Origin of the sequence: Streptomyces sp. NPDC059582, from assembly GCF_042735715.1 — a bacterium.
In the GTDB taxonomy this organism is placed as follows: Bacteria; Actinomycetota; Actinomycetes; order Streptomycetales; family Streptomycetaceae; genus Streptomyces.
The window spans coordinates 1-54,922 of the sequence record NZ_JBHWCC010000014.1 but is presented as its reverse complement, the minus strand read 5'-3'; the positions used below and the strand labels follow the sequence as shown (position 1 = coordinate 54,922).

Below are 54,922 nucleotides of genomic sequence, written 5' to 3'. Positions count from 1 at the left end.
CGGCTGGAAGGACACCTCGCCGGCCTGAGCCCCCGCCCGCCGAGAGCCGAGGAGATCGCGCCGGGAAGCCTGGTCGTGGTCGCGCCCGCCGCTCCCCCGGCCGGGCTGCACGCGCTGTACCGGCTGTGCGTGCGGGCCTTGGACCTCGGCAGGAGTCAGGGACGGCACGGACTGTACGACCTCACCGACTTCGCCGCCGAGCTCGCGCTCGCCGAGCAGCCGCTCCTCGGCGCCCACCTCAGCCGCCGGCTCCTCGGCGCGCTCGACCCCACGGACGGATTCCACCGGCAACTGGCCTTGACCGCCCTGATGTTCCTGGACTGCGGGCGCCGTCTCGACCAGACCGCGGCGGCCCTGTTCACCCACCCGAACACCATCCGCTACCGGCTCGGCCGGCTCCAGCAGATCACCGGCGGTTCCCTCGCCGACCTCCCGTCCGCCGGGGGTTCCGGCCCGGTGCACGCGCTGCACTGGTGGTGGGCGCTGACCACCTGGCTCCGGACGGCGGGCGAGCCGCCGGGCCACCCGTAGGAGCCGACCTCGCCCTCGGATACGCTGGCTCGTCCGGATCGAGGGGAGACACGGGAATGCGGATCGGGGCGGGGACGGCGTGGCGCGGACTGGCGCAGGCGCTGGTGCTGGTGGGCGCGTTGACGGCGTGCGGCCAGGGCGAGGACGGTGAGCAGGACGCCAAGGCGTCGGCGCGCCCGTCGGTGACCGCGACCGCCGAGCGCGGCGGCACCGTCGGCGCGGACGGCTCGGCCTGCGAGCTGCCCGTCACCTTCGACATCGCCCGGAACTGGAAGGCGGAGGCCGTCGAGTCCGACGCGGACGGCTCGGGCGGCTCGGCCACCGACGACGCCCTCGAAGCGCTCCTCCACCAGGGGCCCGTCACCACCGTCTGCGAGATCGACGCCAAGCCCGCCGGGCACATCGGCTTCCTGCGCGTCTGGACCGGCGCCGCGGGCGACGCCGACGCCCGAGGTGTGCTGGAGGCGTTCGTTACGGCCGAGGGCCAGGTGAGCGGCCAGAAGTACCGCACGTTCGACGCGGACGGCCTCGCCGGTGCCGAGGTGGAGTACACCTACACCAACAAGGTCCTGGACGAGTCGAAGAAGGAACACGCGCTGGCCGTCGTCACGTCCGACGGGCCGGTCGTCCTGCACCTCGGCGGCCTGGACACCGAGGAACACCAGCAGATGCTGCCGGCCTACGAACTGGCCAAGCGCACGCTTCGCGCCGCCTGACGTCCCGCCCGGATCCGGGAGCGACCCGGGCCACGGCCGGTTCACCACCACGGGGCACATCCGCCCTCGCGTGGGCTCCACACGCCGATCGCCGGGTGAGCCTCGCGTCCCGACTCGCCCAAGTGGGCTTCCCTGTAGGGAAATTCCGTACCGGGGGCTTGCCCCCGCATTGCCTCATCACTTAAATCAAATCCTGAACTAAGGCGCCGTGTAAGCACGTTCTTCCCAGCACCGCCGTCTCAGCACCGCCATCACAGCACCGCGATCTCAGCACGTTCCTCTCAGCACGTTCCCTTTCACCACACCCGCAGAGAGCCAACCCATGAGACTCAGACTCAGATCCCTGGGTGTCGCGCTCGCCGCCACGGCAGCGCTGGTCACCCTTCCCGCCCACACGCCGGCCTCCGCCGCCGAGACGCCGCTGTCGCAGGGGAAGACGGTGACGTCGTCGTCCGACGAGAACGCCGGCACCCCCGCCGCCAACGCCGTGGACGGCAACACCGCGACACGCTGGTCGTCCGCCGCGAGCGACGTGCAGTGGCTCCAGGTCGACCTGGGCGCCACGTCGTCCGTCACGCAGATCGTGCTCAACTGGGAGGCCGCGTACGGCAAGGACTACAAGGTCCAGATCTCCGCGGACGGCAGCGCCTGGAGCGACCTGAAGTCCGTCACCGGCGGTGACGGCGGCACGGACACCCTCGACGTGTCCGGCCAGGGCCGCTACGTCCGAATGTACGGCGTGCACCGCGCGACCGCATGGGGCTACTCGCTCTGGGAGTTCCAGGTCTTCGGGACCGGCGGCGGCAGCCAGCCCGGCTCCTGCGACGCGGCCGACGCCGCGAAGGGCAAGCCGGCCGCCGCCTCCTCGACGGAGAACGCGGGCACTCCCGCCTCCGCCGCCTTCGACGGCGACCCGGGCACCCGCTGGTCCAGCGCGGCGTCGGACCCGCAGTGGGTTCAGGTCGACCTCGGCTCGGTCCAGAGCCTGTGCAAGGTCGACCTGACCTGGGAGGCCGCCTACGCCAGGGAGTTCCAGATCCAGGCCTCGGCCGACGGGCAGTCCTGGAGCACCCTCAAGAGCGTGACCGGCGCGACCGGCGGCTCGGTCTCCTACGACGTCAGCGGCTCGGGCCGCTACCTCCGTGTCAACGGGACGGTCCGCGCGACCGGCTACGGCTACTCGTTGTGGGGGATCGCCGTGCACACGGGCTCCGGAGGAGGCACCGGCCCCGTCCAGGGCGGCGGCGACCTGGGTCCGAACGTCATCGTCGTGGACCCCTCCACGCCCAACCTCCAGCAGAAGTTCGACCAGGTCTTCGCCCAGCAGGAGTCGGCACAGTTCGGGTCCGGGCGCTACCAGTTCCTCCTCAAGCCGGGCACCTACAACGGGATCAACGCCCAGCTCGGCTTCTACACCTCCATCTCGGGACTCGGGCTGAACCCCGACGACACCCAGATCAACGGTGACATCACCGTGGACGCGGGCTGGTTCAACGGCAACGCGACCCAGAACTTCTGGCGCTCGGCGGAGAACCTGGCCGTCACACCGTCCAACGGCACCGACCGCTGGGCCGTGGCCCAGGCCGCGCCGTTCCGCCGTATCCACGTCAAGGGCGGCCTCAACCTCGCCCCGAACGGCTACGGTTGGGCCTCCGGCGGCTACATCGCCGACTCGAGGATCGACGGCACCGTGGGCCCGTACTCGCAGCAGCAGTGGTACACCCGCGACAGCTCGGTCGGCGGCTGGACCAACGGCGTGTGGAACATGACGTTCACCGGTGTCCAGGGCGCCCCGGCGACCAACTTCGACACCGGCCCGTACACCACCCTGGACACCACCCCGGTCTCACGCGAGAAGCCGTTCCTCTACCTGGACGGCAGTGAGTACAAGGTGTTCGTGCCCGGCAAGCGCACCAACGCGCGCGGAGTGTCCTGGCCGGCCAACGCCGGTGGCACGTCGCTCCCGCTCAGCCAGTTCTACGTGGTCAAGCCCGGCGCGACGGCCGCCACCATCAACACCGCGCTCGCCCAGGGCCTCAACCTGCTGTTCACGCCGGGTGTCTACCACCTCGACCGGACGATCGACGTGACGCGCGCCAACACCGTGGTGCTCGGTCTGGGCCTCGCCACCCTGGTGCCCGACGGCGGTGTCGACGCCGTGCACGTGGCGGACGTCGACGGCGTCCGGCTGGCCGGCTTCCTGATCGACGCCGGATCGGCCAACTCCGACACGCTCCTGCAGATCGGACCGGCCGCGTCGAGCGCCGACCACTCCGCCAACCCCACCACGATGCAGGACGTGTTCGTCCGGATCGGCGGCGCGGGCCCCGGCCTGGCCACCAACTCCGTCGTCGTCAACAGTGACGACGTCGTCGTGGACCACACCTGGATCTGGCGGGCCGACCACGGCGAAGGCGTCGGCTGGGACACCAACCGGGCCGACTACGGACTGCGGGTCAACGGCGACGACGTCCTCGCCACCGGACTGTTCGTCGAACACTTCAACAAGTACGACGTGCTGTGGAGCGGCGAACGCGGCCGGACGATCTTCTTCCAGAACGAGAAGGCCTACGACGCCCCGAACGCCGCCGCCATCAGCCACGACGGCATCGTGGGGTACGCGGCCTACAAGGTCGCCGACACGGTGAACGTGCACGAGGCCTGGGGGCTGGGCAGCTACTGCAACTACACGGCCGATCCGACGATCGTCCAGGCACACGGCTTCCAGGTCCCGGTCAAGTCCGGCATCAAGCTGCACGACGTGCTGGTGATCTCCCTGGGCGGCAAGGGACAGTACGCCCACGTGGCCAACAGCACCGGCGCGCCGACGTCGGGCACGGACACCGTGCCGTCGAAGCTCACACAGTTCCCGTGACGGCTCCAGCCTGACGGACCTGTGCGCACCCCGGGACGGGCCTGACCGTCCCGGGGTGCGCGCGTCAGCCGGTGGCGAGGGCCCGCACCTTGTCCAGGGACCCGTTGAACCTGTCGTGGTCGCCGACCGTCGTCCCGGACGACGTGTACTGCCACATCGTGTGCGTGGACCAGCCCGCCGGGAGCGGGCCTGGAGTGGAGGCGTACCGGGCGATCCACAGCTGGTTGTCGGCGGCGAAGCCGCTGTAGTTGCCGGTGCAGTCGGTCCACCAGTTGGTCGCCGTGTAGATCACGGCCGCCCGGCCCGTGAGCTGCTTGTAGGTCGTCAGGAAGTCGCGGATCCAACTCACCATCTCGGTCTTCGACTTGCCGTAGCAGGCGTCCCCGTACGGATTCCACTCGATGTCGAGGACGCCGGGCAGCGTCCTGCCGTCGCCCGACCAGCTGCCGCCGCGGTCGACGAAGTAGGCGGCCTGGGTGGCACCGCTGGTGGTGTCGGGCGTGGCGAAGTGGTACGCGCCGTGGATCAGACCGGCGTCGTACGCGCCCCGGTACTGCGGCGAGAAGTACGGGTTCTTGTAGTACGTGCCTTCCGTGGCCTTGCTGTAGGCCCATCCGACCCCGCCGGCCGCCAGCGTCGACCAGGCGACGTCGCCCTGATAACTGGCGACGTCCACGCCCTCGGTCTGCGTGGACCTGAGACCGGCGGGCAGGCCGCCGTGCCCGTCGTGGACCTCGACTCCCACGCCCATGTACGCGTGGCCGCGCTCGAGTGAGCCGTCGGTCGAGGACGCGATCGAGGAGGGTGGCTGGAGGACGGAGAGCGCGCCGACCAGCATGCCGGTGACGAGCAGACGTAGGCGGCCGACCGCCGCGCGCAGGGGTATTCGCACGACCCCCATCTGACCCGTTGCGGCGCACGACCGCATCTCCACTGCGGCGCCGGGCCCGTGGCCGCGCGGGCCCGGCTGGTCCATGCGAGTGACGGGTGGCCCGCCGCCGGCGACGGCGCCGGCGGTGGCGGCGGCGGCGGCGGCGGCGGCGGCGGTCCGGGATTACCTCCCGCGTAATCGACCCCGGCCGCACGGCCCGGCAGTGTGGGTCGGGCGGGGGCGGCCCGGAATCCGGGGCCGTCGACGTCACCGAGGCGGCTCCGCCCCGGACACCACCACCGACAGGGAGACACCATGACCGCCTACGCCCTCGGCAATCTCCGGCCGACCGCCGACGTGCACGAGGACGTGGTGGTGTACATCGAGCGCATCCAGGACACCCTGGACCCCTTCGGCGGGCGGTTCCTGGTCCACGGGGCACCGCGGCGGGCGGTGCCGGAGGGCAGCTGGCCCGAGGCGCTCGTCGTGATCGGCTTCCCCTCGTTCGCAGACGCGCGGGCCTGGTACGACTCCCCCGCCTACCAGGAGCTGATCCCGCTGCGCTCCCGGCACATGGACGGCGACATCCTCCTCGTCGAGGGCGTCCCCGAGGGCTACCACCCCTCCATGACGGCCCGGGCCCTGCGGACGGCGCGGTCCGCCGAGTGAGCGGTCCGAATGGCCGTGGCCGAGTCGCGGCGGCGGCGGGGGCCGCCGACGATGGGTGCGACCCCTTTCACCACCACCGCCGAGGACACCGCGATGACCCGTATCCCCATCGGAAGCGCCCCCAGGTCACGTTCACTCGTTCCGGCCGTGGTCGCCCTCGCCTGCGTCGTCGCGGTCGGCTCGCTCGCCGGGTGCGGTGGCGACAGCGGGACGGACACGGGTTCCACGACGAGCCGCCCGTCCGCCCCGGACACCGGCTCGTTCACCGGGACGCCGCCGTCCGCGCTGGCGTCCTCCGCGGCGTCCGCCGTCGCCTCCGCGCAGGCTTCCGCGTCCGCGGCGGCGTCGTCCGCCGCCGCCCGTGCCTCCGAGTTCGAGGCGTCGGTCGACGCGGAGACCGCTCGGGCGAGCGCCGCCGCCAAGAAGCAGCTCGCGAACGTCCAGGGACGTGGCAACGCGGTGTCCGAGGTCGGCATGAGCGGCGTACCGAAGGCGCAGACCGGAGGCGTGCTGGCCGTCCTGGTCCGCATCACCAACAAGACCGACGCGAAGGCCTCGTACGCGGTGCAGGTCGACTTCGAGGACGCGGACGGCAAGGTGGTGGAGACCAAGTACGTCGGTGCGGAGGACCTCGCGCCCGGCGCCCGCAAGGAACCCATCGTCTTCAGCAGGCAGTCCGCCGAGATGAAGCTCACCGCCCGGCTCGCGAAAGCCCAGCGGTACTGACGCCCCACCGGAAAACAGGATGCTCGAGGGGGCTGCGCGTCCCTAACGTGACGGCATGGACACCACGCACGCCGACGGGCTGCTGAACGTGATCGACCTAGAGGCGACCTGCTGGGACGGGCAGCCGCCGCCCGGCTCGGTGAGCGAGGTCATCGAGATCGGGCTCACCGTGGTGGACCTGCGGGCCCGGCGGCGGACGGAGCGGCATCGGGTCGTGGTGCGGCCCGTCCGGTCCGCGGTCAGCGCGTTCTGCACGGAGCTGACCGGCCTCACCCAGGACGAGGTCGACCGTGGCGTCGGCTTCGCCGAGGCGTGCGCGATGCTGGCCGAGCGGCACGGGGCGGGGGCGCGGCCCTGGGCGAGCTGGGGCGACTACGACCGGAACCAGTTCACCCGCCAGTGCCGGGCGGACCGGGTGGCGTACCCGTTCGGCCATCCCGCCGAGCGTACGCACACCAACGCCAAGGCCGTGTTCACCGAGGCCTACGGTCTGCGCAGGAAGCCGGGCATGGCCCAGGCGCTGCGGCTGGCCGGGCTGCCGCTGGAGGGGCGGCACCACCGGGGGGAGGACGACGCCTGGAACATCGCGGCGCTCGTGCTCGATCTCGTACGGCGGGACGCCTGGCCCGACACGGCACCCCGGGCCTACTGAGGCGGGGCGGGCGGGGGGCGGTGTCACCGGCGGCCGGCCGCCTCAGTCGACCGGCGTCCCTCCCGTCCCGAGGCGCTCCAGGAGCTGGGCACGGTGCAGCTCGGCCACCGGGGCGACGAGGTCGGGGTGGCGCAGCAGGGCCGCCGCGCGCCGGTCGTCCTCGTCGGGGGCGAGGAGACGCCGGAAGTCGACGCGCCCGCCGGTCTCGTCAGGGCCCTCGGCGATCGCGGCCACCGCGCGGCCGGCCAGTTCCGGGTCGGCGAGCAGGCACACCGCCCAACTCGCCACGACCTCGTCCACCCAACTGCGCCAGAGCCACGCGTCGGCGTCGGCGTCGGCGGCCGCGTCGTCGTACCCGGAGGCGTCCGGGAGGCCCACGATCCGGTCGAGCCGGCCGGAGCCGCCGGGACCCGCGATTCCCACCAGGGCGGCATCCATCGACGTCGGGTAGCGCAACCAGGCGGCGACGGTCACGGCCTGCCGTGCCTGGACCTCGCACAGCGCGGCGGCGAGCGCGCCGCCGCAGGAGGGATAGGCGCGGGTCAGCCATTCGGCGGTCGCCGCCACGATCGGAGAGAGATCTGGTTGCACTGCTGGACCGTCCGAGCCGCTTGCGAGGGACAGAGGTGTCGCAGGGCAACGTAACGCGCCGCCGGGCAGGGCGACATGACGCCCGCCTCTTCGCCGGAGTGCCGTGGCTCACGTCGATCGCGCCGGGCCGCCGATCGCCCCGCGCACGTCGATCGCGGTGGTCGCGTCGCCCGCGTCAGCGCGGGTCGATGGCCAGGCCCAGGTAGGTCAGCGCTCCCGGGTCCGCCACCGGGATCTCGTGGAAGCCGAGCCGGTCGTAGAACGCGCGTGCCCCGGTGTTGACCGTGACCATGCCGAGGTGGACGGCCGGGACACCTCGCATGTGCAGGGCGGTACGGAAGGTGTCCAGCAACTGCCGTCCGTGGCCGCGGCGTTGCCGTGCGGGGAGCAGGTCGATGTGCAAGTGCGCCGGATACGCCTCGAGTTCGGCGAGAACCATGCGTTCGGGCCGGTGCAGCAGACCGATCATCTCCTGCGTGGGTGTCCCGGGCGGTCCCGACAGCGGCGGATAGCGGTCGGCGACGCGCGGGATCCACAGGTCACGGAAGTCGCGGGCGAACCGCTCGGTGTCGGCCGTGCCGAGGACGTAGCCGCCGACGCCGCCGCTGCCGTCGTCCAGGACGAACGCGAGCTCGGGTTCGAGGTGGCAGTAGGGGTCGGCGAACAGGGTCGGCATGAGCTGCCGGTCGCCGTAGACGCGCCGTGAGTCACCGCCGTTGTGCGCGGTGCGCACGCACACGTCCGCGACGCCGTCCCGGTCGGACGGGTGAAAGGGGCGCACCCGCGCCGGCTCAATAGCTGCTCCCCAGGCCCTCGGTGGTGTAGGCGCACTCGGTGTAGATGTAGCCGGACTGGAGCTTGGCGGTGTCCGAACCGGGCGAGGAGACGGTGTCCTTCTTCGGCTTGTGCACGAAGTACGTGGTGCCGACCGGCAGGCTGATGGTGCGCTGCGGGTACTTCTTGCCGCTGGCGCTGCACGGGTCGAAGCCCGGAGTGATGGTGCTGCTGAAGGGGTATGTCCTACAGCTGCCGCAGGCCTTGAGGGTGAAGCTGCCGGTGACCGGGCCCGTGTAGAGGACGGTGATCTCGTCGGGACTGTCGTTCTTGACCGTGACCGAGATGCTGCCGCCTGAGCGGTTGGTGGGCAGGTGCTTGCCTGCGGCCGGCACGGTCTGGGCGACCTCGGCCGCGATGGCGATCTTCTTGGCCAGCGCGGTGTTCCCGGCGTTCTTGTGGGCGGCGGCGTACGTGGTCATGGTGGTCTGCGCCGCGTCGAAGTCGCCGTCCTTGTACTGGTCGACGCCACAGGTGTACGTGCCCGAGTCGGCGCTGCCCTGAGCGCGCTGGGCGTCCTTGGCCAGGTCGTCGACGATGCCGGCCTTCTCCCCCGGGAGCCCCTCGATCTGGGTGCTCAGGGTCCCCAGCCGCTCGACGGCCGCGCACGGTTCGCTGCCACGTACGGCCTTCTCCTGGGCGCCGACGGCCGCGGCGACGGCCGGTTCGACCTTCGCGGCCTGCGCCGACGAGGGGAAGGTGGTGAGCAGGTCGCCGAAGTGGGTCGTCCAGGTGGCGTCGCCGCCCGTCAGGTGGTCCGACGCGCACTCGTACAGCGAGGTGGCCAACCGGTCGTCGGGCCAGGCGGCCAGGTCGCCGAGGTCCGCCTCCGGCAGGTTCTTCGGCACCGTGCGCAGATACGTCAGCGGCGCTATCGCCTCGCAGTACTCGCCGTTGCCGTAGGTGGCACCGACCGTTCGGTAGAAGGTCCCCATCCGGTCGGGCACCTGGGCCGCCGCCCGCGAACCGGCGTGGTCGGCGAGCAGGTCCGCGTAGACGGTCAGGGCCCTGCGGTAGTCGGCGCGTGCGGTGTCGAACGCCTGGCCACGGCTCGCCGTCACCAACCGGTCGGCCCCGTCGAGGCGTTCGAGGAGCATCTGCTCGACGGCCTCGTCGCGGGCGTCGTCGTACAGCACCACGCCGCCGGCCGGCACGGCGAGCAGCACCAGGCCCAGTCCGAGCGCCAGGGGCGCGCGCGGTGGCCAGGCGAGCCGGGTGCGCAGGCCCACGACCGCGCCGTGTGCCGCCACCGCGAGGAGGAACAGGGCGTACAGGACGAGCGCGGTCCCCGGGACGCCGTCCGGGTCGGCCGGCAGCGCCACGAGCAGCAGTACCGCGGTCGCGGCCCAGCACACCGCCATGAGGACCCACTTGCGCACGAGCGCGTACCCCAGGCCGAGCCCGCTGAGGTTGAGCACGGCCACCGCGACAGCCCGCGCGCCGTCCGGCGGAGCGGGTGGCGGTGCCGACGGCATCGGTGGCACCACGAAACCGTTCTGATGCGTGCCGTACCAGTCCCCGGACATGTCGGCTCCCCCCTCAACAGCGCGCGCACGTCGGCGACTTGTCAGTCTACGGGCGGGAAGGGCGGGCCGACAGTGGCAGCACAGCGGTCGCACGGTGATCACGGCCACGGGCCGCCTCGTCCGCCTCCTCCTCCGCGTCCGGTGCGCCCTTCACCGGCCGCGCGCAGACTTCGCCCGGCAGCTCGTCAGCTCCGCCGTGGAGATTGCGACGCATGCACGACATCGGCCACGCACCCCCGAAACCGGGCGCGGCCGCCGCTGGTTCATGGACAAGGCGCTGCGCCGGTGGTGGTGCCGCCACGACGACCATGAGAGGAGGCGCCGGTACGTCGGCTGTCCGGACGAGGGGCATGCCGCGGTACGCCTCAAGGAGGTGAACGACCACCTGAGCGACTCGTACTTCTTCCGGATCGGCGAGACCGAGGACAGCTCCGCGTTCTCCCGCCGCGGGCACCGCCCGGTCGTGCTGATCGAGTACGACGCGCAGTCCCCGCCGGCGTACGGCACCAGGAACAGCGGCGGTACGGGCGGCCCGAACGCCACGCCGACGCAGCAGCACATCCACACCGTCGTCCGGACGCCGATCGGCGACGATCACGGCGTGGACCTGCTCGAGCTGCGCCTGACGAAGTACCACTGACGCGAACGGGCCCAAAACGCCAGGCCTCGCCACCCCTTCCGCCAGGTAGAAATATCTACCAGCATGCATATGCCAGGTCGGCGGGCCGCAGACGGCCCCACGACCGGCGTTGGCCTTTCCTTCGCCCTGACGGGCCGAGCTGCACCCGGAGCGGGACATGAGCGATGCGAAGTGGGGACACGGCGTGGAGTGGCTCGCGGCGGCGGCCCTGGACCCCCGGGCCTGCAAGCGGGCCTGGGACCAGGGCGAGGGCATCGCGCTGCTGGCGGCGGGCCGGTTCTGGGACGTGCTCAGCGTGCCGGACCGGCTCGGTCTCCTCACGCTGGACCTGCTCTGGCAGCCGGCCCTGCCCGTTCCCGGGCCGACGCTCGTCGACACCGTGGCCCACCGGGTGGGTTTCTTCCTGCCGCCCGAACCGGACAGCAGATGGATCGGCGCCGGTCTGCGGCACGCGGGCCGGGGTTCCTGGGTCGCCGTGCCACCGCCGTACCGGCCCGCCCGGTACCTGGAGTGGCTGGTCCCGCCCGACGGGTCGGGCGCACTGCACCGGCCGAGCACGCTGGAACGGGCGCTGCGTCAGGCGCACGGCGCTCTGGCCACGCTGACGCCGGTCCTCGACGACTGAGCCGTCAGGACGGATCCTCGCCGTCGCCCCGCAGACCGGCCGCCAGGCCCGCGAAGGACGACACCCACTGCACCTGCGACCGCGCGGGCACGGTCCGGCCCCGGGCCCGCCACTCCGCGACGAGTCCGGCGTAGATCGGGGCACGGCACCAGGGGCCGTGGGCCGGTTCGGCATGGGGGCCGGGAGCCGGGTCGCTCCCGGGCGTGCGACACGGCACGCGGGAAGTTCGGTCCATGCCGGAGCAACGCCGGGCCGGCTCCGCCGGTACGCACGCGCCCCGGCGCTCACCGGGTCGGGTGAGCACGCCCCCCGTTCGGCCGTATCCGCTGATCGGCTCATCCCCTCGTCGGACATTCCGCTTCATGTCTCCTCGGGACACGTCCCACGCCCTACCGGGGCAGCCGCGGCGCGCCGATCGAGGCGCCGGCGCCGGCCGCCCGGGTGCCGTCTCCGCGCACACCGAGACCCGCGCGCTCGACGAGGCCCCGCTCGCCCACGAGAGGCTCCACGCGGGAAGGATCGACGGACATGCGGCGATCCTTCCCCACGGGTTGTTCCGACGCGCCGTCGATCTTCAACTCATCGTCAGCACAAGGCAATTCAGCACAGTCGGCACAGATGCGAACAGAGCCCGGGCAGATTCGGAGCGAAGTAGCACTCGACCGTGCGAGAGCGGTCGATGACAGTGTGTACTGTGCTGCGAGCGTGCCCCGTCAGAGGGGCTTGGCCACTCTGCCCTGCCCGACTCCCCCTGGAACCGATTCGATGATCGAACTACCGGACCTGGTGGCCGGCGGTCTGACCGCCGGCACGCTGTCCGCACTCGCCCTCGGCGGGGTGCTGTTGCGGTCACGGCGGCAACTGACCCGCCAGCGGCGCGAGACGGCCGCCCTGCGCACCCAACTCGACGGCCGGGCCAAGGTGTTCACCGCCGAGGTCGAGCACCTCGCGCTGCGCCGCCTGCCCGCCGCGGCCCGGCAGCAGGCGCACGCGCACGTCACGGTCCCCGGCCCGGTGCAGACACAGACCGCCGATACCCCGCTGGGCGCCGCGCTGGAGAGCGTGCTGGACGGCCTGCGCATCGAACTGGCCGCACAGGCCGTCCGCATCGACGCCGCCGCACAGGCCGGCATGCGCGGTGCCACCCGGGAGATCCAGGCTGCCCTGTACCGTCTCCAGGACGCCCTGCGCGCACTGCAACAGCGTTACGACGAGCCCGAGTTGGCGCAGACTCTGTTCCAGCTGGACCACGAGAACGAGCAGTCGCTGCGCCGCGCGCAGGTCGCCGCGGTCGTGTGCGGGGCCTGGGTCGGGCTCGCCCGCGAGGAGTCCCATCTGATCGACGCGGTGACTGGCGGCCAGGCCCGGCTCCCCGGATACCACCGGGTCAAGGTGCACAACCACCTCCAACCGGGCACCGCGCTGGTGTCGCACGCGGTGGAGCCGGTCGCGATCATCGTCGCCGAGCTGCTGGACAACGCGCTGCGGCACTCCGCGCCGGACACCGACATCGTGGTGAACCTGGAGCACGTCCATCACGGCGTGTGCGTCACGATCGACGACGCGGGCCTGGGCATGACCCAGGACGAACGTGCCCGCGCCCAGCGGCTGGTGGCCGGCCGCGAGCCGATCCTGCTGACCGAACTCGGCGACCCGCCGCGCATGGGACTGGCCGCGATCGGCCAGCTGACCCGGCAGTTCGACCTGGGTGTGGACGTGTCCTCGCCCTCGCCCTACGGCGGCGTGCGCGCGGTGCTGCGGGTCGACAGTCATCTCCTCAGCCGCATCGACCCCAGCGAGAAGCCGCCGGCGGCCAGCGCCCCGCGCTCGACCCGCGTCACCGCGCAGCCGGATCCGGCCCCCGCCGTACCGGCTCCCGCCAGTCCGTCACACGGCTACGGGACCGAGCAGGACGACGAGACGGTGCCGGCCGGCTCCGGGCACCACGGCACGGCTCAGGACGACGTCTCCCCCACGACCCGGGAGACCGGCGGGCTGCCGCAGCGCCGCCGCCGGCCGCGCGTGACCGGCACGGCCGCGTCCGCACCGGCCCGGCCCGCGCGCCGCCCCGAGGAGTCCGCCGCGGCCCTCGGCGCGCTCCAGTCCGGCACCGCCGCGGCGCGCTCCGCGACCGGCCCGGACGCCGCCGACGCACCGGACGCCGAGCCCGAACCCGTCCGCGCACGAAGCAGCGCCGAAGGCGCGGCCGACGACACCGAACAGACCGACTACGAAGGGGGAGCGGCTCGATGACCAGCCGCGACACGAGCGACACGGCATGGGTGCTGGAGCCGATCCTGGAAGTACCGCACGTGGTGGCCGCCGTCCTGCTGACGAGGGACGGACTCGTCACCGGGTACACCGACGCGCTGTCCCAGCCGTCGGCGGAGCGGGTGGCCGCCATCACCAGCACCGTACAGGGCGCGTGCCGGACCGCGGCGGCGGCCTTCGCCGACCGGGACCGGGCGGAGATACGGCAGGTCGTCATCGAGTCCGACCACGGCTACGTACTGATCGTGCCGACGGACCACGGCACCTGTGTGGCCGCGTACGGGGACCCGGAGGCCCGTCTGGACCTGCTCGGGCACCGGGTCCACTCGCAGGTGGCGCGACTGGGCGAGAAGGCGATGGCCGCCGCGCCCCGGGGAGCCGACGGCAGCACACCGGCATGACCGGCCGCCCAGGCGGCCGTCCCCTGGTTCCCGCGTACCTGTCGACCGGCGGTGTGGCGCGGCCCAGCCGACCCCAGCTGGAGCGGCTGTCGGTGCTCACCGGAAGCGGAGAGCCTCCGCCCGCCGATCTGACGGCAGCTCAACTGTCTTTGCTGGAAGCCCTGGAGGGCGGTTCGCTGACGGTGGTGGAGGCGGCCGCGCTGCTGCGGCTGCCGGTCTCCGCGGTGCGGGTCCTGACGGCCGGTCTCGTCGACCGCCACCTGGTCCTCGCCCGTGCGCCGATCCCGACCGCCGAACGGTTCGACCCCGACCTGCTGAAGAGAGTGGCCGATGGCCTCCGCACCCTCAAGCACTAGCGGCATCCACCTCCCCGACACCGCCCGCGACCTGGTGAAGATCCTGGTCGCGGGGCCCTTCGGGGTGGGCAAGACGACCCTGATCGACTCGGTGTCGGAGATCCGGCCGCTGCACACCGAGGAACACCTCACCGAGGCCTCCGCGCAGGTGGACGACCTCGACGGGGTGCGGGAGAAGTCGACCACCACCGTCGCCATCGACTTCGGCCGGATCAGCCTGCCGGGCGGCGTCGTGCTGTACCTGTTCGGCACGCCCGGCCAGGAACGGTTCCGGTCGCTGTGGAAGGACATCGCGTACGGCGCGCTGGGTGCCCTGGTGCTGGTCGACAGCCGCCGCATCGACGCGTCGTTCGACGTGCTCGGACTGGTGGAGGAGACCGGACTGCCCTACGCGGTCGCCTTCAACGCGTTCCCCGACGCCCCGCGCCACCACACCCCCGAGCAACTGCGCGCCGCCCTGGACCTGGAGCCGGGCACACCGATGGTGACGTGCGACGCGCGGGACGCGAACTCCTCCATCGACGCGCTGCTCGCCCTGGTCGAGCACCTCATCGACCGCGACCCCCCGGAGACCCGGTGACCACCCATCCCCCCGCCCAGCACACCTTCTCCCTCTCCGCGCCCGTGCGGCTGTGGGAGGAGGGCTTCGCCCTGGATCCCGACCGCTACTACGCCGCGCTGCGCGCCCAGGGGCCCGTCGGCTGGGGCGAACTGGCGCCGGGCGTACCGGCGTACGTCGTCACGGACCGGCGGGCCGCGCTGGAGGTGCTGCGCGACACCGACGCCTTCTCGCACGACCCCCGGCCGTGGGAGAACACGGTCCCCGACGACTCGCCGGTGCTCGGCATGATGCGCTGGCGGCCCAACGCGCTGTTCTCCGACGGTGCCGCCCACATCCGCTACCGCACCACGCTCATCGACGTCTTCGACGAGGTCGAACCGCACGACCTGCGCACCCGGGTGCACCGCGCGGTGAACGTGCTGGTGAGCCGATTCGGGCCGCGCGGTGAGGCCGACCTGGTGGAGGACTTCGCGCGGCCGCTGCTGGCGCTGGTGCTCAACAACCTGTTCGGGCTGCCGGACAGTCAGGGCGACCGGCTGAACGAGGGCCTCGGCAAGATGATGGAGGGCGGCGCCCAGGCCGCCGAGGGCGAGGCCACGTACGCCCAGTACGTGCTGGAGCTCATCGCGGCCAAGGCCGAGCGGCGCGGCGACGACCTGCCCAGCCGGCTCCTCGACCACCCGGCCGGGCTGACCCCGGAGGAGGTCACCTGGCAGGTGTTCCTCACCCTCGGAGCCGGCTTCGAACCGACCTCGAACCTGCTGTCCAACTCGCTGTCCAGGATCCTCGGCAACCCCCGCTACTACTCCACCCTCACCAACGGTGCCCGGCCGGTCATGGACGCGGTGGTGGAGGTGCTCCACCACGAGACGCCGCTGGCCAACTACGGCATCTACTACGCCGTCCGGCCGCTGTCGTTCCACGGGGCGTGGATCAGGGCCGCGGTGCCGGTGGTGGTCTCGTACGGGGCGCTCGGGCACTTCGCCGAGCGGGAGGTCCCCCAGGAACGGCACCCGGGCGACGCCTCACACCTGTCCTGGGGTGCGGGGCCGCACGCCTGTCCGGTCAGGCAGCACACGCTGCTCCTGGTGACCGAGGCGATCGAACGGCTCACCCAGTGGCTGCCCGACATCGAGCCGGTGCTGCCCCGCGAGCAACTCAGCTGGCGGCCCGGCCCCTTCCACCGCTCACTGACATCGCTGCCCGTGCGCTTCAGCCCCCGCTCCCCCGACCAGCCAGGAGATCCGTCGTGAACGTCACCGATCGCATCGCCCTAGACCCGTTCGGCACCGATATCGCGGCCGAGAGCGCCCGGCTGCGCGCGCTCGGCGCGATCGTGCCGGTGGAGCTGCCGGGCGGCATCCCCGCCTGGGCGCCCACCGGCTACGACACCCTCAAGGAACTGATCCTCGACCCCCAGGTCAGCAGAGACCCGCGGCTGCACTGGCGACTGTGGCCCGAGATCGGCGAACACCCCTCGTGGGGCTGGATCCTGGGCTGGGTCGGCGTGGTCAACATGCTCTCCACGTACGGCGGCGACCACACCCGGCTGCGCAAACTGGTGGCGCCGAGCTTCACCCACCGGCGCACGGAGGCGCTGCGGCCCCGGGTCGAGGCGATCACCGCGGAACTGCTCGACGCCCTGGACCTCGCCGCAGCGGACGGCGGGCCCGTCGACGTCAAGGAGGGTCTCGCCCACCCGCTGCCGATGCGGATCATCTGTGAACTCTTCGGTGTGCCGGACGAGTTGCAGGACGCGACCGGCCGGCTCATCGCGGCCATCATGGACACCTCCGACCCGACTCCGGAGCACGCCTCCTTCGTACAGGAGCAGATCGGTACGGTGCTGGGCTCGCTCATCGCCCACCGCAGCGAGCACCCCGGCGACGACCTGACCACCGAGCTGATCCGGGTGCGCGACGAGGACGGCGACCGGCTCAGCGGCGAGGAGCTGCTGTACACGCTGCTGCTGGTCATCGGAGCGGGTTTCGAGACGACCGTGAACCTCGTCGGCAACGCGGTCGTCGCCCTGCTGAAGGACCCGGCGCAGCTGGCGGCGGTGCGGGCGGGCGAGATCGGCTGGGACGCGGTCGTCGAGGAGACGCTGCGGGTGCATCCGTCGATCGCCTCGCTGCCGCTGCGGTTCGCCGTCGGTGACCTGAAGGTCGGCGACGTGACGATCCCGGCCGGGGACGCGATCATCACGACGTACGCGGCCGCGGGTCTGGACCCCAGGCACTACGGGCCGGACGCGGGCAGCTTCGACGCGGCGCGCGGGGCCGAGGACCATCTGGCGTTCGGTGTCGGCGTGCACCGGTGCATCGGCGCGCCGCTGGCCCGGATGGAGGCGCTGACCGCGCTGCCCGCGCTGTTCGAGCGATTCCCCGACCTGGCGCTCGCCGTCGACGCCGACGAACTGCGCCAGGTGCCGTCGTTCATCGCCTTCGGCTGGCAGGAGATCCCGGTCCGGCTGCGCGGCTGAGTCGCACAGCCGGGGCACGATCGGTCCCCCGTTCCGGTCGTGCCCCGGCGGTCCCCCGAACCTATGTGGACGGCGCAGCGGTTGTGAATCGCGCGCGTGCCCGGTGCGCGGCCCGTGGGACTCACTCGTGCACAGGTGAGTCCGGATGATCCTCTATGTCCGGCCGATGAGCGGGGTCGAGGGCAGGACGATCGAGGTCTCCGGTCGCCAGATGGGCCAGCACGACCTCGTACAGGTCGCTCCCCGCCGTCAGCAGTCGGCGTTCGAGGACGGGTTCCGCGCTGCGGACGTGGTCCCGGACCGTCTGTGGGTGGACGCCGACGAGCTGCGCGGCCCGTTCGGCGTTGCCCCCGGCGGCCAGCCAGGCGCGCAGGGTGCGGCGCAGGTCGCGGGGATCGGTGTTCAGACGGCCCAGGAGGTCGTGCGCCCAGGCGCCCATCGGGGGCCCGGCGAGCAGGTCCCGGAGGCCGGCGCGGGCCGCGCGCGGAGTGGTGCCGTCGGCGGGCAGGCCGACCTGGGTGTTCAGCGCCAGATGGACGGCGGCCCGTACGGTGAGTGCGGAGAAGTCGGTGTCCAGCAGGGACTCCACGCGCTCCATCCGGGCACGGACGGTGTTGCGGCTGACGCCGAGGATCTTGGCCGCGCTGACGGCCGTGAACTCCAGGCCGAGCCGGGTGGTCGCGAGCAGTTCCGCGCGGGTGTGGTGGGGCAGCGCGTCGAGCGGGCGCAGCAGCGCCGATGTCCAGGTCCGCAGGACGGCCGGGTCCATCAGGCGTTCGGGGTGGGTGCGTTCGGCGTACACCGCCGCCTTGTCCGGGCGGAAGCGGGCCACCGCGAGGGCGCTGACGGCCTGCCCGTAGGCGGTGGCGATGCGCGCGAGGCTCTGCCGGGTGCTGCCGCCGAGGTAGGTGCCGGGACGGCCGATGACGAGTGCCCGCAGTTCCGCGCCCGTGACCTCCTGGGGTGTGACGACGATGAGGTGGGCGTCCACAGCGGGGCAGCGGACCACCAGGGCCGCTTCCGCGGTCACGTCCAGGCACTGCTCGGCGAGTTCGTCGCGCTCCTCGGGGCAGCCCTCGACGACGTAGACGCTGGCGCTGTCGGTGTCGAGCAGGCCGGGCCAGAGTCCCGCGGCGACCCGGCGCGCGGAGACGGTGTCCTCCACCATGAGCAGTTGCAGGATGGCCAGCCGCAGATCGGCGGCGGCGCGCTTGAGCCGGCGTCCGGTCGTGGTCGTCTCGCGGGCCCGGAGCAGGACTTCGAGGACGGCCGCGGTGTGGGTGACGATGTCGGAGGCACGGCGGTCGAAGGGGGCGGCACGCTCCACCGTCAACAGGCCGACCGACGTCCGCCGCTGGAGTTCGACCCTGACGAGCCGCACATGGCGGCCCTGGCCCTCCCAGGCGGCGGAGGCGATGCGCCCGGCGACGATGTTGTCGGCGGCCGGGAACTCGTCGAGAGGGGTGGGCGGCCCGGCGAGCACAGTGCCGGTGTCGTCCCGCAGGGACACGGTCGCGTCCACCGCGTCGGCGAGCCAGGCGACGACCTTGCGGACGTCGCGCCCGGTGGGGCGTAGATGGCCGAGGAGCTCCTCCGCCCAGGTCGAGGTGTCGCCGCCCGTCATGTCGGCCTCGCCGCCTTCCTGCCCTTGACCTCCGCTTTCCTGGTCGGGGACGTTACCCCACACCGGGCCGGACGGCTCCGCCCGTGCCGGCGGCTGCCGGGGCGGAGCCTGTCGCGGTGTGCCCTCGGCCGGTACGGGGGCGCCACCGCGGGGCTGCGCACCCCGGCCGCGGCGAGGGCGGCTCGCGCGGGGCAGGGCGCGCCGCTCACCACGGCGGCGGTGTGCACGCCGTTCATGAAGGCCTGTCCGCTGCCCTCCACCAGGGCCTTCCGAGCTGTGCGGGCATGTCGGCGAAGGCCGGGTGACGCCCATGACGACCGTGTGCAGCGGCAGGGTGACGCGGGCACCGAGGCGCTGGATGAGGGCCGCGCCTCACCTATGCCAACAGGGTGAGTACGCCGCCGGGCCTGACCGGCGTCGGCGCGGGGCCGCGCGGCGTCCCCGCCCGCGTCGGCATAAGCTCGTCGAATGGCGAAGTACTACGACGTGCACCCCGAGAACCCGCAGCCGCGCACCATCGCCCAGGTCGCCGAGAGCGTCCGCGCGGGGGCGCTGATCGCGTATCCGACCGACTCCTGCTACGCGCTGGGCTGCCGGCTGGGCAGCCGCGACGGCATCGACCGCATCCGGTCCATCCGCCAGCTGGACGACCGGCACCACTTCACCCTCGTGTGCCAGGACTTCGCGCAGCTCGGCCAGTTCGTCCGGGTGGACAACGACGTGTTCCGGGCGGTCAAGGCGTCGACCCCGGGCAGCTACACCTTCATCCTCCCGGCGACGAAGGAGGTGCCCCGCATGTTGCAGCACCCGAAGAAGAAGACCGTCGGCGTGCGCATCCCCGACCATGTCGTCACCCAGGCCCTGCTCGCCGAGCTCGGCGAACCGCTGCTGTCCAGCACGCTGCTGCTGCCGGACGAGGAGGAACCGCTGACGCAGGGCTGGGAGATCAAGGACCGGCTCGACCATGTGCTGGACGGGGTGGTGGACTCCGGGGACTGCGGCACCGAGCCGACCACGGTCGTCGACTTCTCCAGCGGCGAGGCGGAGATCGTACGGCGCGGGGCGGGTGACGTCACGCGGTTCGAGTGAGGCCGGGCACGCAGTCGCGTGCCGCCGGGGCCGTTCACGGCCGGCCGGCCGGCACGTGCAACCATGATCGCGACCCGGCCCGCCGGGCCGACGTCCCCTCGTCGTCGACCGCACAGAGAGGCACCCCCACCCATGACCTCCGTACAGGGCACAGTCGTGGACATCCCCACCGAGGACGGCACCGCCGACGCCTACCTGGCCCGCCCCGCCGACGAACTCCCCCACCCCGGCGTGCTGTTCTATCAGGACGCGTTCGGAATCCGTCCGCACCTGAGGTCGATGGCCGACCGGCTCGCGGCGGCCGGATACACGGTCCTGGTGCCCAACGTCTTCTACCGGCACGGGCGGACACCGGTCTTCGACCTTCCCGAGTTCATCGACCTCGACTCGCGCCCCGACGTCTGGGGGCAGATCGGCCCGGTCATGCAGGAGCTGACCCCGGAGCGCGCCCTGCGGGACGCGGGCGCCTATCTGCGGTGGCTGGCCGACAGCCCGCTGGTGGCCGACGGGCCGGTCGCGGTCACCGGCTACTGCATGGGTGCCCGGCTGGCGCTGCGCACCGCCGGGGCCTACCCGGAGCGGGTGGCGGCCGCGGCCGGTTTCCACGGCGGGCAACTGGCCACCGACGCGCCCGACAGCCCGCACCTGGCGGCCGAACACATCACCGCCGAGCTGTACTTCGGCCACGCGGACGACGACCCGTCCCTGCCCGAGGAGCAGATGAGGCGCCTGGAGGACGCGCTGACCGCGGCCGGTGTCCGCCACCGCTGCGAGGTCTACCCCGGCGCTCAGCACGGTTACACCCAGGCCGACACCGCCTCGTACCAGAAGGAGGGCGACGAGCGGCACTGGGCGGCGCTGCTGGATCTGCTGGCCCGCACCTTCTGATCCCGGCGGGCGGCCGGACCGCGGCGACACCTTCCGGCCCGTCTGGTCCACCCGGCCCACCGGGTCCTGGCCGCGGCCCGGGGCGCCGGCGGCGCCTTCCGGTACCGGGGCCCGGACCGCGGCGGGCAGCCGCGCGCTTCTTATTGACATGAACGCGACCGAGTGCAACTTTGAGAGCGCTCTCAAGAACTGGTACGGACCAACCCCACAGCTGTACCCGCACGGAGGTGGAGAGTGTTCGGAAAGCTCATGTCCCGATGGGGCGCGGCGGCCGCGGTGGCCGCTCTCGTCGGCGCGCTGCTCACGCTCGGCGCGCCGGCCGAGGCCGCGGTGCCCACCACGATCCCGCTCAAGGTGACCAACAACTCCGGCCGCGGCGAGCCGGTCTACGTGTACAACCTCGGCACGCTCCTGACGACCGGCCAGCAGGGCTGGGCGGACGAGAACGGCACGTTCCACGCCTGGCCGGCCGGCGGCAATCCGCCGACCCCCGCGCCCGACGCGTCCATCACGGGCCCGGCGGCCGGGCAGTCCAAGACCATCCGGATGCCGAAGTTCTCGGGCCGGATCTACTTCTCCTACGGACAGAAACTCGTATTCCGGCTCACGACCGGCGGCCTGGTGCAGCCGGCCGTGCAGAACCCGACCGACCCCAACCGCTCCATCCTCTTCAACTGGTCGGAGTACACGCTCAACGACTCCGGTCTGTGGCTCAACAGCACCCAGGTCGACATGTTCTCCGCGCCCTACGCCGTGGGCGTCCAGCGGGCCGACGGCAGCGTCGGCACCACCGGACACCTCAAGTCCGGTGGATACAACGGGGTCTTCAACACCCTGCGGTCCCAGCCCGGCGGCTGGGCCGGTCTGATCCAGACGCGGTCCGACGGGACCGTCCTGCGGGCGCTCTCCCCCGGATACGGACTGGAGACCGGAGCGCTTCCGGCGTCCGTGCTGAACGACTACATCAACCGGGTCTGGCAGAAGTACACGACGACGACACTCACGGTGACACCGTTCACCGACCAGCCGAACACCCGCTACTTCGGCCGGGTGTCGGGCAACGTCATGAACTTCACCAACAGCTCCGGCGCGGTCGTCACCAGCTTCCAGAAGCCGGACGCGTCCAGCGTCTTCGGCTGCCACAAGCTGCTGGACGCCCCCAACGACCTCGTACGCGGCCCGATCTCGCGCACGCTGTGCGCGGGCTTCAACCGCTCGACCCTGCTGGTCAATCCGAACCAGCCGGACACCACGACGGCCAACTTCTACCGGGACGCCGTGACCAACCACTACGCCCGTGCCATCCACGCCCAGATGGCCGACGGCAAGGCGTACGCGTTCGCCTTCGACGACGTCGGCAACCAGGAGTCGCTGGTCCACGACGGCAACCCTCAGCAGGCCTACCTGACCCTGGACCCGCTGAGCTGAACGACCGCATCCCGCACCCGGAGGGAGCCCGGGTGCGGGATGCCGTTTCCACAGGGAACGGTCAGCTGGTCGTCACGGCGGTGTCATCCACGACGAAGCTGGTCTGGAGGGAGGAGTCCTCGACACCGCTGAACTTGAGGGTGACGGTGGTGCCGGCGAACGAGGACAGGTCGAAGGTCTTCTGGCTGTACCCCGTGGCCTTGTTGAGGTTGGAGTACGTCGCCAGCGTGGTCGAACCGGCGGTGACCGTCAGTTTGTCGTACTGGGTGCTGGTGGTGGTCTCCGCGGAGTCGATGTGCAGGTAGAAGGTGAAGGAGGCCTTGCAGCCGCTGGGGATGGACACCGACTGCGACAGCGTGTCGGTGTGCGTGGAGCCGTAGCCGTCCAGCCAGCCCTTGTACGAACCGCCGTGGGCCGCCTGGCTGCTGGAGTTGGTGATGACGCCGCTGGTCGCGGTCCAGGTCGTGTTGCCGGACTCGAAGCCCGCGTTGCCGAGCAGTTGCGCCGAGGTGCAGGTGCCGCCACCGGAGGAACTGACGGTCCAGGTGAAGGACGCCGTGCCGGTCGCCCCGGTGCTGTCCGTGACGGTCACCGTGGTGCTGTACGTCCCGGCGGTGGTCGGGGTCCCGGTGATCGCGCCGGTGGAGCTGTTGATCGACAGCCCGGTGGGCAGCCCGCTCGCGGCGTACGTCAGGGCGCCGGCGTTGGTGCTGCTGGCCGAGATCTGAAGGGTCACCGCGGTGCCGACGGTGGAGGTCCGGCTGCCCGGGTTGGTGACGGTCACACCGCTGGTCGGCGGGGTGACGTGACTGCCGACGTTGATGCCGGCGAACGCGTTCGCGACACCCGCGTACTGGGTGGAGCTCGCGCCGTACAGCGCCGTCGCGGCGTTCAGCGCGGCGGTGCGCGCGGCCGCGTAGTTGGTGCTGGACGTCATGTACGTCGTCAGCGCCTTGTACCAGATCTGGAGCGCGGCGGCCCGGCCGATGCCCGCGACGGCGACACCGTCGGAGGTCGGGCTGTTGTAGGTGACGCCGTTGATGGTCTTGGTGCCGCTGCCCTCGGAGAGCAGGTAGAACATGTGGTTGGCCGGGCCCGAGGAGTAGTGGACGTCCAGGTTGCCGACGCCGGAGTACCAGCTGTCGGCGGAGCCGCCGTCCTTGTCCGGCTCGTCCATGTAACGCAGCGGCGTGCCGTCGCCGTTGATGTTGATCTTCTCGCCGATGAGGTAGTCACCGACGTCGCTGCTGTTGTTGGCGTAGAACTCCACGCCGGTACCGAAGATGTCGGAGGTGGCCTCGTTCAGACCGCCGGACTCACCCGTGTAGTTCAGGCCCGCGGTGTTGGAGGTGACGCCGTGGCTCATCTCGTGGCCGGCGACGTCGAGCGAGGTCAGCGCGTGGGTGCCGCCGGAACCGTCGCCGTAGGTCATGCAGAAGCAGTCGTCGTCCCAGAAGGCGTTGACGTACGCCGAGCTGTAGTGGACGCGGGAGTAGGCGGCGACGCCGTCGTTCTTGATGCCGCTGCGACCGAAGGTGTTCTTGTAGAAGTCCCAGGTCATCTGGGCGCCGTAGGCGGCGTCCGCACCGGCGGTCTGGGTGTTGGAGCCGGTGCCGGTACCCCAGACGTCGTCGGCGTCCGTCATCAGCGTGCCGGTGCCAGAGGTCCCGTTGTTGAGGCTGTACGTCTTGTGACCGCCGCGGGTCGTGTCGTACAGCTGGTACGTCGAGCCCGACAGCGTGGTGTTCAGGGTGACCGAACCGCTGTACTGGGTGTTGCCGGTGCCGGTCTTGACGTCCTGGAAGCGGCCGAGCTCCTCGCCGGTGGTGGCGTCGGTGACGACGTGCAGGCGGCTGGGCGTGCCGTCGTCCTGGAGTCCGCTGACCACGGTCTCCCAGGCGAGCTTCGGGGTGCCGTCGGCGGCCCAGATCACCTTGCGGGCGCTGTCCGTGGCGGGCTGCTGCGCGTCGAGGGACTTGGCCGCCTTCAGGGCCTTGGTCTCGGCCGCCGCCTTGGTGAAGGTCGCGGCGGTCGAGGCCACCTTCACGGTGCGCTTGTTGTTGAAGGTGGTGCTGACCGTGCCGGAGCCCTGCGAGGCCGGCGGCGTGTGCACGACGAGGTCGCCGCCGAGGACCGGGAGACCGTCGTAGGTGCGCTCGTACCGCGTGTGGACGGTGCCGTCGTTGTCCTTGACGACGTCCTTGACGACCAGCTTCTCCTTGGCGCCGAGGCCGAGGCTCTGCGCGGTCAGGGTGGTCTGCCGCGCGGCGCTCTTGATGAGTGCCGTGTGCTGGGCCGGGGTGAGATCGGCCGGCAGGCCACCGGCGCGCAGGGGGCTGGGGTGGGGGGAAGCAGGCTGTGCCGACGCCGGAACGGACGGGATGCCGACGGCGAGGAAGGCGGCGGTGGAGAGCAGGGCTGCTCCTACCGCGGTCCGCTTGCGGGGGATGCGTCTCACTCGTTCTCCTACTGCTGCGACCGCGGGGTGCGGCCGATGACAGACCGGGCAGACGGGTGTGCTGTCCGGGACGAGCCGAGCTGTGCGGGACCGTTGCTGCGTGGAGGGGCGGTGCCGGTCGTGTGCAGCGACAGTGGCGAGAATGACAGGCTTGACCAAGCCATGTCAGCCAGGTCCGGGGCAATCGAGGGTTATCCCTCTGCGCGCGTGACCCCTACATGTACTCGCCGGAGCGCCCGGAAGATGTTGACCGGAATTCAGCCCTTTGTGGCACGAGCGAAGGAGAAGTAGTCAAGAGTTAACCGAAGACTCGGGACGAAGCATTGCCCCACCCGGCCTTTACACGTAGACCTGCCTCCACAACAGCCGTTGCTCTGGGGGGAGTTGGCAGGATGCAAGGCACGGTCGACGGTTTCCGCTACGGGATCGTGACCCCGGTCGCCGCCTATCTGATGGCCTGCCTGGGCGGTGCGCTCGGCTTGCGCTGCACCGTCCGGTCACTGCTCGACACCCAGTGGTGGAGGTCGGGGTGGCTGGCACTCGGGGCCGCGTCGATCGGCTGCGGTATCTGGACGATGCACTTCATCGCGATGATCGGTTTCCAGGTCGAGGAGACCCGGATCGGATACGACGTCACGCTCACCGTGCTGAGCCTCGTCGTGGCCGTGGTGGTGGTCGGCGCGGGAGTGTTCATCGTCGGCCACCGGGGCGCGGGCCGGGTCGCGCTGGCCGTCGCCGGGGTGGTCACCGGGCTCGGCATCGCCGCGATGCACTATCTGGGCATGGCGGCGATCCACGTCAACGGGACGATCCGGTACGCCTCGTGGACCGTCTCCCTCTCCGTGCTGATCGCGATCGCCGCCGCGACCGCCGCCCTGTGGGCCGCCGTCACGATCCGTGGCTTCCTGGCCAGCCTCGGGGCCAGCCTGGTGATGGGCGTGGCCGTGTCCGGCATGCACTACACGGCCATGGCCTCCGTCAGCGTCCATCTGCACGGCACCACGGACGCCCGGGCCGGTGACGCGGCCACCTCGCTGCTGCTGCCGATGCTCATCGGGCCGGTCATCTTCCTGCTGCTGGCAGCGGTGGTGGTGGTGTTCGACCCGCTTCTCGTCCTCGGCGAGGGCGAGTGGAACCGCGACTCCGCTCCGCCGCGAGCCGCGACCGCCTCCGGTGCGAGCGGCCCGCGGCGCGCCGGCTGGGCGCGGCCGGCCCGCCCGGCGGCCGACGGACAGCCCCGGTCGCGGACCGCGGCACGCCCAGCCGGACGGCGGCGGAAACAGCCCGACCGGGAGCGGACACGGCACGGTCCGGCGTAGGCACGGACACGCAAAGGTGTGCCGGGCGCCCGGGGGTACGGGCGGGTGCCCGGAGGCCCCCCGTCGGCGCTCGGCCGGGAGATCGGACCGGCGCCGCACGACAACTGCGTCCGTGCGCGGTGATCTCGGCCGGAACTACCCCGTCGGGAAACGGACTTGTCAGGACTGTCCGGCCGGCCGGACGCCGGACGTCCGAGCCGCGCGACAGGGCGGGCCGCCGACAGGCCGTGCGGAGATCGTTGCTACGGTGCACCGATGTCTGACTCCTCACGCGACACAGCCGAGGGCGCGGGCTGGGGCGCCACCGAGCGCGGTGCGTACCAGCAGCTCATGCCGGCGGAGGTCGAGAAGCTGTCGTGGCTGAACCCGAGGACGCTGTGGGCCGCCCGCAACGGCATCCTGGCCTCCTGGTTCGGCGATCCGACGGGGCGTACCCGCGGCCGCTGGGCGGCTCAGCAGGCGGCGGCCGGGGCACCCGCCGACAAGGTGATCCGGCGGGACGACCCGGAGCGGTTCTCCTTCATGGTGATCGGCGACACCGGTGAGGGCGACGCACCCCAGTACGCCGTCGTGCCAGGATTTCTGAAGGCCGGTCAGGACACCCGGTTCACCGTCCTGGCCAGCGACGTGATCTATCCGGTGGGCGGCGCCGACGACTACAACGGCAAGTTCTTCCGGCCGTACCAGGACTATCGCGCGCCGATCTACGCGATTCCGGGCAACCACGACTGGTACGAGGATCTCGGCGCGTTCATGCGCGTCTTCTGCGACGACGCCCCGCCCCTGCCCGCCGAGCCCGCCCCGCGCCCCCTCACCCGGGCCTGGCTGCGGCACCTGCTGTGGCACCGGCCGCGTCCGGCGGACGGTCAGCACCTGGACGAGGCCAGGAAGTTGCGGTCCTCGCCCGACCAACAGGCCGTCCAGCCCGGCCCGTACTGGGCGATCGACGCCGGACCGGTACGGATCATAGGCATCGACACCGGTCTGCTGGGCACCATCGACGCCGAGCAGGGCGCGTGGCTGCGCGAGGTGTCCCAGGGGTCCCGCCCGAAGATCCTCGTCACGGGCTCGCCCCTGTACGTGGACGGCGAGCACCACCCCTGCCCGATCGAGGGCGGCGGCACGGTCGACGACGTGGTCCGCGACCCCGGTCATCACTACGTGGCGGCGATAGGCGGCGACATCCACAACTACCAGCGCTATCCGGTGGACGTGGACGGCCGGACCGTCCAGTACGTGGTCTCGGGCGGCGGCGGGGCGTTCATGCACGCCACGCACACCATTCCGCGCGTCAGCGTCGCGAACGTCGGCGAGCAGGACTTCCGCTGTTATCCGCTGCGCGGCGACTCCCTCGCCTTCTACAGCCGCCTCTACGGCCGCCGCCTGCGCCTGCGCCGCTTCTTCACCCTCACCGAGGCCGAGGCGACCGCCGTGCTCGCCGAGCGGCTGGGCATCACCCCGGTCCGTGCCACGGGCCCGTCCGTCCGGGTCACCCGGCGCATCCGCCTGGTCGCGAGTCTCCTGGGCGCGGGCGGCGACCCTGACCGGACCTCCCGCTTCCGCCTGCCCGTACGGAAGATCTACACCCAGCTGTTCTCGCCGGGTTCGGCGACGTACAGCCCGCCCTTCTTCAAGTGCTTCCTCCGGCTGGACGTCACCCCGGAGACGGTCCGGCTGCGCTGCTTCGCGGCCACCGGCAACCGCGCCCAGGAGGCGGACCCGCCGGTGGAGGACGACGTCGTCATCCCGCTGGCCTGACCGGCCGCTCCGGCGGCCACCTGCGACAATCAAGAGGCAGAGCGAAGAGACGACCGGGGTACGGCCCGCCGGGCCGTGGACGACGGAGGAACCCATGCCGCCCATCTCACGCCCGTTGCGCAAGCTGGGCTTCCTCACCATCGGACTGTTCGACGAGGCGGACCCGCGCCGGGGGCACGAGTCCACGCTGGAGATCATCGAGCTGGGCGAGCAGCTCGGCTTCGACAGCGCATGGGTCCGCCACCGCCATCTCCAGTACGGCATCTCCTCCCCCGTCGCCGTCCTGGCGGCGGCCTCGCAGCGCACCAGCCGGATCGAACTGGGCACGGCGGTCATCCCGTTGGGCTGGGAGAACCCGCTGCGCCTCGCGGAGGACCTGGCGACGGTCGACATCCTGTCCGGGGGCCGCCTCAACCCGGGGGTCAGCGTCGGCCCGCCGATTCACTACGACCAGGTCAAGGGGGCGCTGTACCCGGACACCGCGGACACCGAGGACTTCGGCTACGACCGGGTGGAACGGCTGCTGGACCACGTGCGTGGCAAGCCCGTCACGGACTTCAGCGGCGTCGAGGGCTTCGAGGTGTTCTCCGACCGGGTGCAGCCGCAGTCCCCGGGGCTGGGCCGCCGCCTGTGGTACGGCGGCGGCAGCACGCGCTCGGCGCGCTGGGCCGGCGAGCACGGCATGAACCTGCTGACGAGCAGCGTCGTCAAGGCGCCGGAGGACCCGGCCGAGCCCGGTGACTTCGCCGAGATCCAGCTGTCCCACATCCGCGCCTTCCGGGCCGCCCACCCCGACGGCGAGGCCGCCCGGGTCTCCCAGGGACTGGTGGTCGTCCCCACCGACTCCGCCACCCCCGAACAGCGCGCGAAGTACGAGGAGTTCGCGGCGGCCCGCACCCCCCGCACCGCCGCGCCCCAGGGCCCGGCGCGCCTGATGTTCGCGCCGGACCTGGTCGGCACCTCCGAGGAGATCGCCGAACGCCTGCACACGCACGCCGCGTTCCGCGAGGTCGACGAGGTGGCGTTCGCGCTGCCGTTCACCTTCGAGCACGAGGACTACGTGCAGATCCTCACCGACATCGCGACCCGGCTCGGCCCCGCGCTCGGCCGGCCCGCCACCGGCCCCACCGGCTGATTCACCAGCGGCCCGCCTCGGTCCCGACGACCGGCCGCGACGGCCTGCCGTCCACGCCGACCGGTACGTCACCGGTGAGCATCACCCGGTGCATGGTCCGGGGGAAGCCGAGGTGGGCGTTGTCAGCGGGCGCCAGATGGATCGTGGCCCTGTTGTCCCAGAAGGCCACGCTGCCCGGCTCCCAGCGGAAGCGGACGGTGTACTCGGGCCGGACGGCCTGTTCGAGGAGCATGTCCAGCAGCGCCCGGCTCTCCGCGCGGGACACACCGGCGATCTGCTCGACGTAGTAGCCGTTGACGTACAGCACCCGCTCGCCCGTCTCCGGGTGGACGCGCACCAGCGGGTGCACGGAGGCGACCTGATGGTCCAGCAGGTGGCGGACGTACGCGTCGTCGCCCGGACGTGGCTGGTAGCCGACGCCGAGCCGGTGCTCGGCCCGCAGCCCGTCGACGAACGCCTTGACCGGCGCGGACAGTCCGGCGTACGCGGCCGCGAGGTTCGACCAGGTGGTGTCGCCGCCGTAGGGCGGCACGGTCTCGGCGCGCAGGATCGTCGCGGCCGGCGGGTCGACGCGGGCGCCGTGGTCGCAGTGCCAGCCGCGCAGCAGGGTGTGCCGGCGGCGTTCCAGCCACTCCTGGTGCTCCATCCCGAACCGTCCGCCCAGTTCCAGCCGGTCGGCGGTCGTCTCGATCTCGGGGAAGTCGGGCGGTGACGCGCCGCCCCGCCTGCCCGGCACGACCGGCTCGCCGAACCGGCGCGCGAACGCCACGTGCCCGGCGTGGTCGAGTCGCTGCCCCCGGAAGAACACCACCTTCCACCGCAGCACCGCCGCCCGGATCACGGCCACCTGCGCGTCGTCCGGGCCGGCCGCCAGGTCGACGCCCTCGATCTCGGCTCCGATGTGCCCGGCGACCGGTGTCACCGCCACCCCGGCGCGCCGCATCGCCTCGTCCGTCGTACGGCTGTCCGTCGTCATGCGCACTCCGCTGTTCGTCGCCTTCACCTACGGGTCAGAGCCTGACAGCGAACGCCGGGCCTGGCGACCGGCCTCCTCGTCGGCCTGCCCGCGGCACGGCCCGTGCCGTCCGCTGGCCGCTGGCCGCTGGCCGCCGCCCGATGGCCGTGGTCCTCGTCCCCCGTCCGCCCGGTTGATCATTCCTGCCCCTGTCCACGAGGCTGGACGCGGAACGCAGTCAAGGGAAGGTCCGACGGTGATCAGCATTCCGACGCACGAGCTCAACGACGGCAGGACGATCCCCGCCCTCGGTCTGGGCACCTGGCCGATGGACGACGCACAGGCGGAGCGGGCGGTGGTCGACGCGCTGGAGCTGGGCTACCGGCTCTTCGACACGGCCACGAACTACCGCAACGAGACCGGAGTCGGCCGCGGTGTGGCGGCCGGCGACATCCCGCGGGAGGAGATCGTCGTCACGACGAAGCTCCCGGGACGGCACCACGGCTACGAGGAGACGCTCGCCTCCTTCGAGGAGTCCCGCGCCCGCCTCGGGCTGGACTATGTGGACCTGTACCTCATCCACTGGCCGCTGCCCCGCGTCGGCAAGTACGTCGACTCCTGGCGCGCCATGATCAAACTCCGTGAGGAGGGGCTGGTCCGCTCGATCGGCGTCTCCAACTTCACAGCCGACCACATCGAGCTCATCGAAGAGCGGACCGGGGTGCTCCCGGCCGTCAACCAGATCGAGCTGCATCCACTGTTCCCGCAGGACGACCTGCGCGCCTTCCACGAGCGCAAGGGCATCCGAACCGAGAGCTGGAGTCCGCTGGGCCGCGGCCGTCAACTGCTGGACGACCCCGTGATCGTCACCGTCTCCAAGGCCTTCGGGGTGACCCCGGCGCAGGTCGTCCTGCGCTGGCACACCCAGCTCGGCGCGATTCCCATCCCCAAGTCGGCCAGCCCCGAACGCCAGGGGGAGAACCTGGACGTCTTCGGCTTCGAACTCGGGCCGGCCCAGATGTCGGCCATCGCCGACCACCCGCACCGGCGTCTGGGCGGGGACCCCGAGGTGCACGAGGAGTTCTGACTCCGTGCCGGGCACGAGCGGTTCCCGGACCGGGCCGGACGGTACGGGAACCGCTCACGGCCGCACGGGTACGGGAACGGCTCGTGGCCGCACGGGTACGGGAACGGCTCACGGTCGCACGGGTACGGGTACGGGAACGGCTCACGGTCGTACGGGTACGGGAACCGCTCGTGGCCGCCGCCCCCCGCACCACCGACGGAGATCAGCGGAATCCGCCTCCAACCGGCCGTCTGGGCCTCTATGTTCACAGCGACATGCCCGTCGCTCACCGTGCACCCCAGGAGGCCTTCCGTATGCGCACCCTGTTCCGCACCCTCGTGACCGGGGCGGTCGCCGCAACGACCGTCCTCGCCTGCGGCACCGCCCACGCCACCCCGGGCGGCCCCGGGGTCTCGGCCCGGCTGATCGCCCAGAGGACCGTCGGAGGCACCGACTACGTCCTCAGGGAGATCACCATTCCGCCCGGCCAGGCCACCGGCTGGCACTACCACGACGGGCCCCTCTACGGCTTCGTGCGGCAGGGCACGCTCAGCCACTTCGACTCCGGCTGCGCGTCGGACGGTGTCTACCGCGCGGGCAGCGCCATCCAGGAGCCGGCCGGGTCCGGCAACGTGCACATCGGCCGCAACCTCGGAGACACCCCGGTCGTCCTCGACGTGCTCTACGTGCTGCCGCACGGTGCGCCGTTCTCCGAGGACGCGCCGAACCCGGGCTGCCCGTTCGAGTGATCACTCCGGCGGCAGCGGCTGTTCGGCCCAGATGATCTTGCCGCTGCCGGTCTGCCGGCTGCCCCAGCGCTGGGTGAGCTGGGCCACCAGCAGCAGACCACGCCCACCCTCGTCGAAGACGTGGGCGCGGCGCAGATGCGGGGAGGTGGAACTGCCGTCGGACACCTCGCAGATGAGGGCGCGGTCACGGATCAGCCGTAGCTGGATGGGCGGTTCGCCGTACCGGATGGCGTTGGTGACGAGTTCGCTCACGACGAGTTCGGTGACGAAGGCGGTCTCCTCCAGGCCCCAGGCCGTCAGTTGGTCGGCGACGTCCTGCCGGGTGACAGCCACCTGCGCCGGGTCGGTCGGGACGTCCCAGGTGGCGACCTGGTCCGCGCCCAGGGCGCGGGTGCGGGCCAGCAGCAGGGCGACGTCGTCGCTCGGTTCCTCCGAGAGCACGGCCTTCAGGACGGTGTCGCAGAGGGTGTCGAGGGTATCGGTACGAGCGGTCAGCGCCCGGCACAGTTCGGTGGTGACGCTGTCGACGTCACGGTCGCGGTCCTCGATCAGACCGTCCGTGTAGAGGGCGACGACCGTGCCCTCGGGCAGCTCCACCTCGGTCGCCTCGAAGGGCAGGCCGCCGACGCCGAGCGGGGGTCCCGGGGCCGCCTCGATGAGGTGTGCGGTGCCGTCGGGCAGGACGACGGCGGGGGCCGGGTGCCCGGCGGACGCCAGGGTGAGGTGGCGCGTGACGGGGTCGTAGACGGCGTAGAGGCAGGTGGCGCCGAGCTCGGCCACATCGTCGTCGGCGTCGTCGGTGGCCAGGTGGGTGACCAGGTCGTCGAGATGGGTGAGGAGTTCGTCCGGAGGGAGGTCGACGTCGGCGAGGGTACGCACGGCCATGCACAGCCGCCCCATGGTCGCCGAGGACGGGATGCCGTGTCCCACGACGTCGCCGACGACCAGGGCGACCCGGCTGCCGGACAGCGGGATCACGTCGAACCAGTCGCCGCCGACGCCCGCGAGCGACCCGCTGGGCAGGTAGCGGTGGGCCACCTCGACCGCCGCCTGTCCGGGCAGTCCGCGGGGCAGCAGGCTGTGCTGGAGCGCGAGCGCGGTCGCCCGTTCGCGGGCGAAGCGGCGGGCGTTGTCGATGCAGACGGCGGCCCTGCTGGCCAGTTCCTCGGCGAACACGATGTCGTCGGACGCGTACTGGTCGGGGTGGGCCACCCGGACGCCCACCGCGACGCCCAGCGTGGTGCCGCGGGCCCGCAGCGGCACCGCGAGCATCGAGTGGGCGCCCCGGCGGAAGGGGCGTCCCGCGGGTGCGCGGGCGTTGCGCTGCTCCAGCCAGCTCAGGAACTCCGGCTCGCCCGCCTGACCGAGGACCGCCCGCCCCTCCAGCAGGGCCCGCGCCTGCAGGCAGGTCGGCGGGCAGACGTCCGCCTCGCCGAGGTGCACGGCCGTCTCGGGTGTGCCGTCGTTGATCGAGCGGTGGGCGACCCGGCGCAGCACGATGTCGTCCGCGTCCGGCTCCCCCGGCGGTTCGTCCGCGCCGAGGACCCATTCGAGCAGGTCCACGCTGGCGAAATCGGCGTACTTCGGTACCAGGAGCTCCACGAGTTCCTCGGCGGTGCGCACCACGTCCAGGCTGGTGCCGATGCCGGCCGCCGCCTCGTTCAGCAGTGACAGCCGTCGCTGGGCCCAGTACTGCTCGGTGCTCTCGAGCGCCACGAGCGCGACCCCGGTCAGCTCCTCGGCGGGGTCCCGCACGGGCCACATCTCGATGCTCCAGGCGTGCTCCCGGTTCAGTGCGGGCGCGCCCGCGAAGCTCTGGTAGCGGGCCGGCAGGCCGGTCTCGGCGACCTGGCGCAGATGGTCCAGGAATCCCTGGTTCTCCTCGACGTCCTCCACGGTCTCCAGGAGGTGCCGCCCGAGCAGGGCCTCCTCGGGCATGCCCATCACCTGGCAGGCCACCTCGTTGACGCGGAGGTAGCGCTGCTCGGTGTCGAAGATCGACATCGACATGGACGCCTGCTGGAAGGCCTGCTCCGCAAGGCTGGGCCCCGGTCCGCCGTTGCGCTCGGCGGTGATCACGTATCCGCCGGGCGTGCCGTCCGTGCCCAGCACGGGGCAGGCCGTGAGGTCGAGGAGGACGGTGGAGCCGTCGCGGTGCCGCAGTACGGCGGTGCCGGTCAGCGCGGGCGGGAAGCCGGCCGGGACGTCCTCGGCGAGCAGGTCGCGTGCCCGACGGCCCACGGCCTCGTCGGCGGCATGGCCGGTCAGCGCGCGGGCACCCTCGCTCCAAGCGGTCACGACACCCCGGACGTCGACGATCGCCACGGCGGCGACATGCTCCATATCATCCAGGATGATCCGATTGTCCCACCGCATCAAGCGCGGGCGTCTCCGCTTCCCGCCGGGCAACCCGAGGCGCCCGGAAGCACCCGGGACAGGTCCGGCGGATCACGTCGCCACGCGTGACGGGGCCGGCCGGTCGACGCAAGCGAGTGCGGCAGCGCGGCGGGAGTGCTGCGACCGCGAGCGGAAGGCGGAAAGCCACAGGGCGGAAGGCGATACGGCGCAGGGCGCGGGACGGGTGCGGCCGCAAGGCGCGGGACGGTGCGGCCGCACGGCGGAAGGCGGTGCGGCGCGGGAACGGAGGGTGATACGGCGCCCCCGACGGACGAGGGCGTCGTGTCCGGCCGTGCGGCCGCTCCGCCGTGCGGCCCGCCGCGCCAGGCCCCGCTCACCCGCGCCGACCGGGCACCGAAGCGATCAGCGACCCTCCGGGCCGCCCGGCCGGCCGGACAGCACACCTAGTGCCACAACAGGCGACGTTCGCCCCGTCGCGACGTCCGGCACTTCCTCTCGCCGCACCGGCCGAAAGCCCACGTACGACCAGTACGAGGACGTCCGGCCGGCCCGCCGAGAGCACGCACCGGACGCCGCTCCTTCACGGGCGAACGCTGCCTGCCACGGCACTAGCCCCGGTGGGCGCGCAGCGCGGCCAGAGCGCGGTCGGCATGCGTGTTCATGCGCAGCTCGCTGCGCACGACCTCCAGGACGGTGCGGTCCTGCGCGATGACGAAGGTGACCCGCTTGGTGGGCGCCAGCGAGAACCCCCGCTTCACACCGAACCGCTCCCGGACCGTGCCGTCGGCGTCGGACAGCAGGGGCATGCCGAGCGTATGGCGGCCGGCGAACTCCTGCTGCCGGTCGACGGAGTCGCCGCTGATGCCCACCGGACGCCCGCCCGCGGCGGCGAACTCGGCGGCCAGGTCGCGGAAGTGGCAGGCCTCGGCGGTGCAGCCGGCGGTCAGGGCGGCCGGGTAGAAGAACAGCACGACAGGTCCGTCGGCGAGCAGTTCGGACAGGCTGCGTACGGTGCCGGTCTCGTCCGGGAGCGAGAAGTCCTCGACCCGGGTGCCGACCTCGATCTGGGTGCTCATGACCGGCCCTCCGCACTCCGGGCGACGCTGCGGGCCCACAGCACGAGGGGCACCTGAAGGGGCAGACGGCCGAAGGCGGCGGCCTTCTGCGGGGTGGGACGGTGGCGCCAGTCGACGGCCATCTTCACGTTCGCGGGGAACACGCCGACGAAGAACGCCGCGGCGGCCAGCGCGGCGACGCGCCTGGTCCGTGGCACCGCGAGTCCGGCCGCGAGGGCCAGTTCGGCGACACCGCTCGCGTACGTCCACGTCCGGGGCGAGCCGGGCAGCGCGCGAGGCACGGTGGCATCGAACTGGCGTGGCCTGGCGAAGTGGGCGGTGCCCGCGGTGGCCAACAGACCGGCGAGCAGCAGGGACGAGCGTTCGGACCGTGACACGGTTCCTCCTCTGACGACCTGCCGCGCGATATTACTCGACGGTAGAGCGGCGGGGCCCAGCGAGGTCGGACAGCGCCCCTCGGGGTCGCGGTCTACTGATCGGCCTCGTCGTCGACGGCGTACGAGAGGAAGTCGTCGACCATGCGGTGAAACAGCGTGGCGAGCTCGCGCAGCTCCTTCGGCGACCAGTCGGCGAGCGCCAGCTGCATCCCGCGGGCACCGGCCTCCCGGACCCGGGCGACGGCCCGCCGGCCGGCGTCGGTCAGCTGGATCCGCTGCGCCCGGCCGTCGTCGGGATCAGGTACGCGGGTGACGTACCCGGACTTCTGAAGCTGCTGCACCGTGCGGGTGACGTGCGAGGCCTCCACGCCCAGCCGGTGGGCCAGCTCCCCCGGCCTCAGCGGGTCGGATTCGGCGACCTGTCGCAGCAGCGCCACCGCGGCCCGGTCCAGCGGCACCCCGGCCAGGGCCATGAGCCGCTCGTGCTGCCGGGCCCGGGTGCTCAGGTAGGTGATGCGGGTGAGCGCCCGCTCGATCTCGACCACTTCCGGGGAGGCGGCGGGGGCGGCGGGAAGCGGTGACGTGGGCATACGCGGCACTTTACCATCTTGTTGCGTAACTCAAGTAAATGGACTGGTCCGCCACTACGGGCTCGCGACGGGCCGAGCCGACGGCGGCCGGACGGACAAGGCGGGTCAGGGCAGGGCAGGCCGTCCACGCCGGCCGTCAGGCGGACCCCGGCGTCAGGACGTGCGGGTGACCGGGGCCAGCCAAAGACCGACGATCGCGTCGATCAGGCCGGTGGCGGCGTCGTGCCAGGTGCCGCGAGGGGTGGGAAGGTGCTCGGCGAGGGCGCGCTCCCGCTCCGCGGAGGTGTGCAGGATCAGATGGCGGGCCATCGTGGCGCGTTCGGCGCGCACCTCGGCGGGCAGCTCGGCCAGGCACCGGTCCAGCGCGTCGAGGACCAGCCGCAGCGACGGCGAGGTCAGGGACTCCTCGATCATGATCTGGTGGAGCGCGGGGTCGGTCATCACCTGCGCGCAGAACCGCGCGTACCAGGTGGGACCGCCGTCCTCGGCGAGGTACTCGGTGAGGGGGCGCACCAGGCAGGACACCCAGTCGCGGAGGTCCGTGGAGTCGCCGGCCTCGGCCACCAGCCGGGCCCGCTCCTCCTCGACGCGCCGGGCGTGCTTGCGCGCGATCGCCCGGACCAGGTCGGCACGGGTGCCGAAGTGGTAGCCGACCGCCGCGTTGTTGCCCTGGCCGGCGGCCTCGCTGACCTGACGGTTGGACACCGCGTACACCCCGCGCTCGGCGTACAGCCGTTCCGCGGCGGTCAGGATCAGCTCGCGCGTCGCGCCGGACTGCTCCGCCCGCACCGCCCTGCCCGCCATGACCACCACCGCTCCGGGACTGCGCACCGCCCTGGGACGGCCAGTCCCCGTGCCGTCCCGGGTCCGCCGCCGCACCGGCGGTCTCCAGGGACGTCAAGCCTACGCAACCGCCTGTGAACGCAGGTGGGCGCCCCGCGCCCACGCCCGGGGCCGTTGTCAGCGGCTCCGCCTAGGGTTTCGCCCGGCTCATGGATCTCACCTGGGGAGGGCAGCGCGATGGGCGCGAGCGGCTGGGACTACGTCACGTCGTACACGGGCAGCGTCGAGGAGTGCCTGGAGGCTCTGCACGCCCGCGTCTTCGAGGAGGACTACGGCGACGACGACACGTACGCGAGCCTCGACGAACTCTGGGCGGACGAGGAGTTCATGGGCGAGGAGGGCACGCACTCGATCCTCGACATCCGGCGCGTCGAGCGCACCAGCGCCCCGCCACAGGATTTCGACCCCGCGGAGTACGGCACCCTGCACCCCCTCCCGGTCGACCGCGTCGCCCACCACTTCGGCACCGAGCGGCCGGCGCCGGCCCTGTTCCGCGACCTGCTCGCCCGGTCGCTGGAGCACACCGGTCCGCCGGACACCCGGCCGCGGACGCTGCTGGACGAGTGCGGGATGAGATGGACGGGTGTGTACGTCGTCCTGTACACCGGCGAGCGGCCGACCCACCTCGGCGTCTTCGGGTACTCGGGCGACTGAGGCCACCGTCGGCGGTCCGGACGGCGCCGTTCAGGGGAAACCGGCGGGTGGCACGCGTGAGGGGGGCCCGGGCCGTCGACACCTCACCCGTGACCCTGCCGCTGATCGCCCCCATGCTCGCCACGTCCGGCACCCTGCCACCCGCCGCGCAGGACGCGCACTGGGCCTACGAGACCAAGCAGGACGGCCAGCGCGTGGTGGCCTACCTGGCCGGGGACGGCGGTGTGCTGCTGCGGGCCAGGTCCGGGGAGGACATCACCCTCGCCTACCCCGAGCTGCGCACGCTGGGCGGTGCGCTGGACGGCACGCCCGCCGTTCTCGACGGGGAGGTCCTGGCGCTGGACGAACACGGCCGTGCCGACTTCCAGTTGCTCCAGTCACGTATGGGCCTGGCCCACGCGCCGGGCAGGGCGGCCCGCCGGGCCTCCGAAGTCCCCGTCCATCTCGTCCTGTTCGACGTCATGCACCTCGGCGCCAGATCCCTGCTGACCGAGCCGTACCGCAGACGGCGCGGGGAGCTGGAGGACCTCGGCCTCGACGGACCGTACTGGTCGACGCCGACCGCTCTCGTCGGCCACGGCGAGCAGGCCCTGCGGGCCACCCGCGAGCACGGCCTCGAGGGCCTGGTCTGCAAACGGCTGGACTCCGTCTACGAGGCCGGGGTGCGCTCCCGGGCCTGGGTCAAGATCCGCAACCTGCGCAGCGAGGACGTGATCGTCGGCGGCTGGCTGCCCGGCAAGGGGCGGCTGTCCGGTCTGCCCGGCGCCGTCCTGGTCGGCCAGCGCGCCGCCGGTCGGCTGCGTTACGTCGGCAGTGTGGGCACCGGCTGGAGCGAGGCCGAGCGGGCCGAGCTCACCGCGCTGCTGCGGACCGCGGCGACGGACCGGTGCCCCTTCGACCCCGTGCCGCCGGTCACCGGCGCGCACTGGGTGCTGCCGCGGCTGGTCGGCGAGGTCCGCTTCAGCACACGTACCCGGGCCGGGCTGCTGCGCCAGCCGTCCTGGCTGCGACTGCGCCCGGACCTCGCGCCCGAGGAGTCGGCGGCCGACCTGCCGGACGACTTCGCCTGACACCACGTCATGATTCAAATATTGGGCTGCGCTTCACCGCCGGTACGCATGTGACCCCTTGGCTCGGATGGGAAAACCCGGGAAGCTGAACTCCCCATTCCCCCACAGCCGTTGGGCTGCGCCCGGACAGAGGAGGACGCAGTGTCGTCACAGAAGTTCAAGGCCCACCGCAGGAGATGGCTCACCGGCCTGGCCGGGGCCGCCGCCCTCGTCATCGCCTTCCCCGCCGCCGCCTTCGCCGCCCCGCCCCAGGCGCTGCCCCGCAACGCCGAGGCCGCGGAACTGACCTACCAGCCCGCCTTCGACTACGACACGGACGGCTGCTACTCCACGCCGGCCATCGGCCCCGACGGCACCATCAACCCCGGTCTCAACCCGACCGGTGCCCTCAACGGGTCGTGCCGGGACGCCTCCGACCTCGACAACACGAACAGCTACTCGCGCTACAAGTGCAACAACGGCTGGTGCGCGTACATATACGGCCTGTACTTCGAGAAGGACCAGGCGTTGGCGGGCACCAGCCTCGGCGGCCACCGCAACGACTGGGAGCACGTCGTGGTGTGGGTGCAGAACAACCAGGTGCAGTACGTCTCGACCTCCAACCACGGCTCGTTCACCGTGCACGCGGCGTCCACCGTCCGCTTCGACGGCACGCACGCGAAGATCGTCTACCACAAGGACGGCATCAGCACGCACTGCTTCCGGCTGGCCAACACCAACGACGAGCCGCCGGAGAACCACAAGGGCACCTGGCAGTACCCCCCGCTGGTCGGCTGGAACGGCTACCCGGCGGGCCTGCGCGACAAGCTGAGCTCCTACAACTTCGGCAGCGCCAACTTCGGCCTGAAGGACGCCAGCTTCGCCTCCCACCTCTCCTCGGCGAAGCCGTCCGGAATCACGTTCGACCCCAACGCCTGACCGCGCCACCGATCTCCGTCCCGCTCGTTCTCCAGGCTCCCGGAGTCACCACGGCTCCGGGAGCACGGAGCGGCGCGAGCGGGGAGGACGTGACGTGGCGGCGGTCGGCACACGACGGGGCGGAGTCTCACGGCGGGGTTTCCTCGCGGTTCTGGGCGCGGCGGGAGCCGTCGGCGCCGGTGCACGGCCCGCGGCCCCGGGGAACGGTGTCACCATGCCCTCACTCGCCTTCGCCGACCCCGCCACCCAGCGGCGGCTCGGCAGTCTGTACGCGGCCGCGCTGACCGACCTGGCCGAGACCAACACCGTGACCGCCGACCGGACGGTGTACGACAGGGCGGGGCTGCTGACCGACCCGCCGGGGACCCTCGTACGGGCCGGGGGCGGGTACCCGCAGCCGCAGCGGTGGACCCGGGACGCGGCCGTCAACGCGTGGAGCGCGGCGAGCCTCCTGACGCCCGCCGTCGGCCGCAACACGCTCTGGTCGGTCGTCGACCGCGGCCCGGACGGGCTCGTCGTGCAGCAGGACAACCAGTGGTGGGACCAGGTCGTCTGGGTCCCGGCCGCCTGGCACCACTACCGGGTCACCGGCGACCGGGACTTCCTGGCCAAGGCCCACGAGACGGCCGTCAACACCCTGGCCTCGCGCCGCAGCCGGCACTTCGATCCGGCGTACGGTCTCTTCCGGGGGCCGAGCTTCATGAACGACGGCATCTCCGGCTACCCCGCCCCGCCCGAGTCGAAGGACGTCCGTTCCTCCTTCGTCCTCGACCACCCCGCAACCGACCGGCTGATGTGCCTGTCGACCAACTGCCTCCACCACGGCGCCCTGTCGGCCCTGGCGGACATGGCCGAGGCCCTCGGGCAGCCCGCCGCGCCCCTGCGCACGGAGGCGTCCCGGCTGCGCGCCTCGATCGACCGGCATCTGTGGCGCGAGCAGGCCGGCACGTACGCCTACCTGCTGCACGACGACGGACGGCCCGACACCGCGCAGGAGGGCGCCGGACTGGCCCTCGCCCTGCTCCTCGGCGTCGCCGACCGGCGCCGGGCCGGTCTGATCCTCGACCGCACCCACTGGCAGCCGCACGGGATCGTCAACGTGTGGCCGCACTACCCGCGCTTCGACGACCGCAAGCCGGGCCGGCACAACGTCATGCTCTGGCCGATGGTGCACGGTCTGTACGGCCTGGCCACGGCCGACGCCGGCCGCACCGGGCTCTTCGAGCGCTCCGTCGACCTGCTGGCGGGTCTGTTCGCCGCGGGCGGCTTCCACGAGGTGTACGACTCCGTGAGCGGCGCCGTCGACGGCGGCTGGCAGCGGGGCGGCAGCGGCCGGCCGGAGCACTTCGTGTCCCAGCCCGACCAGACCTGGTCGGCGACGGCCTGTCTGCGACTGGTCCACGAGGGCCTGTTCGGCCTGACCTTCACCCCGGACGAACTGCGCCTGCGCCCCTGCCTGCCCGGGTCCTGGGGGCCGGTGAGTCTGCGCGGCCTGCGGTACCGGGGTATGACGCTCGACATCAGCCTGTCCGGCCACGGCAGCCGGGTGGCTTCCTGCGCGATCGACGGCGGGGCGGCCGAACCCGTCCTGCCGGCCGGCGGATCCGGGCACCACACGGTCCACCTCACGCTCGACGGCGACCGCGAGAGCTGACCGCCACAACGGGCAGGAGGAGTGGGAGGCGCCCCCGGGGGACCTCAGCGGCGGTCCACCAGCGCGTCCCCCAGCCCGGTCCGCCGGTACAGCACGAAGTAGCCCTGGCGCCGCGACTCGACGAGTCCCGCCTCCCGCAGGACCGACAGATGCGCGGAGACCGACGACGGCGCCAGCGCGTGCCGGCGGGCCAGCTCCGTGGTCGAGGCGGGCGTGGTGAGACCGGCCAGGACGGCCGCGCGTCCGCCGCCCAGCAGGCGGGCGAGCGCTTCGGAGGGGGGTGGCACCGAAGCCGCGTGGAACCGGCCCATGCCACGGGCGGGGTAGATCACGGTCGGCTGCCAGGGACGCGCGAAGCCGCTGACCACGTCCGGCCAGACGAACACGCTCGGCATCAGCAGCACGCCCCGGCCGTCGGCGCCCTGCGCGTCGGCGAGATCGCCGTACATCCGCAGAGTGAGGGTGTCACCGGCCCAGTCGATACCGGGGTGCAGCCCGGTGAGCAGCGTGGCCAGCCCGCCGTCCGCGCTCTGCCGGGAGCGGTGGGCGATGTCGGCCTCCAGGACGGCGCGGTGGCGGGGCCAGTCCGGGGCGAGGAGGGCGTGCCAGGCGCGCTCGGTGAGGTCGGCGAGCCGTCGTACGGTCCCGGCGGGATCGTCGAGGGCGGCGCGCCCCGGTGGCGACTGAGCGAGTCCGGGCGCGCAGGCGAGCGAGCGGGCCATCTCGGCATGGGCGAGGCCGGGGTCGGTGGCGCGCATCCGGGCCAGTTCGTCCTCGATGGAGGGGTACGGCTCCGAAGGGGGCGCGCCGAGGAAGTCGGGGGTGTAGCCGCCGGGACGCGGGACGAACAGCCACAGCGGCGCCAGGTCGAGTCCGGCCACGGTCCGTGCGGTCCGGCGCAGCCAGGCGCGGTGGTAGCCGTGCCGGGCGGGCCGGCGCAGCAGCCGCAGCGCCTCGTGGGTCTGGCACAGCGGGGAGATCGCGAACCGGCAGCGCGTGAGGTCGTCGGTGCCCAGGTGCAGGGTCAGCGGCAAGGCGGCCTCCGTGAGCGATTCGTCCCCGGCCGAAAGAGTAGAGGCCCCGGACGTGCCCCGGCACGCTTGCCGTCGGCCGTCGACCCCGTCGTGGAAGGGCACATCCATGGGCAGCGCACGTCCGCCCGCCTGGCGCAGGGCCGCGGTCGTCGCGGCGCTGATGCTGGCGGCGTTCACCTTCAACACCACCGAGAACCTCCCCGTCGGCCTGCTCTCCCTCATGTCGGCCGGCCTGCGGGTGCCGCTCGCGGCGGTGGGCGTGCTGGTCACCGGTTACGGGCTGACCGTGGCCGTGGTCTCGCTGCCCGTCGCGCACGCCACCCGGTCCGTACCCCGCCGCCGTCTCCTCACCGGACTGCTGGGGCTGCTCGCCCTGGCCTGCTGGGCCGCGGCGCTGGATACCGTGTCGTACGGGCTGCTGCTGGCCTCCCGGCTGGTGACCGCGCTCGCGCAGGCGTTGTTCTGGGCCGTGATGGGGCCGGTCGCGGTCGGGCTCTTCCCGCCGGAGCGCCGGGGACGGGTCATCGGGCTGCTGTCCGTGGGCGGGTCGCTGGCCACGGTGCTCGGGGTGCCGGCCGGGACCTGGCTGGGTGGGCACGTCGGCTGGCGGGCGCCGTTCGCGGTGCTCGGGGCGCTGGCCGCGCTCTGTCTGGTGGTGATAGCCGTCCTGCTGCCGACGTCCCGCCCACAGGACAGCCACGCGGCGTACGGTGCCGCTCCCGACCGGCGCCGGTTCGCCGTCGTGCTCGCCACCACCGCGCTGTCGGTGACCGGGGCCTTCACCGGGTTCACGTACGTCGCCGTCTTCCTCACGGACGTGACCGGGTTCGCGGCGGACTCGGTGGGGGCGGTGCTGCTGGCCTTCGGGGCGGCGGGGCTGACCGGTGTCTCGGTGGCCGGGCCGCTGCTGGACCGGTTCCCACGCGCCACGTTGGCCGTACCGGTGGCGGCCCAGGCGGCGGCCCTGCTCGGCCTGTCCGCGGGGGCGCGCAGCGAGGTGGCCGTCGTCGCGCTGGTCATGCTGCTGGGTGCGTCGGTGGGTCCGGTGTTCATGGCGACGCAGAACGAGAGCCTGCGGGTGGCGCCAGGGCGCACGGAGTCGGCCCTCGCGGCGAATTCCGCGGCCTTCAACGCGGGGGTGGCCGCCGGTGCGCTGCTGGGCGGTGCCCTGCTGCCCGTGGTCGGGGCGCGCGGGGCGTTCCTGGTGGGCGGGCTGCTCACGGTGGCCGCGCTCGCGGTGCCGACCTGGCCGGTGTCGGCCGCGGCGCCGCTCGCCGAGGGCGGTCACGGCCATGGACGCGCGCGCACCGGCACCGCATGATGTGCGGATGGATCTTCACGACGCACCGCACTCGGCCGTCCAGGCGGACGCCCTGCTCGCCCTGTCCGAGGGCCACCACGCCCGCGTCACCCGCGCGACCGGCACGCGGGAGGCGGCCGGGCACCTGGTCAAGACGTACGCGATCGAGGCGCCGGGCCGCACGGTGACCGAGCGGGACACCGAGGCCGCGGTGCGGACCGCGGCCGCCCATCTCACGCTCGGCGGCCTGCGGGGCTCGCTGGGCCTCGCGGTGCTGCTGGTGCACGCGGGCGGCGACGGCGACTACGTCCTGGTGCACACCTGGATCGAGGGCCACATGGCGGACCTGGCGATCTTCACGGGACCGGCCGGTCGGCCGGAGGCCCTGCGGCCCGGCCGGGCGGGACTGGCGCCGTGCGTGTGGGAGGCGGCCGTGCTGTCCCACGAGCGCGACGCGTTCTCCCGGCACGTCCTCGACGGCACCGGCACTCTCGCGGACCGTCTGGCCGCCTGGGGCTCCGACACGGTCGAGGGGAAGCTGCGATGACCTCCGCCGCCCGGGTCCGGCGCGCCGAGCGCGCCGATCTGCCGCGCGTCGCCGAACTCGCCGCCCAGCACGCGCGCTACGAGCGGGCCGAGCCACCCGTTCCCGACCTGGCCGACCGTCTGGCCGCCCTGCTCTTCGACGGCCGCGACGGCGTGGACGGCCCCGCGCCCCGGCTGGTCTGTCTGCTGGCCGAACTGCCCGGCGGCGAGGTCGTCGGCTACGCCACGTGTTCCCCCGTGCTCTCCACCTGGGACGGCCGCGAGTACCTCCACATGGACTGTCTGTTCCTGGCGCCCGGCCGTCGTGGTCTGGGGCTCGGTGCCCTGCTGATGGACGCGGTGGTGGCCGAGGGCCGCCGCCGGGGGCTGAGCGAGGTGCAGTGGCAGACCCCCGCCTGGAACGAGGGTGCGATCCGGTTCTACGACCGTCTCGGGGGGCGCGCGCTGGAGAAGGTGCGCTACAGCCTGCCGGTGTCCCGTTGAGTGCGGTTCGCGTCTGAGGCACCCCCGCGAGGGTCTATGGTGTCCCGCATGTCCGTCCCCGAAATGATCCGTGTCGTCTCCCGTGACTCGCCCATGGCGCTCGCCCAAGTGGAGCGTGTGCGGGCCGAGTTGGCAGTGCTGCACCCCGGTGTGCGGACCGAGGTCGTGCCGGTGAAGACGACCGGCGACAAGTGGATGGGTGACCTGGCCCAGGTCGAGGGCAAGGGCGCGTTCACCAAGGAGGTCGACGCGGCGCTGCTCGCCGGGGAGGCCGATCTCGCGGTGCACTGCGTCAAGGACGTCCCGGCCGACCGGCCGCTGCCGGCGGGCACGGTGTTCGCCGCGTTCCTGAAGCGGGACGACATCCGCGACGCCCTGGTCCACCCCGGCGGACTCACCCTCGACGAGCTTCCCGCCGGTACCCGGATCGGTACGTCCTCGGTCCGTAGGGTCGCCCAACTGGCCGCCACGCACCCGCACCTGGAGTGCGTGCCGTTCCGCGGCAACGCCAACCGCCGGCTGGCGAAGCTGGCGGCCGGTGAGGCGGACGCGCTGCTGCTGGCGGTGTCCGGTCTGGAGCGCATCGGCCGCACGGACGTGATCAGCGAGGTCCTGTCCCCGGAGACGATGATGCCGCCGATCGGTGCGGGCATCCTGGCGCTCCAGTGCCGTGAGGGCGACACCGAGCTCATCGACGCGGTCAGCGGGCTCGGCGATCCGGCCACGCACCGGGAGGCCACCGCGGAACGCATGTTCCTGCATGTGCTCCAGGGGCACTGCAACAGCCCGATCGCCGGGTTCGCGCGCATGGACCGCAGCGGTGAACTGTCCCTGCGGGCCTGTGTGTTCACGCCCGACGGCAAGGTCCGGCTGAACGCCCACGAGTGGGCGGGGCGGCTCGACCCGGCCACCCTGGGCACGTCGGTCGCCGTGGCCCTGCTCCGGCAGGGCGCCCGGGAGATCATCGACGGCATCCCGCACTGAGGCGGAGCCGCGCCGCAGGCGGAGCCGCGCCGGTGGCGGACCAGGCCGGTGGCGGACCAGGCCGGTGGCGGACCAGGCCGGCGGCCGAGCCGCACCCAGGACCAGGCCGCGTCGGGCACGACGGCATCCCGCACCGAGGGGGAGCCGCGCCGGCGGCCGAGCCGCATCGACGACGGGGCCGCGCCGGGCACGACCGCGCCGGGCGTGACCACCTCGGTAACGACCGTCACGGACACGACCCCCACCGACACGACCGCGCCGGGCGGGACCGTGTCAGGCGGTGCCCTCTTCGGCCTGGTCGCGCAGGAAGTTGCTCACCTGACGGGCCAGGCTGTCGCGCCCGGCGCCGGCGGGGGCTCCGGCGGACCCCTCGTGCAGGCCGAGGCCGCCGCTCCACAGGCGGCGGTCGGCCCACTCCTCGTCGACCCGCAGCTGGATCTGGACGTCGATCTGGCCGAGGGAGGACTCGGGGCCCGCGGCGTACAGCACGGCGGTGGCCCGGCGCAGCGGGTAGACGTCGAAGCCCTCGATGAACTGCGTGTTACGCCAGTCGACGAACGCGCTCTCGCCGTCGGGCCCGATCCGCACGTCGATCTGGCCGTCCTCGAGGTGGATGCCGAAGGACCGCTCGCCCCGGTTCTCGACGGTCACCCGCAGGCGGAAGTACGTCATCCCCTCGGCGGCGTCGTCACGACCGCGCGGCGGCTCGGCCGGCTCCAGTCCGTGGACGCGGACACGCAGACCGGCATGCTCGTCGTACTCGTGCCAGTCCCCGACCACGTTCGGCTCGTACACAGTCCTACCTCTCGACCTCTGAGGCTGCTTCCTATCCGTGTGCTCAGCGCACTGTCAAATGAGCGGAATGGGCTGTGGCCAGGGAATTCGCCGCATTTGATCGTTGATCAAGCCGTGCGCAGGAACAATCCTCCTCCGGACCGTGCGGTTCCCCGCGCACGGCGTGCCGCACATCACGTTCCGGAGGGTGAGCTCAGCGGGCCAGTCGGCCCAGCAGCGAGGAGGCGGCGGCGATGCCGAGCGCGGCGGCCACGAGGAGCACCCCGAAGTCGGCGCCGAGGTGCGCGGGTGTGCTGAGGAGCAGGCCGCGCAGCGCGTCCACCTGGTAACTGAGCGGGTTGATCTTGCTGACGGCCTGGAGCCAGCCCGGCATGATGGACACCGGGTAGAGGGCGTTGGAGGCGAAGAACAGCGGCATGGTGATCGCCTGGCCGAAGCCCATCAGCCGGTCGCGGCTGAGCACGATGCCCGCGATGGTCATCGACAGGCAGGAGAAGAACGCCGATCCGAGGATCACGGCCACGGCGACGCCGAGCAGCTTCAGCGGGTTCCAGGTCAGGGCCACGCCGAGGAGCGCGGCGATGACGACGACCACGATCGCCTGGATCAGCGACTTCACGCCGGCCGCGAACGCCTTGCCGGTGATGAGGGCGGAGCGGGGAGTGGGGGTGACGAGCAGCTTGTTGAGGATGCCCGCGTCGCGTTCCCAGATGATCTGGATGCCGTAGAAGATGGCGATGAACATCGCGGACTGGGCGATGATGCCGGGCGCGAGGTAGTCGATGTACGGGATGCCCTGGGTGGGGATCGCCTTGATCCTGGTGAAGGTCTGACCGAAGATCAGCAGCCAGAGCGCGGGCTGGACCGCGCGGGTGTACAACTCCGTGCGGTCGTGGCGCAGCTTCTGCAGTTCCACCGCGCACATGGCCACCACCCGGGCGGGCAGCAGTCGCCAGCCCGCGCGGGGCCGGGGCGGCCGGAGCAGCAGGCCGATGTCCTTGTGCCGGACTCGGTCAGCCGACGCGGTGCGCGGTGCGGCGGGTGCTTCGGACATCGCGGAAGTCTCCTGACTGGTCGTCGAGGCCGCTGCCGGCGACGTCACGGAAGACGTCCTCCAGCGTCGGCAGCGTGTCCGTGGTGGCGCCCTCGCCGCGCCGGCGTTCGCCGAGCCCCTGCCTGAGTTCGACCGGGGTGCCGAGGGCCCGGATGCGGCCGTGGTGCATCAGGCCGACCCGGTCGCAGTACTGGTCGGCCTCGTCCATGTAGTGCGTGGTCACCAGGACGGTCATCCCGGTGGCCGCGCGTACGGCGTTGATGTGGTCCCAGACGCCGGTGCGGGCGATCGGGTCGAGGCCGATGGTCGGCTCGTCCAGGATCAGCAGCCGGGGCGCGCTGACCAGCGCCTGGGCGAGTTCGAGGCGGCGGACCATGCCGCCGGAGTAGGTGCCCGCCAGGCGGTCGGCGGCGTCCTCCAGGTCCACCGCGGCGAGAGCCTGGCCGACGCGTTCGGCGCGTTCGCGGCGCGGCACGTCGAAGACGCGGGCGAACAGGGCGACGTTCTCCCGGCCGGTGAGGCCGGCGTCGGCGGACAGCTGCTGCGGCACGTAGCCCAGCAGGCGCCGTACGGACATCTGTTCGCGCGCCGCGTCGTGGCCGAAGACCCGGACCATGCCGGCCGGGACCGGCAGGAGGGTGGTGATGCAGCGGATCGCGGTGGTCTTGCCCGCGCCGTTCGGGCCGAGCAGCCCGAAGATCTCGCCCTCCCCGACCGTCAGGTCGAGCCCGTCGACGGCGTTCGTCGCGCCGAAGGCGTAGGCGAGACCCGCGCAGGTCACGGCCTCGGCCGCTTCGGCGGCAGCGTCCTGGGTCATGAGTCCTCAGCCTCCTCGCGCAGGGTGACGGCCAGCTTGCGCAGGGCCGGGAGGGCCGCGCCCAGCGCCTGCCGGTCCGCCTCGTCGAGCCGCGCCACGTGCCGTCGTACGAGGTCGGCGCGGCGTTCCTGCCAGGCGCGCAGCCGGGCCTCGGCGGCCCCGGTCAGCAGCAGCCGGGCGGCCCGCCGGTCGGCGGGGTCGGTCTCGCGGAGCAGGTAGCCGTCCCGGACCAGCTGGTTGACCAGCGTGGACACCGAATTGCCCGCCAGGTAAAGCTCCTTGGCGGCGTCCGAGACGCCGATGCCGGGCCGCGCCTCGACCAGGCGCAGCAGTTCCACCTCGGCGCCGCGCAGCCGTGGCGCGGTCAGTCCGGCACGCAGTCGGCGCCTGATCAGCCGCTGCACCCCGACCAGCGCGTCGGCCAGGTCTTCGGGGAAGGTCTCCTCTTCCACACCGCCGAGATTACCTCTGTGTCAGAGGTATCGCACCAAGAGCGGGTCAAGATCGGCGGCGGCCGACCCCTCCTCACCCGGGGAATTTCACTCCATGAATTCCCCCGAATTCATGGAGTGGCATTTCGGTAACTATTCAAGTAATTGTTTTGGATACACTCGTAGAGGGAATTGGAATTCCAGTGCTTCGGACAGGAGGCACGCCCGCGGGAATCCGCTCGCCGGCCCCCGGCCGTCCTCCATACGGCCCGGGCGCGCGCGTCCCCGTGTGACTGTCCACCCAGCACCAGCTGAGGGAGGCGCGCAGATGCGTACCGCCATCAGAACGAAACAGCATCCGCACGACGACGCCCCGGACACCGCCGAATTCTTCGAACGGCTCGCGGAACTGGCCGCCGGTCCCGAGCGCAAAGCATTGCGGGACGAACTGGTCCGGCTGTGGCTGCCCATGGCCGAGCGCATCGCCGTCAGGTTCCGCGGTCGCGGCGAGGCCCTCGAAGACCTGTACCAGGTGGCCGCCCTCGGGCTCGTCAAGGCCGTCGACCACTACGACCCGGCGCGCGGCCGCGCCTTCGAGGCGTACGCGGTGCCGACGATCACCGGCGAGATCAAACGCCACTTCCGCGATCACATGTGGACGCTGCACGTTCCGCGTCGTGTCCAGGATCTGCGCAACCACGTACGGAAGGCCGCGAAGGAGCTGTCGCAGACCATTCCGGGCCGCCCTCCCACGGTGACCGAGATCGCCGAGTACACCGGGCTCACCGGCGACGAGGTGCGCACCGGCATGGAGGCGCTCGACTGCTACACCGCGCTGTCGCTGGAGGCCGAGATGCCCGGCACCGACGGCTACGCCCTCGCCGACGCGATCGGCGGCCCTGATCCGGGTTACGACACCGTCGTGGACCGGGTGTCGGTGGCTCCCTGCCTGCAGGCACTGCCGGAACGCGAGCGCACGATCCTGTATCTGCGCTTCTTCGGAGGCATGACCCAGAGCACCATCGCGGAGGAGCTCGGCATCTCGCAGATGCATGTCTCCCGGCTGCTCAGCGGCTGCTTCGCCCACCTGCGCGAGGAGATCCTCGCCGAGACGGGGGACGGGGCCGAGGCAGGGGACGGGACCGACGCGCACGAGGGGAGCGAGACGCGCGAGGAGGCGGAGTCGCGGGTGGGGCCGGAGGCGGACTGAGCGTGCCGTGCGCGCGCGTCAGCCGACCTCCGCGTCACCCGACTGGAGGTGTGCCCGGGATCGGTGTGAGGGCCGGTGTGCGCTGCGCTCCCACGCCACCGGAGGTACTCGGCAGGCGCCGGGGGCCGTTCCGGCCGGACACTGGAGGGACCGGCGGCCCCCCTCCGGGCGACGAGATCGGAACGCGACTGCGATGAATCACTACACGACTCCCTCCGCCTCCACGAAGCACGTCCTGTCGACGGACTCCGTCTTCGGAGCGCCCTGCTGGGTGAGCCTGACCAGTCGCGACGTGGAGGCCACGGAGGAGTTCTACGCGGCGGTGCTGGGCTGGCAGTGGCGCAGGGCGAAGCTCGGCGACCGGTTCCGCATCGCGCTGGTGGACCGCGTCCCGGTCGCCGGGATCGCCGCGGTCGCCGACATGTGGCAGATGGCGGTGGCGTGGACGCCGTACTTCGCCGTACGCAGCGCGGACGAGGCGGTGTCCCGGGTCAGGGAGCGCGGCGGCACGTCGGCGGTCGGACCGATCTCCCTCCCGCCCGGGCGGGCGGCGCTGCTGGCCGACCGGGACGGCGCGACCTTCGGGATCTGGGAGGGGAAGCTCTTCTCCGACTGGGAGACCTGGCGGCAGGCGTCACCCGCCTTCATCCGGCTGCACACGCGTGACGCGTTCGACGCGGCGATCTTCTACGGCGAGGTGCTCGACTGGGCGTCGAAGCGCCCCGGCTGCTGCGAGGTCCACTACGAAGGGGGCGAGGTGGTGCTGCGCAGCCGGGGCGACGTCGTGGCGCGCATCGTGTCCGGGGCGCTGGAGGCGGCCCCCGATCCCACCATCCGGCCGCACTGGCAGGTGCACTTCGCGGTCGCCGACGTGACGGAGTGCGCGCGGGCGGCGGAGCGGCACGGCGGCAGCGTGCTGCGCACGAGCGCCGGCGAGGTCGTGTTGCGCGACACCGACGGCGCTCAGTTCACCGTGACCTCACACCACGCGCGCTGACTTCTTCTTCGCCGCCCGGCGGGACGGTGCCGCCCGGCGGGACGGCCGGGTGAGCAGCACCAGACTTCGCGCCTCGACCCTCGTACGGGTGCCCGCCTTGTGCTCCGTCTCGTCCGGGGTGCCGTCCGGCTCCGAGGTGTCGATCAAGGTCGTCCAGCGCTCGCCGTAGGCGGGGCCCGGCAACCGGAAGTCGACCGGCTCCCAGTAGCTGTTGAGCAGCAGCAGGAAGGAGTCGTCGACGACCGGCCTGCCCCGCGGGTCCGGTTCGGCGATGGCGTCGCCGTTGAGGAACACGCCGACGGAGTGCGCGTCGGCGCGCTTCCAGTCCCGGTCGGTCATCTCGCGCGCGTCCGGCAGCAGCCACACGAGGTCGGGCAGCGGCTGGTCCGCGTGCGTGACCGTCTCGCCGAGGAAGAAGCGGCGGCGGCGCAGCACGGGGTGCGCGGTACGCAGAGCGATGACGTTCCGGGTGAAGTCCAGCAGCCGGCGCTGCTCCTCGCTCAGCCGCCAGTCGATCCAGGAGACATCGTTGTCCTGGCAGTAGGCGTTGTTGTTGCCGCGCTGGGTACGGCCCAGCTCGTCGCCGTGACCCAGCATCGGGATGCCCTGCGACAGCAGCAGTGTGGCCAGGAAGTTGCGCTGCTGGCGGGTGCGTAGCTCCAGCACGGCCGGGTCGCCTGTCCTGCCCTCGGCACCGCAGTTCCAGGACCGGTTGTCGCTCTCGCCGTCCCGGTTGCCCTCGCCGTTGGCCTCGTTGTGCTTCTCGTTGTACGAGACGAGGTCACGCAGGGTGAAACCGTCGTGGGCGGTCACGAAGTTGACGCTGGCGCGTGGCTTGCGCCGGCTGCGGGCGTAGATGTCCGAGGATCCGGTGAGGCGGGAGGCGAACTCGCCGAGCGTGTGCTCCTCCGCGCGCCAGAAGTCCCGTACGGCGTCCCGGTACTTGCCGTTCCACTCCGACCACAGCGGCGGGAAGTTGCCCACCTGGTAGCCGCCCTCGCCCACGTCCCACGGCTCGGCGATGAGCTTGACCCGGCTGATCACCGGATCCTGCTGGATGAGGTCGAAGAACGCGGACAGCCGGTCCACCTCGTGGAACTGCCTCGCCAGGGTCGCCGCCAGATCGAAGCGGAACCCGTCGACGTGCATCTCGGTCACCCAGTACCGCAGCGAGTCCATGATCAGCTGAAGCACGTGGGGGTGCCGCATCAGCAGGCTGTTGCCGGTACCGGTGGTGTCGTAGTAATGCGACCAGTCCCCGTCCACCAGCCGGTAGTACGAGGCGTTGTCGATACCCCGGAAGGAGAGCGTGGGGCCCTGTTCGTTGCCCTCGGCGGTGTGGTTGTAGACCACGTCGAGGATCACTTCCAGGCCGGCCGCGTGCAGCGCTTTCACCATCGTCTTGAACTCGGCGACCTGCTGGCCCCGGGTGCCGTGGGCGGCGTAGGCGTTGTGCGGGGCGAAGAAACCGATGGTGTTGTAACCCCAGTAGTTGGACAGCCCACGGCCTTGCAGCACGCCGTCCTGCACATACTGGTGCACGGGCATCAGTTCGACCGCGGTCACACCCAGTGCGGTCAGGTGCTCGACGATCGCGGGGTGTGCGAGTCCCGCGTACGTGCCGCGCAGTTCGGGCGGGACGTCGGGGTGGGTGCGGGTCAGGCCCCGGACATGGGCCTCGTAGATCACGGTGTCGGCGTACGACCGGCGGGGCGGGCGGTCGTCGCCCCAGTCGAAGCCCGGGTCGGTCACCACGCCGAGCATGGTGTGCCCCGCGCTGTCGGCCGGGTCCGGGCCGTCGGCGGCGCGCTCGTAGAGCGAGGCGTGCTCGTCGATCTGCCCGTCCACAGCCCTCGCGTACGGGTCCAGCAGCAGCTTCGCGGGGTTGCAGCGGTGGCCCGAGCCGGGGTCCCACGGCCCGTGCACCCGGTAGCCGTAGCGCTGCCCGGGGCCGACGCCGGACAGATGGCCGTGCCAGACGAAACCGTCGACCTCGGTCAGGGGGAACTGCCGGTGGGTGCCGTCGTCGTCCACGAGGACCAGGTCGACGCGTTCGGCGACCTCGCTGAACAACGCGAAGTTGGTACCCGTCCCGTCGAATTCGGCACCCAACGGATAGGGGTGCCCGCTCCAGACGGGCACGGGCACCCCCGCCCCCGCTTTGGCCTTCGTCCTTGCCTTTCGGCGACGTGGCTCAGCGGTCACAGTGCGTCCACCAGGACGCCGTCCGCCTGCTTGACCGGGGCGGCCAGGGCCGCGACCGGGATCGCGCGGGGTACTTGCAGCACCTCACGCAGGCTCGGCTCGGGCACGGTGGGTACCAGCGGGACGCGGCCGCCGGCCCGGGCGCGCTGGGAGAACCAGATGACCTTGGCACCGGTCTCCGTGGCGCAGCACCCCCAGCCGTCGCTCATCTCGGCGATGTGCTCGAGACAGCCGCGCAGGTCCTGGTCCGGGCGCAGATGGCAGTCGTTCTCCCCGATGGCGGTGATCAGATGCTGGCGGTTCCACCACATCTCGATCGACGCCTTCTTGTCCGAGGCGTGCTCGTCGATGGCCTGCAGTAGCAGTTCGGTGCCTCGGCAGACGGGCTCAACCAGTGTTTCGAGATCCCAGAGCCGGAGGTGGGCGGCCAGGATGCGCCTGACCTGACCCACGCGGTCCGGGCTCACTTCCACGTCGAGGTGGTAGTAACAGGGCACTGCGGTCTTCATCGTCGTTGGCTCCTCACCGGCGAGGTACGCGCTCCTCCTCGACCCTGCGGGCCGAGACCCCGAACACGAAGCGTGAACGGTTATGGCTCCTGAGTCACATCCACAGTGCGGTTGCTACGCCATTCGTGCAACACGAGCGCACCACGACCAAGATCCAACAGGACGCTGGGTCATCGCGCGTGCACCATAAGTGAAAGCCTCGAGAGCCGCGCCCGACCGGTGCCTCTGCGTGCCCGGTCTTCCGGGCGTCGCACCTCTCGCTATCCCGGAAGGAGAACAGCGCCATGCTGCTACCCGCGAAAGCCGAAGTCGCCCGGCACCTGAGGCGTTACCGGTCGTGGGAGCGCGCCACGCTCGCTTCTCCGGGCGACCGCGCGTTGCGCGCCACTTTCGAGGATTCCGGCTACACCCTGTGCGTGCTGATGGGCAAGCGCTGTGCGCGGGAGGCCGCCGACGCCGCCGAGCGCTATCTGCGGACCGGCACCGGGACCTATCTCCGGGAGCGGAGCGTACGCGGCAGGGCGAAGACTCCCGCGTACAACGGAGCGCTCGCGCACGGGCATTCCCCGGTGGAGCGGTAGCCCTCCCGATGCAGCTTGGACATCCCGACAGCCGGGCCGTGAACGGCCCGTCGACCAGCACGGCGGAGGTCAACACATGAAGTCCACCAGGGCCATCGGCCGGATCCCGGTACGAGAGGTCCGCCCTCGGGTGGAGTGCGGCGGACGCCCGGCCAAGGCGGTCGTGGGTGAGACGTTCCAGATCACCGCCACCGTGTTCCGTGAGGGTCACGACGCCGTCGCCGCCAACGTCGTGCTGAGGGACCCCGAGGGCCGGCGCGGCCCGTGGACGCCGATGCGTGAACTCGCCCCGGGCACCGACCTGTGGGGCGCCGAGGTGACGCCGGACGCGACGGGACGCTGGACCTACACGGTCGAGGCGTGGTCCGACCCCGTCACCACCTGGCGGCACCACGCCGGGATCAAGGTCCCGGCGGGGATCGACACGGGCCTGGTCCTGGAGGAGGGCGGCAGACTCTACGAACGGGCCGCCACCAGGGTGCCCAAGGGACCCGGGCGCGCTGTGGTGAAGGAGGCCGCCAGGAAACTGCTCGACGACTCCCTGCCGGCCGCGTCCCGGCTGGCGGCGGCGTTGACGCCGGAGGTGGACGCGGTCCTGGCCCGTCACCCGGTCCGTGAACTGCTCACCGCCTCGGCACC

55 protein-coding genes (1 of these 55 cut by a window edge) are annotated in these 54,922 nt (G+C 72.2%); 34 read left to right on the top strand and 21 right to left on the bottom strand.

The window, feature by feature from the left end; genetic code table 11:
- The 3 genes from ACFV0T_RS15030 to ACFV0T_RS15020 form a co-directional block, all read left to right on the top strand.
- Positions 1-531 carry the 3' portion of a PucR family transcriptional regulator gene (locus ACFV0T_RS15030; protein ID WP_385778458.1) on the top strand. It extends 642 nt beyond the left edge of the window, so 531 of the gene's 1,173 nt are visible here — the last part of the coding sequence; its start codon lies off the left edge, out of view; the stop codon is at positions 529-531.
- Positions 532-587: 56 nt separating this feature from the next.
- A complete protein-coding gene (locus ACFV0T_RS15025) occupies positions 588-1,247 on the top strand; it encodes a lipoprotein (protein WP_385778456.1) in 660 nt (219 codons plus the stop codon).
- Positions 1,248-1,569: 322 nt separating this feature from the next.
- Positions 1,570-4,122 (top strand): discoidin domain-containing protein, encoded by a 2,553-nt coding sequence (locus ACFV0T_RS15020; protein WP_385778454.1) that lies wholly within the window; start codon positions 1,570-1,572, stop codon positions 4,120-4,122.
- 64 nt (positions 4,123-4,186) lie between these two features.
- Here the strand turns inward: ACFV0T_RS15020 and ACFV0T_RS15015 are convergent, their stop codons facing one another.
- Positions 4,187-5,023, bottom strand: a complete 837-nt coding sequence (locus ACFV0T_RS15015) for a lysozyme (RefSeq protein WP_385778452.1) — start codon at positions 5,021-5,023, stop codon at positions 4,187-4,189.
- Positions 5,024-5,308: 285 nt separating this feature from the next.
- Here ACFV0T_RS15015 and ACFV0T_RS15010 point away from each other — a divergent pair, with 285 nt between their 5' ends.
- The 3 genes from ACFV0T_RS15010 to ACFV0T_RS15000 are packed head-to-tail and all read left to right on the top strand — an operon-like array spanning position 5,309 to position 7,040.
- The gene (locus ACFV0T_RS15010) at positions 5,309-5,662 is read left to right on the top strand and encodes a DUF1330 domain-containing protein (RefSeq protein ID WP_385778450.1); all 354 of its coding nucleotides are present in this window, start codon (positions 5,309-5,311) and stop codon (positions 5,660-5,662) included.
- A 51-nt stretch (positions 5,663-5,713) separates the two neighbouring features.
- A complete protein-coding gene (locus tag ACFV0T_RS15005) occupies positions 5,714-6,388 on the top strand; it encodes a hypothetical protein (protein WP_385778448.1) in 675 nt (224 codons plus the stop codon).
- 55 nt (positions 6,389-6,443) lie between these two features.
- Positions 6,444-7,040, top strand: coding sequence for an exonuclease domain-containing protein (locus ACFV0T_RS15000; protein WP_385778446.1), 597 nt, complete (start codon positions 6,444-6,446; stop codon positions 7,038-7,040).
- Positions 7,041-7,082: 42 nt separating this feature from the next.
- Here the strand turns inward: ACFV0T_RS15000 and ACFV0T_RS14995 are convergent, their stop codons facing one another.
- From ACFV0T_RS14995 to ACFV0T_RS14985, 3 genes are all read right to left on the bottom strand, one after another.
- A complete protein-coding gene (locus tag ACFV0T_RS14995; RefSeq protein ID WP_385778444.1) occupies positions 7,083-7,631 on the bottom strand; it encodes a hypothetical protein in 549 nt (182 codons plus the stop codon).
- Between the two features lie 175 nt (positions 7,632-7,806).
- On the bottom strand, positions 7,807-8,412 hold the full coding sequence (locus ACFV0T_RS14990) for a GNAT family N-acetyltransferase (RefSeq protein ID WP_385778442.1): 606 nt from the start codon (positions 8,410-8,412) through the stop codon (positions 7,807-7,809).
- A 10-nt stretch (positions 8,413-8,422) separates the two neighbouring features.
- Positions 8,423-9,991, bottom strand: coding sequence for a hypothetical protein (locus ACFV0T_RS14985; protein WP_385778440.1), 1,569 nt, complete (start codon positions 9,989-9,991; stop codon positions 8,423-8,425).
- Between ACFV0T_RS14985 and ACFV0T_RS14980 the strand changes: the two genes are divergently transcribed.
- On the top strand, positions 9,990-10,631 hold the full coding sequence (locus tag ACFV0T_RS14980) for a DUF3500 domain-containing protein (protein ID WP_385778582.1): 642 nt from the start codon (positions 9,990-9,992) through the stop codon (positions 10,629-10,631). The two genes, ACFV0T_RS14985 and ACFV0T_RS14980, sit on opposite strands and share 2 nt — an antisense overlap.
- Positions 10,632-10,788: 157 nt before the next feature.
- Positions 10,789-11,256, top strand: a complete 468-nt coding sequence (locus ACFV0T_RS14975; protein WP_385778438.1) for a hypothetical protein — start codon at positions 10,789-10,791, stop codon at positions 11,254-11,256.
- Positions 11,257-11,260: 4 nt separating this feature from the next.
- Here the strand turns inward: ACFV0T_RS14975 and ACFV0T_RS14970 are convergent, their stop codons facing one another.
- Both ACFV0T_RS14970 and ACFV0T_RS14965 read right to left on the bottom strand, forming a co-directional pair.
- Positions 11,261-11,473, bottom strand: coding sequence for a hypothetical protein (locus ACFV0T_RS14970; RefSeq protein WP_385778436.1), 213 nt, complete (start codon positions 11,471-11,473; stop codon positions 11,261-11,263).
- Positions 11,474-11,645: 172 nt separating this feature from the next.
- Positions 11,646-11,786: a hypothetical protein gene (locus tag ACFV0T_RS14965; RefSeq protein ID WP_385778434.1), complete on the bottom strand. Its 141-nt coding sequence runs from the start codon at positions 11,784-11,786 to the stop codon at positions 11,646-11,648.
- 235 nt (positions 11,787-12,021) lie between these two features.
- Between ACFV0T_RS14965 and ACFV0T_RS14960 the strand changes: the two genes are divergently transcribed.
- From ACFV0T_RS14960 to ACFV0T_RS14935, 6 genes are read left to right on the top strand one after another with little or no spacing between them, the layout of a single operon-like run.
- Entirely contained in the window at positions 12,022-13,509 is a 1,488-nt protein-coding gene (locus ACFV0T_RS14960; RefSeq protein WP_385778432.1) for an ATP-binding protein, read from the top strand.
- Positions 13,506-13,928 (top strand): roadblock/LC7 domain-containing protein, encoded by a 423-nt coding sequence (locus tag ACFV0T_RS14955; protein ID WP_385778430.1) that lies wholly within the window; start codon positions 13,506-13,508, stop codon positions 13,926-13,928. Before ACFV0T_RS14960 ends, ACFV0T_RS14955 begins: the two co-directional genes overlap by 4 nt.
- Entirely contained in the window at positions 13,925-14,284 is a 360-nt protein-coding gene (locus ACFV0T_RS14950) for a DUF742 domain-containing protein (protein WP_385778428.1), read from the top strand. The genes ACFV0T_RS14955 and ACFV0T_RS14950 overlap by 4 nt, the downstream gene beginning before the upstream one ends.
- A complete protein-coding gene (locus tag ACFV0T_RS14945) occupies positions 14,259-14,864 on the top strand; it encodes an ATP/GTP-binding protein (RefSeq protein WP_385778426.1) in 606 nt (201 codons plus the stop codon). The genes ACFV0T_RS14950 and ACFV0T_RS14945 overlap by 26 nt, the downstream gene beginning before the upstream one ends.
- The gene (locus tag ACFV0T_RS14940) at positions 14,861-16,099 is read left to right on the top strand and encodes a cytochrome P450 (RefSeq protein ID WP_385778424.1); all 1,239 of its coding nucleotides are present in this window, start codon (positions 14,861-14,863) and stop codon (positions 16,097-16,099) included. The genes ACFV0T_RS14945 and ACFV0T_RS14940 overlap by 4 nt, the downstream gene beginning before the upstream one ends.
- Positions 16,096-17,328, top strand: a complete 1,233-nt coding sequence (locus ACFV0T_RS14935; RefSeq protein ID WP_385778422.1) for a cytochrome P450 — start codon at positions 16,096-16,098, stop codon at positions 17,326-17,328. The genes ACFV0T_RS14940 and ACFV0T_RS14935 overlap by 4 nt, the downstream gene beginning before the upstream one ends.
- 121 nt (positions 17,329-17,449) lie before the next feature.
- On the opposite strand, the gene ACFV0T_RS14930 is transcribed toward ACFV0T_RS14935, so the two are convergent.
- Entirely contained in the window at positions 17,450-18,952 is a 1,503-nt protein-coding gene (locus ACFV0T_RS14930; protein WP_385778420.1) for a helix-turn-helix domain-containing protein, read from the bottom strand.
- Positions 18,953-19,420: 468 nt separating this feature from the next.
- Between ACFV0T_RS14930 and ACFV0T_RS14925 the strand changes: the two genes are divergently transcribed.
- The 3 genes from ACFV0T_RS14925 (at position 19,421) to ACFV0T_RS14915 (ending at position 22,357) form a co-directional block, all read left to right on the top strand.
- Positions 19,421-20,041 carry an L-threonylcarbamoyladenylate synthase gene (locus ACFV0T_RS14925; RefSeq protein ID WP_385778418.1) on the top strand — a complete coding sequence of 207 codons (621 nt, stop codon included), beginning with the start codon at positions 19,421-19,423 and terminating at the stop codon, positions 20,039-20,041.
- Between the two features lie 132 nt (positions 20,042-20,173).
- Positions 20,174-20,929, top strand: a complete 756-nt coding sequence (locus ACFV0T_RS14920) for a dienelactone hydrolase family protein (RefSeq protein ID WP_385778416.1) — start codon at positions 20,174-20,176, stop codon at positions 20,927-20,929.
- 249 nt (positions 20,930-21,178) lie between these two features.
- Positions 21,179-22,357 carry a glycoside hydrolase family 64 protein gene (locus ACFV0T_RS14915; protein WP_385778414.1) on the top strand — a complete coding sequence of 393 codons (1,179 nt, stop codon included), beginning with the start codon at positions 21,179-21,181 and terminating at the stop codon, positions 22,355-22,357.
- A gap of 61 nt (positions 22,358-22,418) precedes the next feature.
- Here ACFV0T_RS14915 and ACFV0T_RS14910 read toward each other — a convergent pair whose 3' ends face one another.
- Positions 22,419-24,815 carry a M4 family metallopeptidase gene (locus ACFV0T_RS14910; RefSeq protein ID WP_385778412.1) on the bottom strand — a complete coding sequence of 799 codons (2,397 nt, stop codon included), beginning with the start codon at positions 24,813-24,815 and terminating at the stop codon, positions 22,419-22,421.
- A gap of 392 nt (positions 24,816-25,207) precedes the next feature.
- On the opposite strand from ACFV0T_RS14910, the gene ACFV0T_RS14905 reads away from it, so the two are divergent.
- From ACFV0T_RS14905 to ACFV0T_RS14895, 3 genes are all read left to right on the top strand, one after another.
- The gene (locus ACFV0T_RS14905; RefSeq protein WP_385778410.1) at positions 25,208-26,134 is read left to right on the top strand and encodes an MHYT domain-containing protein; all 927 of its coding nucleotides are present in this window, start codon (positions 25,208-25,210) and stop codon (positions 26,132-26,134) included.
- A gap of 255 nt (positions 26,135-26,389) precedes the next feature.
- Positions 26,390-27,892: a metallophosphoesterase family protein gene (locus ACFV0T_RS14900; protein WP_385778408.1), complete on the top strand. Its 1,503-nt coding sequence runs from the start codon at positions 26,390-26,392 to the stop codon at positions 27,890-27,892.
- A 94-nt stretch (positions 27,893-27,986) separates the two neighbouring features.
- Entirely contained in the window at positions 27,987-29,027 is a 1,041-nt protein-coding gene (locus ACFV0T_RS14895; protein ID WP_385778406.1) for an LLM class flavin-dependent oxidoreductase, read from the top strand.
- Between the two features lies 1 nt (position 29,028).
- Here the strand turns inward: ACFV0T_RS14895 and ACFV0T_RS14890 are convergent, their stop codons facing one another.
- Positions 29,029-30,003, bottom strand: a complete 975-nt coding sequence (locus ACFV0T_RS14890; RefSeq protein ID WP_385778404.1) for a TauD/TfdA dioxygenase family protein — start codon at positions 30,001-30,003, stop codon at positions 29,029-29,031.
- A 235-nt stretch (positions 30,004-30,238) separates the two neighbouring features.
- On the opposite strand from ACFV0T_RS14890, the gene ACFV0T_RS14885 reads away from it, so the two are divergent.
- The gene (locus tag ACFV0T_RS14885; protein ID WP_385778402.1) at positions 30,239-31,069 is read left to right on the top strand and encodes an aldo/keto reductase; all 831 of its coding nucleotides are present in this window, start codon (positions 30,239-30,241) and stop codon (positions 31,067-31,069) included.
- Positions 31,070-31,362: 293 nt separating this feature from the next.
- Positions 31,363-31,797, top strand: a complete 435-nt coding sequence (locus tag ACFV0T_RS14880) for a cupin domain-containing protein (protein WP_385778580.1) — start codon at positions 31,363-31,365, stop codon at positions 31,795-31,797.
- On the opposite strand, the gene ACFV0T_RS14875 is transcribed toward ACFV0T_RS14880, so the two are convergent.
- From ACFV0T_RS14875 to ACFV0T_RS14855, 5 genes are all read right to left on the bottom strand, one after another.
- The gene (locus ACFV0T_RS14875) at positions 31,798-34,140 is read right to left on the bottom strand and encodes a SpoIIE family protein phosphatase (RefSeq protein WP_385778400.1); all 2,343 of its coding nucleotides are present in this window, start codon (positions 34,138-34,140) and stop codon (positions 31,798-31,800) included.
- 623 nt (positions 34,141-34,763) lie between these two features.
- Positions 34,764-35,231: a peroxiredoxin gene (locus ACFV0T_RS14870; protein ID WP_385778398.1), complete on the bottom strand. Its 468-nt coding sequence runs from the start codon at positions 35,229-35,231 to the stop codon at positions 34,764-34,766.
- Positions 35,228-35,608, bottom strand: coding sequence for a DoxX family protein (locus tag ACFV0T_RS14865; RefSeq protein WP_385778396.1), 381 nt, complete (start codon positions 35,606-35,608; stop codon positions 35,228-35,230). Before ACFV0T_RS14865 ends, ACFV0T_RS14870 begins: the two co-directional genes overlap by 4 nt.
- 92 nt (positions 35,609-35,700) lie before the next feature.
- Positions 35,701-36,198 (bottom strand): MarR family winged helix-turn-helix transcriptional regulator, encoded by a 498-nt coding sequence (locus ACFV0T_RS14860; RefSeq protein WP_385778394.1) that lies wholly within the window; start codon positions 36,196-36,198, stop codon positions 35,701-35,703.
- A gap of 153 nt (positions 36,199-36,351) precedes the next feature.
- The gene (locus ACFV0T_RS14855; protein WP_385778392.1) at positions 36,352-37,002 is read right to left on the bottom strand and encodes a TetR/AcrR family transcriptional regulator; all 651 of its coding nucleotides are present in this window, start codon (positions 37,000-37,002) and stop codon (positions 36,352-36,354) included.
- Between the two features lie 216 nt (positions 37,003-37,218).
- Between ACFV0T_RS14855 and ACFV0T_RS14850 the strand changes: the two genes are divergently transcribed.
- From ACFV0T_RS14850 to ACFV0T_RS14835, 4 genes are all read left to right on the top strand, one after another.
- Positions 37,219-37,695, top strand: a complete 477-nt coding sequence (locus tag ACFV0T_RS14850; RefSeq protein WP_385778390.1) for a hypothetical protein — start codon at positions 37,219-37,221, stop codon at positions 37,693-37,695.
- 89 nt (positions 37,696-37,784) lie between these two features.
- On the top strand, positions 37,785-38,765 hold the full coding sequence (locus ACFV0T_RS14845) for an ATP-dependent DNA ligase (protein ID WP_385778578.1): 981 nt from the start codon (positions 37,785-37,787) through the stop codon (positions 38,763-38,765).
- A gap of 141 nt (positions 38,766-38,906) precedes the next feature.
- A complete protein-coding gene (locus tag ACFV0T_RS14840) occupies positions 38,907-39,683 on the top strand; it encodes an NPP1 family protein (protein WP_385778388.1) in 777 nt (258 codons plus the stop codon).
- Positions 39,684-39,897: 214 nt separating this feature from the next.
- Entirely contained in the window at positions 39,898-41,337 is a 1,440-nt protein-coding gene (locus ACFV0T_RS14835; protein ID WP_385778386.1) for a glycosyl hydrolase family 65 protein, read from the top strand.
- 44 nt (positions 41,338-41,381) lie between these two features.
- On the opposite strand, the gene ACFV0T_RS14830 is transcribed toward ACFV0T_RS14835, so the two are convergent.
- Positions 41,382-42,371 (bottom strand): DUF5937 family protein, encoded by a 990-nt coding sequence (locus tag ACFV0T_RS14830; RefSeq protein WP_385778384.1) that lies wholly within the window; start codon positions 42,369-42,371, stop codon positions 41,382-41,384.
- Positions 42,372-42,477: 106 nt separating this feature from the next.
- Between ACFV0T_RS14830 and ACFV0T_RS14825 the strand changes: the two genes are divergently transcribed.
- From ACFV0T_RS14825 to hemC, 4 genes are read left to right on the top strand one after another with little or no spacing between them, the layout of a single operon-like run.
- On the top strand, positions 42,478-43,692 hold the full coding sequence (locus tag ACFV0T_RS14825; RefSeq protein ID WP_385778382.1) for an MFS transporter: 1,215 nt from the start codon (positions 42,478-42,480) through the stop codon (positions 43,690-43,692).
- Between the two features lie 7 nt (positions 43,693-43,699).
- Entirely contained in the window at positions 43,700-44,218 is a 519-nt protein-coding gene (locus tag ACFV0T_RS14820) for a hypothetical protein (RefSeq protein ID WP_385778380.1), read from the top strand.
- Positions 44,215-44,700, top strand: coding sequence for a GNAT family N-acetyltransferase (locus ACFV0T_RS14815; RefSeq protein ID WP_385778378.1), 486 nt, complete (start codon positions 44,215-44,217; stop codon positions 44,698-44,700). Before ACFV0T_RS14820 ends, ACFV0T_RS14815 begins: the two co-directional genes overlap by 4 nt.
- Before the next feature lie 48 nt (positions 44,701-44,748).
- Positions 44,749-45,684, top strand: a complete 936-nt coding sequence (gene hemC, locus ACFV0T_RS14810; protein WP_385778376.1) for a hydroxymethylbilane synthase — start codon at positions 44,749-44,751, stop codon at positions 45,682-45,684.
- Between the two features lie 273 nt (positions 45,685-45,957).
- Here the strand turns inward: hemC and ACFV0T_RS14805 are convergent, their stop codons facing one another.
- From ACFV0T_RS14805 to ACFV0T_RS14790, 4 genes are all read right to left on the bottom strand, one after another.
- On the bottom strand, positions 45,958-46,479 hold the full coding sequence (locus ACFV0T_RS14805; protein WP_385778374.1) for a hypothetical protein: 522 nt from the start codon (positions 46,477-46,479) through the stop codon (positions 45,958-45,960).
- A 193-nt stretch (positions 46,480-46,672) separates the two neighbouring features.
- Positions 46,673-47,533: an ABC transporter permease gene (locus tag ACFV0T_RS14800; protein ID WP_385778372.1), complete on the bottom strand. Its 861-nt coding sequence runs from the start codon at positions 47,531-47,533 to the stop codon at positions 46,673-46,675.
- The gene (locus ACFV0T_RS14795; RefSeq protein WP_385778370.1) at positions 47,493-48,350 is read right to left on the bottom strand and encodes an ABC transporter ATP-binding protein; all 858 of its coding nucleotides are present in this window, start codon (positions 48,348-48,350) and stop codon (positions 47,493-47,495) included. The genes ACFV0T_RS14800 and ACFV0T_RS14795 overlap by 41 nt, the downstream gene beginning before the upstream one ends.
- A complete protein-coding gene (locus ACFV0T_RS14790; protein ID WP_385778368.1) occupies positions 48,347-48,802 on the bottom strand; it encodes a MarR family winged helix-turn-helix transcriptional regulator in 456 nt (151 codons plus the stop codon). The genes ACFV0T_RS14795 and ACFV0T_RS14790 overlap by 4 nt, the downstream gene beginning before the upstream one ends.
- 307 nt (positions 48,803-49,109) lie before the next feature.
- Between ACFV0T_RS14790 and ACFV0T_RS14785 the strand changes: the two genes are divergently transcribed.
- Both ACFV0T_RS14785 and ACFV0T_RS14780 read left to right on the top strand, forming a co-directional pair.
- Entirely contained in the window at positions 49,110-49,991 is an 882-nt protein-coding gene (locus tag ACFV0T_RS14785; RefSeq protein ID WP_385778366.1) for an RNA polymerase sigma factor SigF, read from the top strand.
- Between the two features lie 193 nt (positions 49,992-50,184).
- Positions 50,185-50,988: a VOC family protein gene (locus ACFV0T_RS14780; RefSeq protein ID WP_385778364.1), complete on the top strand. Its 804-nt coding sequence runs from the start codon at positions 50,185-50,187 to the stop codon at positions 50,986-50,988.
- Here ACFV0T_RS14780 and glgX read toward each other — a convergent pair.
- Positions 50,971-53,130, bottom strand: coding sequence for a glycogen debranching protein GlgX (gene glgX, locus ACFV0T_RS14775; RefSeq protein WP_385778362.1), 2,160 nt, complete (start codon positions 53,128-53,130; stop codon positions 50,971-50,973). The genes ACFV0T_RS14780 and glgX overlap by 18 nt on opposite strands.
- A gap of 59 nt (positions 53,131-53,189) precedes the next feature.
- Positions 53,190-53,702 carry a pep a2 gene (locus ACFV0T_RS14770; protein ID WP_385778360.1) on the bottom strand — a complete coding sequence of 171 codons (513 nt, stop codon included), beginning with the start codon at positions 53,700-53,702 and terminating at the stop codon, positions 53,190-53,192.
- Between the two features lie 284 nt (positions 53,703-53,986).
- On the opposite strand from ACFV0T_RS14770, the gene ACFV0T_RS14765 reads away from it, so the two are divergent.
- Positions 53,987-54,283, top strand: a complete 297-nt coding sequence (locus tag ACFV0T_RS14765; protein WP_385778358.1) for a DUF5133 domain-containing protein — start codon at positions 53,987-53,989, stop codon at positions 54,281-54,283.
- Between the two features lie 76 nt (positions 54,284-54,359).
- Positions 54,360-54,922: maltotransferase domain-containing protein (locus ACFV0T_RS14760; protein WP_385778356.1), on the top strand; the 563-nt coding region annotated here is incomplete at its 3' end.

What these genes read in the sequence shown, in the direction of transcription:
- ACFV0T_RS15025 (WP_385778456.1), top strand. Translation starts at nt 588, where the DNA reads ATGCGGATCGGGGCGGGGACGGCGTGGCGCGGACTGGCGCAGGCGCTG.
- ACFV0T_RS15020 (WP_385778454.1), top strand. Translation starts at nt 1,570, where the DNA reads ATGAGACTCAGACTCAGATCCCTGGGTGTCGCGCTCGCCGCCACGGCA.
- ACFV0T_RS15015 (WP_385778452.1), bottom strand. Translation starts at nt 5,023, where the DNA reads ATGGGGGTCGTGCGAATACCCCTGCGCGCGGCGGTCGGCCGCCTACGT.
- ACFV0T_RS15010 (WP_385778450.1), top strand. Translation starts at nt 5,309, where the DNA reads ATGACCGCCTACGCCCTCGGCAATCTCCGGCCGACCGCCGACGTGCAC.
- ACFV0T_RS15005 (WP_385778448.1), top strand. Translation starts at nt 5,714, where the DNA reads ATGGGTGCGACCCCTTTCACCACCACCGCCGAGGACACCGCGATGACC.
- ACFV0T_RS15000 (WP_385778446.1), top strand. Translation starts at nt 6,444, where the DNA reads ATGGACACCACGCACGCCGACGGGCTGCTGAACGTGATCGACCTAGAG.
- ACFV0T_RS14980 (WP_385778582.1), top strand. Translation starts at nt 9,990, where the DNA reads ATGTCGGCTCCCCCCTCAACAGCGCGCGCACGTCGGCGACTTGTCAGT.
- ACFV0T_RS14985 (WP_385778440.1), bottom strand. Translation starts at nt 9,991, where the DNA reads ATGTCCGGGGACTGGTACGGCACGCATCAGAACGGTTTCGTGGTGCCA.
- ACFV0T_RS14975 (WP_385778438.1), top strand. Translation starts at nt 10,789, where the DNA reads ATGAGCGATGCGAAGTGGGGACACGGCGTGGAGTGGCTCGCGGCGGCG.
- ACFV0T_RS14965 (WP_385778434.1), bottom strand. Translation starts at nt 11,786, where the DNA reads ATGTCCGTCGATCCTTCCCGCGTGGAGCCTCTCGTGGGCGAGCGGGGC.
- ACFV0T_RS14960 (WP_385778432.1), top strand. Translation starts at nt 12,022, where the DNA reads ATGATCGAACTACCGGACCTGGTGGCCGGCGGTCTGACCGCCGGCACG.
- ACFV0T_RS14955 (WP_385778430.1), top strand. Translation starts at nt 13,506, where the DNA reads ATGACCAGCCGCGACACGAGCGACACGGCATGGGTGCTGGAGCCGATC.
- ACFV0T_RS14950 (WP_385778428.1), top strand. Translation starts at nt 13,925, where the DNA reads ATGACCGGCCGCCCAGGCGGCCGTCCCCTGGTTCCCGCGTACCTGTCG.
- ACFV0T_RS14945 (WP_385778426.1), top strand. Translation starts at nt 14,259, where the DNA reads ATGGCCTCCGCACCCTCAAGCACTAGCGGCATCCACCTCCCCGACACC.
- ACFV0T_RS14930 (WP_385778420.1), bottom strand. Translation starts at nt 18,952, where the DNA reads ATGACGGGCGGCGACACCTCGACCTGGGCGGAGGAGCTCCTCGGCCAT.
- ACFV0T_RS14925 (WP_385778418.1), top strand. Translation starts at nt 19,421, where the DNA reads ATGGCGAAGTACTACGACGTGCACCCCGAGAACCCGCAGCCGCGCACC.
- ACFV0T_RS14920 (WP_385778416.1), top strand. Translation starts at nt 20,174, where the DNA reads ATGACCTCCGTACAGGGCACAGTCGTGGACATCCCCACCGAGGACGGC.
- ACFV0T_RS14915 (WP_385778414.1), top strand. Translation starts at nt 21,179, where the DNA reads ATGTCCCGATGGGGCGCGGCGGCCGCGGTGGCCGCTCTCGTCGGCGCG.
- ACFV0T_RS14905 (WP_385778410.1), top strand. Translation starts at nt 25,208, where the DNA reads ATGCAAGGCACGGTCGACGGTTTCCGCTACGGGATCGTGACCCCGGTC.
- ACFV0T_RS14900 (WP_385778408.1), top strand. Translation starts at nt 26,390, where the DNA reads ATGTCTGACTCCTCACGCGACACAGCCGAGGGCGCGGGCTGGGGCGCC.
- ACFV0T_RS14895 (WP_385778406.1), top strand. Translation starts at nt 27,987, where the DNA reads ATGCCGCCCATCTCACGCCCGTTGCGCAAGCTGGGCTTCCTCACCATC.
- ACFV0T_RS14890 (WP_385778404.1), bottom strand. Translation starts at nt 30,003, where the DNA reads ATGACGACGGACAGCCGTACGACGGACGAGGCGATGCGGCGCGCCGGG.
- ACFV0T_RS14880 (WP_385778580.1), top strand. Translation starts at nt 31,363, where the DNA reads ATGCGCACCCTGTTCCGCACCCTCGTGACCGGGGCGGTCGCCGCAACG.
- ACFV0T_RS14875 (WP_385778400.1), bottom strand. Translation starts at nt 34,140, where the DNA reads ATGGAGCATGTCGCCGCCGTGGCGATCGTCGACGTCCGGGGTGTCGTG.
- ACFV0T_RS14870 (WP_385778398.1), bottom strand. Translation starts at nt 35,231, where the DNA reads ATGAGCACCCAGATCGAGGTCGGCACCCGGGTCGAGGACTTCTCGCTC.
- ACFV0T_RS14860 (WP_385778394.1), bottom strand. Translation starts at nt 36,198, where the DNA reads ATGCCCACGTCACCGCTTCCCGCCGCCCCCGCCGCCTCCCCGGAAGTG.
- ACFV0T_RS14855 (WP_385778392.1), bottom strand. Translation starts at nt 37,002, where the DNA reads ATGGCGGGCAGGGCGGTGCGGGCGGAGCAGTCCGGCGCGACGCGCGAG.
- ACFV0T_RS14850 (WP_385778390.1), top strand. Translation starts at nt 37,219, where the DNA reads ATGGGCGCGAGCGGCTGGGACTACGTCACGTCGTACACGGGCAGCGTC.
- ACFV0T_RS14835 (WP_385778386.1), top strand. Translation starts at nt 39,898, where the DNA reads ATGCCCTCACTCGCCTTCGCCGACCCCGCCACCCAGCGGCGGCTCGGC.
- ACFV0T_RS14825 (WP_385778382.1), top strand. Translation starts at nt 42,478, where the DNA reads ATGGGCAGCGCACGTCCGCCCGCCTGGCGCAGGGCCGCGGTCGTCGCG.
- ACFV0T_RS14820 (WP_385778380.1), top strand. Translation starts at nt 43,700, where the DNA reads ATGGATCTTCACGACGCACCGCACTCGGCCGTCCAGGCGGACGCCCTG.
- ACFV0T_RS14815 (WP_385778378.1), top strand. Translation starts at nt 44,215, where the DNA reads ATGACCTCCGCCGCCCGGGTCCGGCGCGCCGAGCGCGCCGATCTGCCG.
- hemC (WP_385778376.1), top strand. Translation starts at nt 44,749, where the DNA reads ATGTCCGTCCCCGAAATGATCCGTGTCGTCTCCCGTGACTCGCCCATG.
- ACFV0T_RS14800 (WP_385778372.1), bottom strand. Translation starts at nt 47,533, where the DNA reads ATGTCCGAAGCACCCGCCGCACCGCGCACCGCGTCGGCTGACCGAGTC.
- ACFV0T_RS14795 (WP_385778370.1), bottom strand. Translation starts at nt 48,350, where the DNA reads ATGACCCAGGACGCTGCCGCCGAAGCGGCCGAGGCCGTGACCTGCGCG.
- ACFV0T_RS14785 (WP_385778366.1), top strand. Translation starts at nt 49,110, where the DNA reads ATGCGTACCGCCATCAGAACGAAACAGCATCCGCACGACGACGCCCCG.
- ACFV0T_RS14780 (WP_385778364.1), top strand. Translation starts at nt 50,185, where the DNA reads ATGAATCACTACACGACTCCCTCCGCCTCCACGAAGCACGTCCTGTCG.
- ACFV0T_RS14770 (WP_385778360.1), bottom strand. Translation starts at nt 53,702, where the DNA reads ATGAAGACCGCAGTGCCCTGTTACTACCACCTCGACGTGGAAGTGAGC.
- ACFV0T_RS14765 (WP_385778358.1), top strand. Translation starts at nt 53,987, where the DNA reads ATGCTGCTACCCGCGAAAGCCGAAGTCGCCCGGCACCTGAGGCGTTAC.